This window comes from Mesorhizobium sp. M4B.F.Ca.ET.058.02.1.1 (genome assembly GCF_003952505.1).
Taxonomy (GTDB): Bacteria; Pseudomonadota; Alphaproteobacteria; order Rhizobiales; family Rhizobiaceae; genus Mesorhizobium.
On record NZ_CP034450.1, the window covers coordinates 57,672 to 113,775 of the forward strand.

Below are 56,104 nucleotides of genomic sequence, written 5' to 3' on the forward strand. Positions count from 1 at the left end.
CAGCCGTCGACATGCGCCTGTCCGACCGCCTCGTCGTGCAGTTGACGCCGGAGGCGGCGACGCAGCGCGAGGCCACGCTCAACGAAAAGCCGCAGAATCTGAAGCGCAAGCCGGAGACGAAGATATGAGCTGGCTTGGCGGCAACAGCGACGCCTCCTCGCGCCGGTCCGGCACGCTGACGGTGCTCGACGTCGGCTCGAGCAAGGTTTGCTGTGTGGTGGCGAAGCTGAAGCCGCGTGAGGACGGCAAGCTTTTGCGCGGGCGCTCGCATCGCATCCAGGTGATCGGCATCGGCCACCAGAAATCGCAAGGCGTGAAGTCGGGCGTGGTCGTCGATCTCGACCGCGCCGAGCATGCCATCCGTCTGGCCGTCGACGCCGCTGAGCGCATGGCCGGGCTGACGGTGGATTCGCTGATCGTCAACATGACCGCCGGAAGGCTGAAGAGCGAGACCTTCTCGGCCACGATCAATCTCGGCGGCCATCAGGCCGACGAGGCCGACATCAAGCGCGTGCTTGCCGCCGGTGCCAAGCAGGCGTTGAAGGCCGAGCGTGAGGTGATCCATTCGCTTCCAGTCGGCTTCTCGCTCGACGCCGAGCGCGGCGTGCGCGATCCACGCGGCATGGTCGGCGACACGCTGGGCGTCGACATGCATGTGCTGACAGGCGATTCCGCGCCGCTGCGCAACCTGGAGCTCTGCATCAACCGTTCGCATCTCTCGGTCGAGCGCATGGTGGCAACCCCCTATGCCAGTGGACTTGCCGCACTCGTCGACGATGAGCTCGAGATGGGCGCCGCCTGCATCGACATGGGTGGCGGTACGACGACGATCTCAGTGTTCGCGGAAGGCAAGTTCGTTCATGGCGACGCCATCGCTATCGGCGGCAATCATGTAACGCTCGACATGGCCAAGGGCCTGTCGACCTCTCTCGATGCCGCCGAGCGGCTGAAGGTGATGCACGGTTCGGCGCTGCCCGGCAGCGCGGACGATCGCGACCTCGTCTCGATTCAGCCGATCGGCGAGGAAGGCGAGGTGCCCTTGCAGATACCGCGCTCGATGATGACGCGCATCATTCGCGCCCGTATCGACGAGACGCTGGAGCTTTTGCGCGACCGGCTGAACAAGTCCGGCTACGGCAATGCCGTCGGCAAGCGCGTTGTGCTCACCGGCGGCGCCAGCCAGCTTTCCGGTCTGCCGGAAGCAGCGCGCCGCATCCTCGGCCGCAATGTGCGCATCGGCCGCCCGCTCGGCGTGGCGGGCCTGCCGGAGGCGGCCAAGGGGCCGGCGTTCTCGACCCCGGTCGGGCTTTTGATCTATCCGCAGATGGCGAGCTTCGAGAGCCATTCGGTGAAAGGAATTTCCGGTCTCAGGATGACTGGAACGGGTGGAAAACTGCATCGCATGAGTCAGTGGTTGAGAGACAGTTTCTAAAATTGACGGGGACAGCCCCATAGGCGGCCGCAGCGGCGAAGCGGCGGGAAAGGCAAAGGACGGAGACAATGACCATCAATCTGCAAAAGCCGGACATCACCGAGCTGAAGCCACGCATCACCGTGTTTGGTGTAGGCGGCGGCGGCGGCAATGCGGTCAACAACATGATCACCGCCGGCTTGCGCGGTGTCGAGTTCGTGGTGGCGAACACCGATGCGCAGGCGCTGACCATGTCGAAGGCGGAACGGCTGATCCAGCTTGGCGCGCATGTCACCGAGGGTCTCGGCGCCGGCTCGCAGCCGGAGGTCGGCCGCGCGGCGGCGGAGGAATGCATCGATGAGATCATCGATCACCTCTCCAATACCCATATGTGCTTCGTCACCGCCGGCATGGGCGGCGGCACCGGCACCGGCGCTGCCCCGGTAGTCGCCCGCGCCGCGCGCGAGAAGGGCATTCTCACCGTCGGCGTCGTCACCAAGCCGTTCCACTTCGAGGGCCAGCGCCGCATGAAGACGGCCGACTTGGGCATCGAGGAACTGCAGAAATGCGTCGACACGCTCATCGTCATCCCCAACCAGAACCTGTTTAGGCTGGCCAACGACAAGACCACCTTCGCTGATGCCTTCGCCATGGCCGACCAGGTGCTCTACTCGGGTGTCGCCTGCATCACCGACCTGATGGTCAAGGAAGGCCTGATCAACCTCGACTTCGCCGACGTCCGCTCGGTGATGCGCGAGATGGGCAAGGCGATGATGGGCACGGGCGAAGCTTCGGGCGAGGGCCGCGCCATGGCCGCCGCCGAGGCAGCGATCGCCAACCCGCTGCTCGACGAGACCTCGATGAAGGGCGCCAAGGGCCTGCTGATCTCGATCACCGGCGGCCGCGACCTCACCCTGTTCGAGGTCGACGAAGCCGCGACCCGCATACGCGAAGAGGTCGACCAGGACGCCAACATCATCCTCGGCGCCACCTTCGACGAGGAGCTGGAAGGCGTAATCCGCGTCTCGGTGGTCGCCACCGGTATCGACAAGTCGGCGGCCGAAATCGCCGCGGCACCGATCTCGATCCGTGCCGCACCGCAGAAGCCGGTCAGCCGTCCTGCCGCCCCGGGCCGGCCGGCGCCGGTCCAGCAGCAGACCTATGAGCCGCGCGCCGCCGATCCGGTCGCCGAGGCGATCCAGCTTGCCGAAGCCAATGCCGCCGCGATGGCGCAGGCTCGCCCAGCGCCGACGGCGCATGCGGAAGAATTCCGTCCGCAGAGCAAGATCTTCCAGGCGCCACCCGCCCAGCCGCAGCCCATCGTCCAGCAGCAGGTGGTGCAGCCCGCGCCGCTCAGGGAGATGCCGCAGCCGGTTGCCGCCGCACCCCAGCGCATGCCGCGCGTCGAGGACTTTCCGCCGGTGGTGAAGGCCGAGGTGGAGGCCAAGAGCCGTCCGGCCGACCATGAGAACGGCGGTCCGATGGGGCTGCTGAAGCGCCTTACCAATGGGCTGACGCGCCGTGAGGAAGAGCCAGCCCGGCTGCAGCCGGCGCAGCCGCGCGAGCCGAAACTGCGCCAGGCGGCACCGGAAGTGCGCCGTCTAGCCAGCCAGGATCCGCAGCTCTACGCGCCGCGCCGCGGCCAGCTCGACGACCAGGGCCGGCTGACGCCGCAGAGCCGGGCCGTGCAGGACGACGACCAGCTGGAGATCCCGGCGTTCCTGCGCCGCCAGGCCAATTGACCGTTAACGGTTCGTAACAGTTGTTAACAGGCAGACAAGCGATTGTTTGCCTGTTAATATATTAAGTGCTGCAAAAACAAGGTGTTACAAACGCCTGCTTGCGTCCGATCGCGGTTACAGAGGGTAAGAAACCGTGATTTGGACTCTCCCGGCCGGACCATTATCTTCGCCCGAGCACTATCGGCTTGCCGGGATTCGGGGAGTTGGCCCTGCCTGCCGATCATATCAAGAGCCGCACGGTCTTGTTTATTTTGCCGCATGTATGCGCACGCCGGGTGATCCATCCGGCCGCAAAATACTCCAGGAAGCGATGAAGCGGACGCAGGCAGTATGGGCCATGGGGTTTGTCTTGCACGACTATCAGACGACACTAAAATCGCGCGCGACGCTGACGGGTACAGGCGTCCATAGCGGCAAGCCCGTCACCGTTCATTTTCTGCCCGCGGACGCCGATACCGGCATTGTCTTCCAGCTTTCCAATGGCGGCGAGAGCCGTGAGTTTCGTGCGCTTGTCTCCGAAGTCGGTGCGACCGACCTCTGCACCATGCTCGGCGATCCGGCGGGTGAGCACATCGGCACGGTCGAACATCTGATGGCCGCGGTCTTTGGACTTGGCGTCGACAATCTGGTCATCGAAATCGACGGCCGTGAGGTTCCGATCCTCGACGGCAGCGCCGTGCCCTTTGTCGAAGCCTTCGACCAGGCGGGCATCGAGACGCTGCCGGTCAAGCGCCGCTACATCCGGGTGGTCAAGCCGGTCCGCATCGAGAATGGCGCCTCTTGGGCCGAGTTCAGGCCTTATGACGGCACGCGCTTCGAGATCGAGATCGATTTCGAGAGCCCGGCCATCGGCCGCCAGCTCTTCGCCTCCGACATCAATCCCGACATTTTCCGCCGTGACATCGCGCGCGCCCGCACTTTTGGCTTCATGAAGGACGTCGAGCGTCTCTGGGCCGCCGGCTACGCGCTCGGTGCGTCGCTGGAGAACTCGCTGGTGATCGGTGACGACAACCGCGTCATCAACATGGGCGGCCTTCGCTATGCCAACGAATTCGCGCGCCACAAGACGCTGGACGCCATGGGCGACCTGGCGCTCGCCGGCGCCCGCTTCATCGGGTGCTTCCGCTCCTATCGCGGCGGCCACAGGATGAATGCGGCGGCTTTGCGTCGGCTTCTGTCCGACCGGTCTGCATTCGAGATCGTCGAAACCACACGTCGCGAGCGTGGTCGCAGCGCCGAAATGATTGCCGTGAGTGCGCCGCTCTACGCGCCCTGGATGATCTGATTCTTAACGATTTTCCGGCTTTGTGGCGGCCGACCCGGTGTTGCATGGATGCATCACCAGCAGGTGAAATCGTACCATTGCGGCGGCAGTGCCAAACCGCCACAAAAATGTGCGATTGGCCGGAGATAGCGTTGCCGGGCAAGGCGGTTATGGTCTATGGCTGCTGCCCCAGAGCGAAATGACGACTGAAATGACGCCGAAAGGGCGGAATCCAATCATGTTCTTCAAGCGAGTTGGTCAATCGAAAGCGCCGCGCCGGGCTGTTTTCCTGGCGCTTTCGGTGGTTGTTCCATCGCTCGTCCTGTCTGCCTGCATGTCCTCCGAGAAGGACGTCGACCTGTCGACCTATGTCGATCAGACCGAGCCGGCGGACGTCCTCTACAATCAGGGCCTCGCCAATCTGAATGCCGGCCGCCTGGACGAGGCGAGCAAGAAGTTCGACGCGGTCGACCGCCAGCACCCGTATTCGGAATTCGCCCGCAAATCGATGGTGATGGGCGCTTTCGCCGACTATCGCGCCGGCCACTACGACGAGGCGATCGGCTCGGCCAAGCGCTATCTGACCCTCTACCCGTCGACGGATGACGCCGCCTACGCCCAGTATATCATCGGGCTGAGCTACTACCGTCAGATCAAGGACGTCACGCAGGACCAGAAGGAAGCTCGCCTCACCGTACAGACGATGCAGGATCTGGTGACGCGCTGGCCGACGTCAGAATATGTCGACGACGCCAAGGAGAAGATCCGCTTCGCCACCGACCAGCTTGCCGGCAAGGAGATGCAGATCGGCCGCTACTATCTCGAGCGCCGCGAATACATCGCCGCCGTCAAGCGTTTCCGCACCGTTGTCGAAACCTATTCCAACACTCGCCATGTCGAGGAGGCGCTGGCGCGCCTGACCGAAACCTACTACGCCATGGGGCTGACCTCGGAAGCGCAGACCGCCGCGGCGGTGCTCGGCACCAACTATCCCGACAGCCAGTGGTACAAGGATTCCTACAAGCTCCTGCAGAGCAATGGGCTTGAGCCGCGCGAAAATGCCGGGTCGTGGATATCCAAGGCCGGGAAGCTGATCACCGGCGCCTGACATCCGCGATGCTGTCCAGGCTGTCGATCCGCGATATCGTCCTGATCGAGAAGCTGGACATCGACTTCTTGCCCGGCCTCTCGGTACTCACCGGCGAGACCGGCGCCGGCAAATCAATCCTGCTCGATGCGCTGTCCCTGGCACTCGGCGCGCGCGGCGATGCAGCACTCGTGCGCCATGGCGCTGCCCAAGGCCAGGTCATTGCCGTGTTCGACGTGCCGCGCAACCATCCGGCCCGCGCGCTGCTTGCCGACAACGCCATCGAGGATGACGGCGACATCATCCTGCGCCGCGTGCAGACGGCCGACGGCCGCACGCGCGTTTTCGTCAACGATCAGCCGTCCAGTGTCACGCTGATGCGCGATATCGGCCATGTGCTGGTCGAGATCCATGGTCAGCACGACGAGCGGGCGTTGGTCGATCCGGGCGCGCATCGCGAATTGCTGGACAGTTTCGGCGGCCATCTCGGCGCCGCGCGCGCGACGGGCGAAGCCTGGCGCTACTGGCGCGGCTGCGAGCAGGACCTTGCCAAGCATCGCGCCAAGGTCGAGGCCGCGGCGCGCGAAGCCGACTATCTGCGCGCCTCCGTCGCCGAACTGGCGAAGCTCGATCCGCAGCCGGGCGAGGAGAGCGAGCTTGCCGAACTGCGCGCCACGATGATGCGGGCGGAAAAGATCGCCTCGGAAATCCACGACGCGCAGGACGTGCTTTCGGGACCGTCCTCGCCGCTGCCGCAGCTGGCCAGCCTGCTCAGGCGCCTGCAGCGCAAGGCGGGAGAGGCGCCGGGCCTGCTCGACGACGTGGTGAAGTCGCTCGACGAGGCGATGCTGTCGCTCGATGCGGCGCAGTCGGGCGTCGAGGCGGCGCTGCGCGCCACCGAATATGATCCGCAACGGCTGGAGAAGGCGGAAGAACGGCTGTTTTCGCTGCGCGCCGCCTCGCGCAAGCACAGCGTCGCGGTCGACGATCTAGCGCAGTTGCGTGACACGATGGCCGCCGACCTCGCCGATCTCGACGCCGGCGAGGACCGCCTGCACGGCCTGGAGAAGCAGGCGGCAGCGGCGCGCGAAGCCTACGACATCTCAGCCGCGCAACTGTCCTCGCTTCGCCATGCCGCCGCCGTCGGCCTGACCAGGGCGGTGATGGCCGAATTGCCGGCGCTCAAGCTCGAACGCGCTGAGTTCATCGTCGAGCTGGCGAGCGATGCCTCGAGCCGGATGGAAGAAGGCATCGACCAGGTCGAGTTCTGGGTGCGCACCAATCCGGGCACCAGGCCCGGGCCGATGATGAAGGTCGCTTCCGGCGGCGAACTGTCGCGCTTCCTCCTGGCGCTGAAGGTGGCGCTGGCCGACCGCGGCTCGGCGCCGACGCTGGTCTTCGACGAAATCGACACCGGGGTCGGCGGCGCCGTGGCGGATGCCATCGGCCAGCGGCTGGCCAGGTTGTCGAAGCGCGTGCAGGTGCTGTCCGTCACCCACGCGCCGCAAGTGGCGGCGCGCGCGGCGACGCATTTCCTGATCTCCAAATCCGGCGGCACCGACAAGGTCGCCACCGGCGTTGCCGAGATGGACCGGCCGGCGCGCCAGGAGGAGATTGCGCGCATGCTGGCCGGCGCCACCATCACCGACGAGGCGCGCGCGGCGGCGGAGCGTCTGCTGCGCGAGAACACGGCGGCAGCCTAGGCTGCGTTGATATTCAGGTGAGGCCGGCCTGCGAACGGCGGCTTCCTGCGCTTCCGGTGCTCGCGTACCCAAAAGTACGCTCCGCTCCGGTTCTCGGAAGCCACCCTTCTCGACTCGGCCTGACCTGAATCTCAACACATCCTGGGTGCTTGATTCTCCGTGCTTGGAATCTGAGTCAGGATATGGCTGCATCCTGCTGTTCAGGAATGATTTATTCGCAAGCCGACTCCCGGTCGGCGAATCCTGATTTATAGTGGCGCGCACAACTCAGGGACTGCCAAGCATGTCGGAAAAACCAGTCGATTCGCTGAGCGAAAGCGAGGCCGCACACGAACTGAAGCGGCTGGCGGCGGAGATCGCCGAGCATGACCGGCGCTATCACACCGAAGATGCGCCGACGATCTCGGACGCCGAATATGACGCGCTGGCGCGCCGCAACCTCGCGATCGAAGATCGCTTCCCCGATTTGGTGCGCGAAGATTCGCCGTCGCGTCGGGTCGGCGCGCCGCCGGCGGAAGGCTTTGCCAAGATACGCCATGCGGTGCCGATGCTCAGCCTCGCCAAGGCCTATACCGATGAGGACGTCGCCGACTTCATCGAGCGCGGCCGGCGGTTCTTCGACCGCGACAAGGACCTGGACATCGCCTTCACCGCCGAGCCGAAAATCGACGGGCTGTCGGCCTCACTGCGCTACGAACGCGGCGTGTTCGTGCAGGGTGCAACGCGCGGCGACGGCGCCGTCGGCGAGGACATCACCGCCAATCTCAAGACGATCGCGGATATCCCGAAGACCCTGAGAGGGTCGGGCTGGCCCGACAGCATCGAGATACGCGGCGAGGTCTACATGACCTATGCGGAGTTCGAGGCGCTGAAGGAACGCTCAGCGGCTGCCGGCGGCCAGGACTACGTCAATCCGCGCAACACGGCCGCCGGGTCGCTGCGCCAGAAGGATCCGTCGGTCACCGCTAGCCGCAACCTCAAATTCTTCGCCTATGCCTGGGGGTACACGACGGCGGACCCGGCTCCGACCCAATATGATTCGGTGCAGAAATTCGCCGAGTGGGGGTTCAAGGTCAGTCCGCTGATGGTGCGGGCGAAGTCGATCGAGGAGCTGATCGCGCAATACCATCGGATCGAGGAGCAGCGTTCGTCGCTCGGCTACGACATCGACGGTGTCGTCTACAAGGTCGACCAGCTGGAATTGCAGCGCCGGTGGGGGTTCGTCACCGGCGAGCCGCGCTGGGCCGTCGCCCACAAATTCCCGGCGGAGCAGGCGATGACCACCGTGCAGAAGATCGACATCCAGGTCGGCCGCACCGGCACGCTTGCGCCCGTGGCGCGGTTGGCGCCCGTTACGGTCGGGGGCGTCGTGGTCGAGAACGTCACGCTACACAACGAGGACTATATCAAGGGCCTGGACAGCAACGGCCTGCCGATCCGCGACGGTATCGATGTCCGCATCGGCGATACGGTGGTGATCCAGCGGGCAGGGGACGTCATTCCGCAGATCGTCAGCGTCGTCATCGACAAGCGTCCGGCCGATGCCGTGCCTTACGAATTTCCGCATACCTGCCCGATCTGCGGCTCGCCAGCGACGCGCGAGATCAACGAGAAGACCGGCAAGGAGGATTCACGCCGGCGCTGCACCGGCGAGCTGATCTGCGCCGCGCAGGCCGTTGAGGGATTGCGCCATTTCGTCTCGCGCGGCGCCATGGATATCGAGGGGCTGGGCGCGGAAAACATCGACCTGTTCTTCAACGCCGGACTGATCAAGACCGCCGCCGACATCTTCACGCTCAAGGACCGCCGCCCCGACGTCACCAGGGCCCTGGCCGGGCGGCGCGAGGAGCAGGCGAGGCTGCGCGAGGCCGCATCGGGCAAGACGCGCAAGAATGTGCGCAGCGCCGAGGAGCGCAACTATGAAGGCCTCGACAAGCTGTTCGCCGCGATCGACGCGCGCCGCGAGCCGGAGCTGGACCGCTTCATCTTCGCCCTCGGCATCCGCCATATCGGCGAGACGACGGCCGCCGTGCTTGCCAGGACCTTCTCGACCATGGAAGAGCTGATCCGTGTCGGCAAGGAGACCGCTGCGGCCGACGATCCGCACGACGTCTTCCCGTCGATCAACGGCATTGGCGACACGGTGATCGGCGCGCTGCGCGATTTCTTCGGCAATGAACGCAACGACGACGTGCTGGAGGCACTGCTCGCGCAGGTGCATCCGAAGCCGTACATTGTGGAAATCTCGGCCGGCAGCGAAGTCTCCGGCAAGACGGTCGTGTTCACCGGCTCGTTGGAGAAGATGACGCGCTCCGAGGCAAAGGCGATGGCGGAACGTCTCGGCGCCAAGGTCGCGGGCTCGGTTTCCGCCAAGACCGATCTCGTCGTGGCCGGCCCGGGCGCCGGCTCGAAGCTGAAGGATGCCACTGCGCTCGGCATCGAGGTGATCGACGAGGACACCTGGCTGCAGCGGATCGGCAGGGGCGGCTGATGGCCGGCGCGTTCAAGGGGTTTGGCCAAAAGGCCATTCCGTTCCTCAAGGCGCTCGACTTCCACCAGAACCGGGAATGGTTCCAGGAGAACCGCGACCTCTATGAGAGCGAACTGCACGAGCCGTTCTGCGATCTTGTCGAGACGCTGACCGAGCGTTTCGCCGCGGCTGGGCTCGGACTGCGCGGCGACCGCAAGAAGTCGCTGTTCCGCATCAATCGCGACGTGCGCTTCTCCAAGGACAAGCGGCCCTACAACCGGCATCTGTCGGCGATCCTGTCGCCTGATGGCACCAAGATGGAGCAGGGCGTTTTCTACGTGCATATCGGGCTCGAGCGGTGCTTCTCCGGCGTCGCCTGGTGGCAGCCCAGTCCAGAACTGCTGCTCGCCATGCGCAACGCCATCGCGGCAAGGCCGGAGAAGTATCGCGCGCTGGTGGCGGCGTTGAAGAAAAACGGTCTCGAATTCGAGACCGAGGACCGCATGAAGCGCACGCCGCGCGGCTTTGAGCATGTCACCGACAGCGACCTGGCCGAAGCCATCCGCAACCGGCACTTTTACGTCCAGCATGCAATCGATCCGGCCGGAATCCACTCGCCGGCGCTGGTCGACGAGCTCGTCGATTTCACCTTGCGCGCCAAGCCGCTGCTCGACTGGGGCAGGGCGATCCAGGGCAAGGCGCAATAGCGCGGAGCCTTGCTCGCGTGCACCGGTGATCATTTCCGCTGATTGTTCGGCTCAAGCGAATTGGTGTGACAAGGAGGGCGACGCTCCCTACATCAGGCCGTCAAAGGGAGCGATCCATGTCGGCGGAAGCGATTTCCGAAAGCAGTGCGAAGAGCGATTTCTGGGACGGCGTTCGGCTCTCGATGCCGGTCGTGGTCGCTTCGGCGCCATTCGCGCTGCTGTTCGGGGCAATTGCCGTCGACAATGGTTTCTCGGTCCTTGAGGCCTTCCTGATGAGCGCGCTGATCTTCGGCGGCGCCAGCCAGATGGTCGGTATCGAACTGTTCGGCCAGCATGTCGCGCCGTGGCTGATCGTGCTGTCGATCTTCGCCGTGAATTTCCGCCACGTGCTCTATTCCGCCGGCCTCGGCCGGCGCATCGCGCACTGGCCGGTGGTGCAGCAGGCGCTCGGCTTCTTCATCATGACCGATCCGCAATACGCCGTGTCGGAGGCGAGGGCGCAATCCGGCGAGACCGTCGGCTTTGCCTGGTATCTCGGGCTCGGCCTGCCGGTCTATGTGTTCTGGGTGATCGAAAGCGCGCTTGGCGCGGTGTTCGGCAAGCTCATTCCCGACACGCACGCGCTGGGCATCGACTTCCTGCTGCCGATCTATTTCCTCGGCCTCGTCATGGGCTTCCGCAAGCGGCCGCTGTGGCTGCCTGTGGTCGTGGCGAGCGCCGTTGCCTCCACCATCGCCTCCAAGACGGTAGGCTCGCCCTGGCACGTTTCCATCGGCGCCGTCGCCGGCGTGCTGCTCGCCGTCATACTGCCGCCGCATCACAGCGGCGTGGGGGAACGGCCATGAGCACCACTTTCTGGATCATCATCGCCGGTGCTGTCGCCACCTATCTCACCCGCGTCGGCGGCCACCTGGTCATCTCGCGCTTCGACAACGTCCATCCGCGCGTCGAGGCCGGGCTGAACGCCGTGCCGGCGGCGGTGCTGACCACGCTGGTCGCGCCGGCGGCGCTTGGCGCCGGTCCCGCCGAATGGGCAGCGCTGATCGTCGCCGCGGCCGTGTCGCTGCGCGGCGGGTTGATGTCGATGTTTTTGGCCGGTGCCGCTGTGCTGATACTGGCCAGGCAGTTCGCAGGGTAAGTTTCTGGTCCGAACTGACTGCCGGTTCAATTTCGTGCTTCTTTGGTGCGCGTCGGTGCCGCCCCTCATAGCCCTGCCGGGCATTTCTCCCCGCATAGTAACGGGGAGAAAGACGCCCTCATCGACAGTTTCGCCAATCGCTGACGTTGCAAGATAGCGCCGACGTCACGGTCAGCCCCTTCTCCCCGTCCCTATACGGGGAGAAGGTGCCGGCAGGCGGATGAGGGGCGCTGACCTTCCAAGTTGTTGGATTCAGATCTTGGCGTCGTGTGGCAGCGGCGCGGTCGCCTTCTCCAGCCAGGCCAGCGTCTCGCCGTCCAGCATAGGGCCGATCTCGGCCAGCACCCGCGCGTGATAGGTGTCGAGCCAATGCAGTTCGTCGCGTGTCAGCAGATCGGTGCGAACTAGGCGCTTGTCGATCGGCGCCAGCGTCAGCGTCTCGAAGCCATGCATGGCGATGTCGCCGCCTTCTACCTGCTCGGAGGCCGTGACCAGCACAAGGTTCTCGATGCGGATGCCGTAGGCGCCTTCCTTGTAGTAGCCGGGCTCGTTGGACAGCATCATGCCGGCGAGCAGCTTCTCGGTGCCGGTGCGGGCGATGCGCTGCGGGCCTTCATGGACTGCAAGGTAGGAGCCGACGCCATGGCCGGTGCCGTGGGCGAAGTCGCAACCATGCCTCCATAGCGCCAGGCGCGCCACGGCGTCGATTTCCGAGCCGCGCGTGCCGGCCGGAAAGCGCAGCATGGAAATGCCGATCATGCCCTTCAGCACCAGGGTGAAGCGCTCGCGCATCTCCTGCGTCGGCTCACCGATCGGTACGGTGCGGGTGATGTCGGTAGTGCCGTCCTGATACTGGCCGCCGGAATCGAGCAGGAACAACTCGCCATCGGCAAGCTTGCGGCTAGTGGCGCGGGAAACACGGTAGTGCATGATGGCGCCGTTAGGGCCGGCGCCGGAAATAGTGTCGAAGGAGACGTCGCGCAGCGGCATCTGGGTCTCCTCGCCGGTCTGCCGGCGCACCTCCTCGAGCCTGGTGACCACGGCGATCTCGTCGAGCGAGCCCGGCTTTTGCCGGTCGAGCCAGCAAAGCAGCTTGGCCACCGCCGCGCCGTCGCGACGGTGCGCGGCGCGGCTGCCGTTGATCTCGGCCTGGTTCTTGGTGGCGCGCGGAATGCGGGCTGGATCGGGCGCGGAGACCACCGTACCGCCGTTGCCCTCGACCAAAATCCTCAGCTTCTCAGCCGCCAAAACGGGGTCGAGCGCAATCCTGGCGCCGCCCTTGGCCAGCGCGACAACGGCCGCCTCGAACTCGCCTGGCTCGTGCGGATCGGCAAGCTGGGTGAGATAGGCGGCAACCATGCGCGGGAATTTGCGCTGGTCCATGAAGAGCTGGTGCTTGCCGTCGGCGGCAAGGATCGCGAAACCAAGCGCCAGCGGCGTGTGCGGCACGTCGCCGCCGCGGATGTTGAAGACCCAGGCTATCGACGACGGGTCGGTGAGCACGGCATGCGTCGCGCCGTCCTTGTCGATCGCCGCCCCCAGCCGCGCCAGCTTGTCCTTGGCCAGTTCGCCGGCGAAGCCGATCGGATGAACTTCGACGGGCGCTACAGGCGGCTCGGGCTGATCCTTCCAGATGATGTCGATCGGGTTCTTGTCGAGCGGCACCAGCGTCGCGCCGGACTGCTCGGCCGAGGCCCTCAGCGCCTTGACCTCGCTCAGCGTGTGCAGCCATGGGTCGAAGCCCAAGCGTGCACCCTTGCCGAGATTGTCCTTGATCCAGGCGGCAGGCGGGTTGTCGATGAGGCTCTCGATGGCGAAGATGTCGAGATCGACTTCGCTGCGCACCTGCAGCGTGTAGCGCCCGTCGACGAAGACGAAGGCGCGGTCGCTAAGGACGATGGCGACACCGGCCGAGCCGCTGAAGCCGGTCAGCCATTTCAGCCGCGCCGAGCGGTCGGCGACATACTCGCCCTGGTGCTCGTCCGCGCGGGGAACAATGAAACCATCGAGCTTGTTCTCAGCCAACCATTGCCGCAGCAGCGCCACGCGCGGCTTGCCGACAGACGGATCGCCCGCCGAATCGAAGGTCTGGAACATGATGGGCCTCCTCTGTTCGGCGCGACCGTAGCGCATGGCCCCGAAAACCGGAATCGATTTCCGGAAGGTCGGATTGGTCCAATTTCAGCGCTTGAGATGGATCGTCACCCAGCCCTCGCGGTGCAGGGTGCGAACGTGGCGGAAGCTCTGGCCGACATAGGCCGAGACCACGGCGTCTCGCTGGCGATCGAGAATGCCGGACAGCACGAGCGAGCCGCCGAGCCTGATGTGCTTCGCCATTTCCGGCGCCAGCCGCATCAGCGGCCGCGCCAATATGTTGGCGACGATCAGATCGAACGGCGCGTGCCTGCTGAAGATCGGGTGGTGGAAGCCCGGCGCGGTCACGGTTTCGACCAGCGCCTTGACGTGGTTGAGGCGGGCATTGGCGGCGGCGACCTTGACCGCGACCGGGTCGATGTCGGTCGCCAGCACCGGGATATGCGCCAGCCTCGCCAGCGCGATCGCCAGCACGGCGCTGCCGGTGCCGAGGTCGAGGGCGTTGCGCGGCCGCTCGCGCCGCACGACCTTCGCCAGCATTTCAAGGCAGCCGGCGGTTGTGCCGTGATGGCCGGTGCCGAAGGCAAGCCCAGCCTCGATCTCGATGGCGAGATCGCCGCTGTGGCGCTTGTCGCGGTCATGCGCGCCATGGACGAAAAAGCGGCCGGCGCGCACCGGCTTCAAGCCCTCCAGCGAGCGCGCTACCCAGTCGATTTCGGGCAGCGTTTCGCGTTCGATCGGCTTCGTCAGCGCCAGGCTGGCAAGAATGTCCTTCACCCGCGCCTCGACCGCATCGACGTCGCCATCGGCATAGAGCGAGACTTCGTGGATGTCGCGATCCTCGTCGACCTCCAACACGGCAAGCGGCAGGCCCTCATCCTCGAAGGCCGCATCGAGCGCGGCGAAGATGCGATCGGCCTCGATCTTGCCGGCGGTGAAATGGAGCCGCGTCTGCGCCATCGGATCGTGTCAGCCTTCGTTCGCCAGGCGCTTCAGCTTGGCAACGGCGGCGTCGGCGCTTTCGCCATAGGCGATGGTGCCGGAGAACTCGCCCTTGCCATTGAGCAAGAGCACAGAGGCGGTGTGGTCCATCGTGTAGTCGCCGTCGCCGGTGTCGACCTTCTTCCAGTATATGCCGAAGGCCTTGGCCATGGCATGGACCTTGTCGGGGTCGCCGCTGATGCCGACGATGCGGTCGGAGAAATTGCCGACATAGGCTTTCACAACCTCGGGCGTGTCGCGCTCGGGGTCGACGGTGACAAAATAGGCATTGAGGTTCTTGCCCTCGTCGCCCAACGTCTTCAGCCAGCCGGTCATCTCGAAGAGCGTGGTCGGGCAAACCTCAGGGCAGTGCGTGAAGCCGAAGAAGACGACGCTCGGATGACCCCTGAATGCGGCCTCGGTGATCGGGGCGCCCTTCTGGTCGACCAGCGCGAAAGCCCCGCCGTAGGGCTCACCGCCATAGTGGCCGCGGTACCAGTCGAAGGTGAGCCAGCCGATGCCTGCCGCCATCAGGACGAGAATGCCGACCAGGATTGAGCGCATCATCAGGAAATGTCCGTCGTGATTTCATTGGGCGCCCAATCAGGCGCCTTGTCCGAGCAAGTCTTAGCGGGTAGAGGCGGCCGAGGCAAAGATGCCGCGTTGCCGCAACCGGATCGATGCGGCAGTGGCCCTTGGCGGTATATTACCAATCCTTAATTTGACCGGTTTTTCTCCCAATCTATCTTCGCGGTAGACATTTCAGCGATGGACCGACATGCAGGCAGCCTCCTATTCGAAGACCCAGATCTGGCTGCATTGGGGCATCGCCGTGCTGATCCTGGTTCAGTTCCTAGCCCATGACGGCATGGAGCATGTCTGGCGTGCCTTTCGCCGCGGGCAGGAGGCCGCCGCCGGAGATCTGCCGCTGGCCTACATGCATGTCGTGCTCGGCCTTGCGGTGCTCGTTCTCGCGACGTGGCGGCTTTGGCTGAGGGCAACGCGCGGTGTGCCACCGGTCTCGGGCATGGAGCATCCGGCGCTGCGGCTGCTGGCCAAGGCGGCGCATCTGCTGATCTATGCGCTCATCTTCATCGTGCCGCTTTCGGGCGCTGCCGCCTGGTTCCTGCAGGTGCCGGGGGCAGGGCTGGTGCATGTGGTGGGCACGAACATCCTGCTCTATGTCGTGCTGCTGCATATCGCCGGCGCGCTGGTCCAGCACTTTGTCCTCAGGAGCGACGTGCTGCGGCAGATGTCGAGGTTCCGCCAGGCCTAGCTTGTAAACAAGCCACCTCAGTCCCACCTGAGACCGGCAACTCGAACCGAGGAGGCTCCCTTGCGAAAACTGATCGGCGGCGCGCTTGCCGCATGCCTCGTTCTTGGCGCTGGCGCCGCGGCGGCCGAGAAGGTCGGCAAGGTCGGCGTCGACTGGGTCGGCAACGACATCATGGTCGAGGCGATCAAGGATCCGAAAGTCGAGGGCGTCACCTGCCATGTCGCCTATTTCGATCGCAGCGTCATCGATCGCCTGCACAAGGGCAACTGGTTCGAGGATCCGTCCGATTCGTCGATCTCCTGCCGCCAGACCGGACCGATCACCATCGGTGACATCGACATGGGCGAAAGCGGCGAGGAGGTGTTCAAGCAGGGCATCAGCCTGATCTGGAAGAAGCAGGTGGTGAACCGCATCTACGACAAGAAGAACGAGACGCTGATCTATCTCTCGCATTCACGCCAGGTGCAGAACGGGTCGGCGAAGATGTCGGTCACGACGATCCCGCTCTACGGCCAGAACGTGGTCTGGACCAAGGGCAAGCCCCAATAAGCGGGGCAGGCTCTCTGGGGCTGTTTGTCGGCGCGACAATTGCTTCCGCTTTGCAGCAGCAATTGCGCGGGACAATTGCTCCCGCCTTGCGGGACCAATCGCGTGGGGGTAAAGCCGCCCCATGGACCGTGCCGAAAACCTCGTCCTGAAAGACCCTGAGCCGCGCATCCATCCGACCGCGGAACTGAAGGCCTGCAAGCTCGGCCGCTACGCCTCGATCGGCGAGCGAGTGATCCTGCGCGAGGTGACGGTCGGCGATTTTTCCTATTTCGAACGCCACGCCGAGGCGATCTACACGACGATCGGCAAATTCTGCTCGATCGCCGCCAACAGCCGCATCAATGCGCTGGAGCATCCGATCGAGCGGTTGACGCAGCACAAGGTCAGCTACCGGCCGAACGAGTATTTCCGCTGGCTGGGCGTCGACGCGGCCTTCCGGGAGCGACGGCAGGCAAGGTCCGTCAGCATCGGCCACGACGTATGGATCGGCCATGGCGCGGTGATCATGCCAGGTGTCGCCATCGGCAATGGCGCGGTCGTCGGCGCCAACGCGGTGGTCACGCATGACGTGCCGGCCTATACGATCGTCGCCGGCGTGCCGGCCAGGCCGCTGCGTCCGCGCTTCGCCGCCGACATCGCGGCGCGGATCGAACAGCTTGGCTGGTGGGACTGGCCGCCGGAGAAACTGGCGGGGGCTGTTCCCGACATGCAGCAAATGCCGATCGAGGCATTCCTCGACCGCTGGGAAAACGACGCTCCCTAATTTCCGCGGAATAAACCCCTTCCGCCAAGCGGGGGTGGCGCAGCGGAAGGGGTCGGAGGTAAACCGCCGTGAAGCGGAAGGAACAGGCTTTTCCTGCCTGCTCCGGCACTATGGCAATAAACCCATAAGGTGTTTTTTCCTGCCCCTGCGCTTTCCGCGTGTGCCGGATTGCACGGTCCCGATCGGTTCAGCGGGAACCGGGAGCGTGCGTTGGCTGTTTCTTCCGGAGTTCGCGCGACAGTCGAGAGATTCCGATGATCGAGAGACTTTTCACCAGGATTGCCAATTGGGTGGCTCATGTGGCCGGTATGCCGCCGACCTTCGCCGCCTGCGTGCTGATCGTGGTCGTCTGGGCGCTGAGCGGGCCGTTCTTCGGCTTTTCCGACACCTGGCAGCTCGTCATCAACACCGGCACCACCATCGCCACCTTCCTGATGGTGTTCCTCATTCAGAACACCCAGAACCGCGACGGCGCGGCGATCCAAGCCAAACTTGACGAACTGATCCGGGTGGGCCGCGCCCACAATCACTTCATTGGCATCGAGCATCTGACTGAATCGGAGGTCGAGGAGATCCGCGCGAAGTGCGAGCGAGCGGCGAAACGGCATGACCGCAAGATCGCCGAACTGGCTGCCAAGAAGGCCGTGGCGGGCAAGAATGGTGCAAGGAAGAAGGCTGCCGCCTGAGCGGGTCCGCCAAAGCGGTTCATCATTTCAATGAAACGCTGAACCGCTCTATCTCTTGTTTCTGACGCAATTCCGTACGGAAAACTTTCTGGAATTGCTCTAGCGGCTCATGAAGGCCGCGAAAGCGTCCTTGTGGTCAGGGTGCCAGCGCGACAGGGCAGGGCGGTTCTCGATGATGTCGCCAATCGCCCAGGCCATGCGCTTTTCGTCTGTCGGCCGCGCCACCTCATTGTCGGGGCAAAGGATGTAGAAATCGCCGTGCTTGAGCGAGGCGAGCATGAAGTCGATGACCTGCTCGCCGGTCCAGGCGCCGGCCGGCTTCTCGGTCGCGCCTTCGGTCAGGCCGGTATAGGTGAAGCCCGGGATGAGCAGGTGGGCGGAGACCCTTGCGCCGGGCTCGTTGCGCAGAGCGTGGGCAAGACCCTCGCTGAAGGTCTTCACGCCGGCCTTGGAGACGTTATAGGCGAGATTGCCGGGCGGCGTGGTGATGCCCTGCTTGGAGCCGGTGTTGATGATCAGGCCGGTTTTGCCCGAGGCCAGCATGGCCGGCGCGAAGGCCTCGACGCCATGCACGACGCCCCAGAAATTGATGGCGAGAAGCCGCTTCCAGGCATCCCGGTTTTCCCACGGTTTGCCGGGATTGTTGCCGACACCGGCATTGTTCATCAGCAGCGACACGTCGCCGAAGGCGCCTTGCGCCGTTTCCGCCAGCCGATCGACTTCGTCGGCCGCGGAAACATCCGTGGCGACGGCAAGCACGTCGCCGCCGATCGCGGCGACCGCCCGGCTTGCCTCGTCGAGGCGCGCCCCGCCGATATCGGCCAGCACGATCTTCATGCCCATGGCCGCAAACCTCTTCGCGGCGGCAAGGCCGATGCCGCTGGCGGCGCCGGTGATGACGGCGACGTTGCCGGAGGCGAGGGCCGGGAGGGCGGACTGGAATTCGGCGTCGGTGGTCATGGCAGGGTCCTTGTTCGAGGTTGCGCCGAACTTAACGCCGGATCAGGCTCAGGCAAGTCCGCTTCGACGTTGGCGGGTTGACCGCATGGGCGGCCGCCGCGCATGCTGCCCCCATCGAAGGAGACTGCCGATTGACCGACTGGGCCGAAATCCTGAAGGAGCAGACCGCCACCGGCGACCAGATGGGCCGCGAGGTGCCGAAGATGCTGGCCAATCCCGACATCAGCGAGGCGCAGGTCAAGACACTGTTCTCGGCTTTGGAGAAGCAGGCCGACTTCGTCGAGAAGCTGCGCATGGCGCTGGAGAAATTCGACCATGACTTTCCCGTCATCAAGGCGGCCGAGCGGCTGGAGGAACGCTATGCCGACCTCGCGGCGTCAGTGGCTGAAAAGCTGAAGGCCATGCGGACGTAGCGTCGTCTACTTTTCGATAAGCCTCTCGAAGCGCCTGTCCGGCACGAACCAGGTTATCGCCACCGCCACATAGAGGGCGACGCCAATCCACTGGTTGACGAAGGTGAGCAGCACACCAGCTATGTAGATCGCCAGCGAAACCTTGCCCTTCCTGTCTTGGCCCACCGCCCTGGCAAAGGTCGTGTCCGCGCCGTGCAGGTGGCGCAGCTTGGTTACCAGGATCGTGTAGGCGACGGCGCAGAGCGCCAGGTCGGCGCCGTAGACGGCGACCGGCACCGGCGCGAAATGGTTCTCGCCCATGAAAGCGGTCGTCACCGGCATCAGCGACAGCCAGAACAGAAGGTTGAGGTTCGCCCACAGGACATATCCGTCGACGCGCTGCACGGTGTGGAACATGTTGTGCAGATTGTTCCAGTAGATGCCGACATTGATGAAGGACAGGACGTAGCTGAAGAAGACCGGCCACAACGGCGCGAGGGTGGAAAAATCCTCGCCATGCGGCACCTTCAGCTCCAGCACCATGATGGTGATGATGATGGCGACGACGCCATCGGTGAATGCTTCGACCCGTCCTTTGCCCATCGATTCTCCCCTTGAACAGGCGAAGGGTACGAGAGGATTTCGCGTGGCGCCATACTGACCATCCTGTCAGGAGCGTATTGGGCGAGCGGAACGGCCGTCACCATCTGCACGTTAGGCGGGCATTCCCCAAAAAGAAGGACGTCGAGATGACGACCTACGCTCAAGCCATGACGCGCGACAATGAATTCGGCGGCGGCGCCGCGACCACCGCCGTCGCCGCCATGAGCGCGGCGCTGTTTGCCGGAAGCACGGTACTGACGCCGCTCTACGTCATCTACAAGCAAGCCTTCGGCTTTTCCCAGATGACGCTGACGCTGGTCTATGCCGTCTACGTCGTCGGCAATCTGGCGGCGCTGCTGGTGTTCGGACGGCTGTCGGATGCCATCGGCCGCCGCCCGGCCGCCCTGGCGGCGATGGCGACCGCCCTTGTCAGTGCGCTGGTCTTCCTGTTCGCCGAAAATGTCGCCTGGCTCGATATCGCCCGCATCCTGAGCGGTCTTGGCATCGGCGTCGGCGCGGGAACAGGCACCGCCTGGCTCGCCGAGCTGCTCGACAGCGAGGACAGATCGCGCGCCGCAACCATCGCCACCAGCACCAATTTCGTCGGCCTCGGCCTCGGCGCGCTGGTGTCGGGGATGCTTGCCGAATACGCGCCCTGGCCACTCAGGCTGACATTCGCGCTCTATCTGGCGCTGCTTGCCCTGGTCACGCTCTTGATCTGGCGCACCCAGGAAACCGTGTCGCGGCCAGGGCGGCTCTCGGACGTCTCGATGTGGCCACGGCTGTCGGTGCCCGCCGACATCCGCGCGGCCTTCGTGGCGCCGGCGGTGACTGGCTTCGGCGCCATGGCGCTGGTCGGCTTCTACGCGGCGCTGGCGCCAAGCATTCTGGCGCAGCAGTTGCAGGTCACGAATCATGCCGAGGCCGGCGCGCTGTTCTTCGAGCTGTCGATGGTGGCGGCCGCGACCATCCTGCTGACGGTGCGACTGTCCAGCCGCATCACCATGCTGGCGGCGCTGGCGCTGATGACCCCAACCGTGGCGCTGGTCGTTGCCGCGCAAGTCTATGCGTCCATGGCAATCATGATCGCCGCAACCGGCTTGTGCGGCGTGGCGGCGGCGCTCGGCTATCGCGGCGGCCTGCAGGTGGTGAACCAGATCGCGCCGGACGACCGGCGCGCCGAAGTTGTGTCGGCCTTCTTCATCTGCTGCTTCTGCGGCAACGCGCTGCCGGTCATCGGCATCGGCATCCTGTCGAACTGGACGAGCGCGACGGCAGCAAGCCTGGCCTTTGCCGGGATGATCACGGTCTTTGCGCTGGTGGCGCTGGGGTTCGGCGCGAAATACGCGCGCTAGGGTTCAGCCGTCCGGCGTCTCGGGCGCCATGTTCGCGCGCTGGCGCGGCACGCCGAGACCAGTGTCCGGCGGTTCGCCGGCGGCCGGCCTGCCCTCGATCATGTGCAGGGTGCGCCAGCCGCCGAAACGGTAGTAGGCGGCGGCCAGCGCCAGTGAAGTGATCGAGCCGGCCGGAAAGCTCCACCAGAGCGCCTCCTCGCCGATCACGCTCCGGAAGAAATAGGCAAAGCCGGAGCGCACGATCAGCACCGAGATCACCAGGATGATCAGCGGCGGCATCACCGCGCCGGTTGCGCGCACTGTGGCGAACAGCACGATGGTGACGCCGAACAGGATGAACGACCAGGACGCGACATTGTTGATGTGGGCGGCGATGTCTATGGCCGCGCTGTCGGTGCTGAGGAACAGGCTGAGGATCGAACGGTCGAAGAAAAACAGCAGGAAGACCAGCGCGCCGGTCAGCACCAGGTTGAAGCCGACGCCCGAAGCCGCGACCTTGCCGATGCGATCCCAGCGCCCGGCGCCGACATTCTGCGCCGCCATCGAGGAGACGGCGGCGCCGATGGCGAGCGCCGGCATCTGGATATAGGTCCAGAGCTGCGCGGCGATGCCGTAGGCGGCGGCGACCTGAGAACCGTAGGAATTGACGATGCCCATGACCGTCAGCGCCGCGGCGGAAATCACGATCATCTGCAGGCCCATCGGCACGCCCTTGAAGACGACGATCCTGAGCAGCGCCGGATCGGGCCGCAGCAGGGCGAGGTTGGCGCCGGCGAGCCTCAGCGGATGCTTGCGGGCATAGAGCACGATCAGGATGGCGATCACGCTCACCGTCTGGCCGATCAGCGTGGCGGTGGCGGATCCGGCGATGCCGAGCTCCGGGAACGGCCCGAGGCCGCGGATCAGCAGCGGGTTGAGCACGATGTCGAGGACGACCGCCAGCGCCATGAAGACGAACGGCGTGCGCGAATCGCCGGCACCGCGCAGCACCGTCATGACGAAGGACAACAGGTTCATCATCGGCACGGCGACGAAGATGATGCGCAGGTAGGAGCGTGCCAGCGGCAGCGCGTCGGCCGGCGTGCCCAGCGTGTTGAGGATGGCGTCGACCCAGATCCAGCCGTAGACGGCGAACACCACCGAGACGAGGAAGAAGAAGGTGGCGCTGGTGCCGACGATGCGCCGCGCCTCCGGCAGGTCGCGGGCGCCGACCGACTGCGCGACCAGGATGGTGGCGGCCATGCCGATGCCGAACACCGTGCCGAGGATCAGGAACAGCACCAGATTGGCGTTGGAAGTCGCGGTCAGCGCCGCCTCGCCGAGGAAGCGGCCGACCCATACGGCATTGATCGAGCCGTTGAGCGACTGCAGCACGTTGGAGCCGAGCACCGGCAAGGCGAACAGCAGCAGCGTGCGCGGGATCGGGCCGCTGGTGAGGTCGCCGGTGCGCCGGCGGGCAGGTGTCTTCTCGTCCATGGTGGGGCACCGAAAATGAATCAGGCCCGCGATCCTATCGCAGGCCTGTTTCGCATACATCCATTTCCGCCAGATCGATGGCCACGCTGCCCGCCGGCTGCGTGAGCCGTATCGGAAAGGCCGGGCGCGAAATTCACGCCTGGTCCCCCTCCACCGTCTATTGCCGATAGAGGATCATGCCGGCATGGTGCAGGATGCCGTCAACGAACTCGCCGTCGGCGGTGAACCCCGTGTCGTCCCAATAGTAGATGTGGCTCGCATTTATCTCGTAACGTCCCTCGTAGGCGCGCTCGCGATTGCCGCGCGCCTCGAGATAGCGGCCGGTTGGCAGGAGTTGATGCCGGATATGGCCATCTGCCGTAACCCACATGCCGACGTAGGGATGGGTGGCATCGGACATGCTCATTTGCCTTCCGCCTGCTGCGGATAGAAGTGTGCAATATCCTGCGGTTTGACCACCCGCGCGTAATTCAGCTCCTGACGGATCTTCCACGCGCCGTCGATGCAGACCCAACCGAGCTGCGAGCGCCCGTCGAATGCGACGACCTCTCCGTCGAGGCGGCTGATCTGCCCGACAAAACCGATTGTCGTGGAGGCGACATCGCCTCCCGCAATCTGATCATCACCGCCGGTGAGCGCGTGGCGAACGGAGCGTGCGCCATTCTGGAGGTTCTCCCAGTTCGCTCCGTAGACAGCGGCGTTGTCGAAAAGCTGTGTCGGGCCGGGTGCGAAATTGTCGTAGAAGACGCCCCGGGGTGCCTTCACATCATAGTAGCGGCTCATCTTCTCGGCGAAGACGAAGGTCGGGTCGCCTTCATTGCGTTCCCACCCCTCCATGATCCACGATTTGTGAAGGGCAAGCGGGGCGTTGCCTCCGTCCAGCGGACAGGGTTGGGCCGCGACTGGCTCGGCCAGGGCCAGCAAACAGGCTGCTAGAAGTAGTGCTTTCATGTCGATCTTCCTTCTGGTTGTCGAATGGCACCAAAAGGTTGGACGAGAATTGATGTTGCGTGTATCTGTCGAATGCTCGACTGGCTGGTTAGTAATGTTTGACAATGCGACTGGACTATAATCTTCTCCCCCTCTTTCTTGCCGTGGCCGAGGAGGACAATTTTCGCGCCGCCGCTGATCGTCTAGGGGTCACCCGCTCTGCCGTCAGCCAGGGAATACGACGGTTTGAAGACGATCTCGGTGCGATGCTCGTCACGCGCACCACCAGGGCCGTGCGCCTGACCGAGGCGGGACAGCGGCTTTATGATGCGCTCTGTCGGCCCATGTCCGATATTGTGCAGGCGCTTGAGGGTGTCGATGGTGACCAATCCCCAAGGGGGAGGCTGAGGATCGCGGTCACCTCGATTGCCGAGCCGTTTTTGTCCGGTCCTTTGTTGACGACCTTTGCCGAAGCGCATCCGCACGTGATTGTCGATGTCACCGTAACGGATGAGGAATTCGACATCGTTGCCGCCGGGTTCGATGCCGGGGTTCGGTTGGGCGAGGTCATAGAGCAGGACATGATCGCCGTGCCTGTCGGTGGGCAAGTGAGGGAGGCTGTCGTCGCTTCTCCCGAATATCTGGTGGCGAATGGCATGCCGGAACATCCCCGCGATCTGGTCCGCCACCGCTGCATTGGTTGGCGCCGCTCGCCGGAAAACGCGCCTTATCGATGGGAATTCGAAGAGAACGGCACTTCCTTCAATGTCGCGGTTGAGCCGCAGATCACCACCAATGATTTGCGCCTCATGCTGCGCAGCGCTCTGGCTGGGGCTGGTATCACCTTCGCTACCGAGGAGACTTTCCGCCCCTATGTCGAGAGCGGCGCGCTCGTCTCCTTGCTTGAGCAATATCTGCCCTCATTCCCGGGCTTTTTTCTGTATTTCCCAAACAGAAGGAATATGGCTCCGAAGCTGCGGGCCCTGGTCGATCACATCAATGCCGGCAACCCAGGTGGACGTCGCGGTCGATCGCGCTGACCGACCGTCTATCGCCGCGAGCACCGGCGAACCACCTTGTTCTTGCCGGCTTGTGGAGATCGATGCGACGCCGGAAAATTCCGCCTGGCGCGAAAATCGCTTCACACTTTCGGCATCAAGCCCTGGCGTGCGTTTATCCAGTCATGTTCTCAAAGCGTGCGGAATGGGCTATTGATCCCGGGTGCGTGGGGCCGCACTCCTTAATAGATCTTATCGATAGCCGGGGGATCATGTCCGATACTGTGCTGTTTCCTGAGCGCCTGAACCGGCGCGCGTTTCTCGGTGCGTCCGCTCTGGGAGCCGCCTCCGTGGCTCTTTCGGCCTGCACCACCACCGACGTGGCGCCACCGGCGGCAGCGCCGCCGCCGCCAAGCGATTCGGCTTTCGGCGCTGCCGAGAGCATGTATGCGGCACGCGTCGACGAGGGCTATCAGCTGCCGGCAATCCCGGTGGCCAAGCTCGATCCGAAGTTCGTGCGCCAGATCGTGCCCGACCCGACCGGCGAAAAACCCGGCACGATCGTCGTCGACACCTCCGAGCATTTCCTCTATCTGGTGCGCGACGGCGGCGAGGCCATCCGCTATGGCGTCAGCCTCGGCAAGGCCGGTTTCGGATGGACCGGCAGCGCCGTGGTTCAGGCGCGAAAGAAGTGGCCGGTCTGGACGCCGCCGCCGGAAATGATCCAGCGCCGGCCGGAACTGGCGAAATACAAGGACGGCATGCCGCCCGGTCCGCAGAGCCCGCTCGGCGCTCGGGCGCTCTATCTCTTCCGCGACGGCAAGGACACGATGTACCGGCTGCACGGCACGCCGGAGTGGGATTCCATCGGCAAGAATGCTTCGTCCGGCTGCGTGCGCTTCATGAACCAGGACATCATCGACCTCTACAGTCGTGTTAACGGCGTCGCGCAGGTCTACGTGCGCCCGAACCTGTCGCCCGCCGGCAAGCTCACGGCCGTGTCGAACAGGACGGCCGAGCCGATCGATGCCGGCGTGCCGAGGGACGCGGAGATCTTGAAGTAGATCATCGGCAAATGGCCTGAAGGCGGACGCGCCCGGCGCGTCCGCCTTTCTGTCTGCAGCTAGTTCGTGGCGAGGTTCGGCAGCGTCACCTGGTAGACCAGGAACATGGTGTCGACATCGGCGCCGTCCTCGGCCTTGTAGGGCGCGCCGACCTGGAAGCCGTCCTGGGTCAGGAAATCGTTGTCGTTAGCGACGAACAAGAAGTAGTCGTCGGGCAGCTTCGGATCGAGCACGCTGACCAGCGACATCGCCTCCCATTTCTCAGAGAGATTGTCCTTGTCGTTCGGCTTGCCATTGTGCAGGCCGAAGCGGCCAAGCTGGGCCTTGTCGTTGATGTCGATGAACGGCGTGAGCTTGGCCGGGCTCACCGACGGATCGAGCACGCCCTTCGGCGCCACCGGTTTGTCGGCGGCGTCGAACGGGCCGCCCGCGATGTCGGTCGCGCCGGACAGGTCGACGATGTTGATCTTGCGGTAGAGCGACTCTTCGCCCTTCACGCCCTGGCCGTTGCCGCTGTCGCGCGTCAGCATCAGGAAGCTTGTGTTGGAGAGCGCGACGATCTCGCTCTGGGCCGCCACCTTGGTCTTGTCCTTGGCGTCCTTAAACACCGGCAGCGGCACGACATATTCATGCGCCAGCTTGAGGTGGGCGAGGTCGGAAGCGTCATAGACCAGCGCCCTGGTGTTCTGGCGCGTCGAACCGGAATCACCGCCATCCTGACGCGGCGCCGACTGCAGCACGGCGATCAGGAACTTGCCGTCCGGCGTCAGCGACATGCCTTCCAGGCCCTGGTTGTTCTGGCGGCCGGTCTCGGGATCCTTCGGGTCGGGCTCGGCGGCACCCGGGCCCGGATTGTCGGAGGCGAAGTTCGGCTTGCCGTGGCGCATCGGCACCAGGGCGGCCGGCGGCTGAGTGGCCGACATCAGGCGGCCTTCGGCCGAGAAACGATAGATGTTCGGGCCGTATTCGTCGGAGATGAACATGGTGCCGTCGGGCAGCCGCACGATCGCCTCGTCGTCCAGCGAGAGCTTGCCATTGTCGGCCTGCGGCAGGATCGGCATGTCGCCGGCTGCCGGGCGGACGCCGTTCAGCGGGTCGAGGCCGGTCGCGTCAGCGCCCTTGTCGTCGGTCAATAGCAAGGTGTCGGCGAGCGTCGCCTTGACACCCGACTGTTCCTGGCCGGCGGCGAGCGCCGCGCCCGGAGCGGTCGGTGCAAGCTCGATCGAAATGGTGTTGAGACGGGCGCGGTAATCGGTGGTGCCGACGACGTTGTAGCCGCGATCCGGCAGCAGCCACAGTGAACCCTTGTAGGCGTTTCCGTCGCGCGCCCAGCCCTTGACGTCGATCGCCATGCCGGAACCGGAGCCGAAGGTCTCGCCGAACTTGTCCTTCTGGCTGGCGGGGATACGGCCGACGCCGACCAGGCCCTTGTTGACATAGGCGACGCCATCGGCGAGCGCGGGCGTCAGGGTGGTGAACAGGGCAAGTGCCGCGCCAAGTGCGGCAGTCCGGCTGAGATGTTTCATCGATATCCCCTTGTGACAGAGCATGCCTGAGCGGGTGTCGCATCGACATGCCGCCAGCACCTTCCGCAAGCGGTCTAGGACTCCAACATGATACTTGCGTGACAGGCCGCGCCGGCGCGTGCCCGGAACCATTTTCCAATCGGAACCGTTGCAGGCGAGCCCAGGCATCGCCGCGATCGTCGGTCGAGCCATGGGCTCAGGAGGACAAATGGGTTTCGATCAGTATCACGAGCCGGCGGAGGAATTGACGCAGAAGGTGCGGACCTTTGCCCGCATGATCACATCGCTGATCGAGGAGGCGGAGGCGATCAGTTGGTACGAACAGCGCATGTCGGTGGAAAAGGACGCGCAGGCGCGCGCCATCATGAAGAATGCGCAAGGTGAGGAATTCAAGCACTTCGGCATGAATCTCGAATTCCTGCTGCGTCAGAAGGAAGACTGGCGGGCGGAGCTGAAGGAGATCCTGTTCACCACCGGCGACATCGTCAAGGCTGGCGAGAAGGGCGAGAAGAAGGTGGATTGAGGCCTGCCCGGCCAGCCTTCGGCAATGCTTTCAGTCGCTTTCTCTCGCGATCAGCTCCAGCGGCCAGACCTCGCGCATGATCCGCGCCCCTTCCGGGCCGGCGAAGGCAGGAAGCGATGCGAGCAGCATCTCGGCCAGCCGCCGGCCCATCGGTTCAAGCGCCGGGCGGAAGGCGGTCAGCGCCGGGGAAAAATAGCGGCAGAGCGGGGTGTCGACGATGACGATCACCGCGATGTCATGGCCGGGTCGGATGCCCATTTCGGCGAGCGCCTTGCAGCCGCCGAGCGCCATGGCGTCGTTGTTGAAGATGATGGCGGTGGGCCGGTCTTTTGCCAGCATCACACGCGGCGTCACCTGATAGCCGCCGGCCTCGTTGATGAAGCCGTCGGCGATCAGGGCAGGATCGACCTCGATGCCATGCCGCTTCAAGGCTTTGCGGTAGCCGTCGAGGAACAGGTAGCCGAAATTGAGGTTGAGGGCAGGGCGGATGGCGGCGATGCGTCGGTGGCCGCGCGCCACCAACCTGTCGACGGCGTCGCTGCCGGCCTTCTCGAAATCGAGATCCAGCGAAGGGTATGACTTGCCACCCGAACGGCTGCGGCCGAGCGTGGCGAAGGGAAAGCCTCTCTCGGCCAGATAATCAATGCGCTCGTCCTCGCGCCGTGTCCAGGCCAGCACTACCGCGTCGGCGCGGCGTGTCTCGACCACGCGGCGCAGGCGCTCCTGCTGGTAGTCGCCGGGGGCGCCCATCACCACGGTAAGGTCCAGCCCGCTTTCGGCGAGCCTGCCCTGCAGCCCGATCAGCAGCGGGATGAAGAACGGTTCGCCATATTGCTGGTCGCCCGGATGCGGCTGCAGCATGAAGGCGATCGAACGGGTGGCGCCTTGCCGCAAGCTGCGGCCGGACTGATTGGGGGCGTAGTTCAGCTTCTTGGCCGCATCCAGCACGCGCTGGCGTGTGTCGGCATTGACGTCGGCGCGGCCGTTCAGCGCGCGCGACACGGTGCCGATCGAAATGTTCAGGTGACGCGCAAGGTCGTGGATGCTGGACGCCAAGGACGGTTCTCCCCCTGCCTTGGCTAGCACTGGCTGCCGCTCAGGCCAAGGCTTTGGGATGATTTTCGCAAAACAGCCGATTGACATTCTACGCTATCGGGTGTGTTCTCGTAAACGTTTACGGAAAAACGTTTACGGTGATGCCGTGGACGCCGTGACGATCGGCCTGGAGGGGCCGAGCGGAGGAGGAGCGCTGGATGAAGGTCGTCCTGGCCGGCTGCGGAGCGATGAGCAGGCAGTGGCTCGATGCCGCGAGGCAGATCGACGGGCTGACGATTGCCGGCCTAGTCGACCTCGACGCCGAACGGGCGCAGGCGAGAGCGCGCGAATACGGGCTTGCCGGGGCCGTCATCGGCACCAGCCTCGATGCCGTCCTCGATGAGACCAAGCCTGACGCAGTGTTCGACGTCGTCGTTCCCGCCGCCCGCCGTGACGTCGCGCTTTCGGCCTTTGCCCACAACTGCCATCTGCTCACCGAAAAGCCGCTGGCCGACACTCCGGACAATGCCCGCGCCATTGTCGAGGCGGCGCGTCGCGCCGGGCGTGTTCATGCCGTCGTGCAGAACCGGCGCTATGTCGCCAATGTCCGGCGCATCCGTCGCTTTCTCGACTCGGGCGCCATCGGCAAGCCGACCAGCATCCATGCCGATTTCTTCGTCGCACCGCATTTCGGCGGCTTTCGCGAGGAGATGGCGCATGTGCTGCTGCTCGACATGGCGATCCACACCTTCGATGCCGCCCGCTACATGGCCGCCGGCAAGCCGGCCAGCGTCTACTGCCAGGAGTGGGAGCCGGCCAGTTCCTGGTACCGGCAGGGATCGTCGGCCAGCGCCGTCTTCGATTTCGGCGGCGGCAAGGTCTTCACCTATGCGGGCAGCTGGTGCGCCGACGGCTTCCGGACCAGCTGGGAAGGAAGCTGGCGCATCGTCGCCGAGCGCGGCAGCCTGCTCTGGGACGGGTTTGACGGGCTTAAGGCGGAGGTTGTGACGCCGGGCCGCGACGGCTTGTTCGACAAAACCCAGCCGATCGATGTGCCGCCGCTCGACGCATTCGACCGCGTCGACGGTCATCTCGGCATCATCAGGGATTTCATGCATGCGGTCGAGACCGGCACCGAGCCGGAAACGCGCGGCACCGACAACATCAACAGCCTGGCCATGGTCTTCGGCGCGATCGAAAGCGCCGAGACCGGACGCAGGGTTGCGATCGCCAGGGAAGCGCAATGATGGCAAACCCGCTCCTTGACATCAGGATCGGCACCATGGTCAGGGCCAATCTCGACGACCCGGCGGCCTACATCAAACAGATCCTGCCGCTCGGTTTCGAGAGCATCCAGCCGTTCTTCTGGCAGACGCTTGGCGGCAAGGACCTGCCGCGGCTCGCCGGCCAGATCCGCGAGGCGATCGGCGATGCCGACGTCACCATCTCGTCGATCGGCGTGTTCGGCAATCCGCTGGAGAGCGGCGAGGTCGATCGCGGCGTGCTCGCGGCCTGGGAGACGGTCATCGACCATGCGCATCTGTTCGGCGCTTCCACGGTCAGCGGCTTCACCGGCCGCATCCGCGGCAAGCCGCTGACCGACAGCCTGCCGCGCTTCCGCGAGGTCTGGGGGCCGCTGGCGAAGCGCGCCGCGGACAAGGGCGTGCGCATCGCCTTCGAGAATTGCGCCATGGACGGCAACTGGGCTGCCGGCGACTGGAACATCGCCCACAATCCCGACGCCTGGGAGCTGATGTTCAATGAATTGCCGGATGACAATCTCGGCCTCGAATGGGAACCCTGCCATCAGCTCGTCTACCTGATCGACCCGATGCCGCAGATCCGCAAATGGGCGCCGCGCATCTTCCATGTCCACGGCAAGGACGCCACCGTGCGCTGGGACGTCATCCGCGAGCACGGCGTGTTCGGCCGGCTGCCCTTCGTGCAGATGCGCACGCCGGGCTTCGGCGACAGCGACTGGACGCGGGTGATCAGCGAATTGCGGCTGGCCGGCTACAAGGGCGCCATCGACATCGAGGGTTGGCACGACCCGGTCTATCGCGACGACCTGGAGATCACCGGGCAAGTGCGCGCGCTGGATTATCTCAAGCAATGCAGGGGAGGTGCCAGCTACCTGCCAAATCCGATGTGAGGCCAAATTTGACGTGAGTGGCCGGCGGGAGGAGCCGGCCGGCCAGTTTTGCGGCGCACTGCCGAAACGAATGTCGAAAACCCTCGCTTGGCGAGGAAACAAAGGGAGGAACGTGCATGAGCATCGCGTTGAGAACGACACTACTGCGCACGACTGTCGTGGCCGCCGCCACGGCGCTTGCCGCCGCCATTTCCACCTTGCCGGCGCAGGCGCTCGACGCCCAATGGTGCAAGGACGTCCACATCCGCTTCTTCGTCGGCGGCGCCGAGGGCGACGCCTTCGGTACCATCGTCTATAATGGCGCCAAGCAGGCGGCGGCCGATCTCGGCCCCAAGGTCGACTACATCTTCTCCCAGTGGGACGTCGAGAAGATGGTGCAGCAATTGCGCGAGGCGGTTGCGGTCAAGCCCCAGGGCATTGCTATGATGGGCCATCCGGGCGACGCCGCGATCATGCCGCTGGCCGAGCAGGCGCACAAGGACGGCATCAAGATGATGTACCAGAACGTGCCGGTGCCGAAGGTGGTGGCGGCGTTCGGCGGCGGCTATGTCGGCGCGCAGCAGGAGCAGCAGGGCCGCGCGCTCGGCGCCGAGGCGTTCAAGCTGGCCGGGCTCAAGGCCGGCGACAAGGCGATCATGATCGGCCCGTTCGAAAACGAGAGCCGCGGCGCGCGCGAGCGCGGCACGGTCGCGGCGCTGAAGGAGGCCGGCGTCGAGGTCATCCAGCTGTCCTCGCCGCCGAGCGGCGAATGGGCGTCGGACCCCAACCTCGCCATTCCGGTGATCACTGCGGCACTGCTCAACCATCCCGACGTCAAGGCGGTTGGCTATCCCGGCGGACAGATGCTGGGCAACGTGCCGACCTACATGCAGGCGGCGGGGCGCAAGGCAGGCGAGATCTTCAATTTCGGCTTCGACACCAGCCCGCAGATCGTCGAGGGCTTCAAGGGTGGCTGGGTGCAGTTGACGGCCGACCAGCAGCCGTTCATGCAGGGCTATCTGCCTATCCTCAGCCTCTGCCAGCAGGTGGTGCTGGGCCTCGCGCCGATGAATGTCGACACCGGCGCCGGCTTCGTCACGCCGCAGAATTACGAGATCGTCGCCGAGCTGGCCAAGCAGGCGCTGCGCTGACCTCCCAAGGCTGCCGGCCGGGATTTCGCCCGGCCGGCGGGACCGCCGGCGAGGAGGCCGGCAAGACAGACAATCCGAGCGAGGATCGCATGGGCGAACGCATCATCGAACTGCGCGACATCAAGAAGTCCTATGGCCAGGTCTATGCGCTTGGCGGCGTCAACCTCAGCGTCGACCGCGGCGAGGTGGTCGGCCTGATCGGCGACAATGGCGCCGGCAAGTCGACGCTGATCAAGATCCTGTCAGGCGTGGTCAAGCCGACCAGCGGCGAGATCCTGGTGCGCGGCAAGCCGGTCAGCGGATGGAGCGCGGCGCGCTCGCGCGACGCCGGCATCGAAACGGTGTTCCAGGACCGGGCGCTGGCCGTGCAGCAGACGATCGTGCGCAACATCTTCATGGGCCGCGAGCTGACCGGCTTCATGGGCTGGCTGAAGGTCGGCAAGGAGATCGAGGAGGCAAGCCGGTTGATGCGCGAGATCGGCTTCACCTCGAAAGTGTTCACGCCGCATTCGATCGTCGGCCAGCTTTCGGGCGGCGAGCGCCAGGGCGTGGCGATCGCGCGCGCCATCTACAAGCAGGCAGAGCTGATCATCCTCGACGAGCCGACGACGGCGCTGTCGCTGACCGAGACCGCCAAGGTTTTCCACTTCGTGCGCCAGGTGCGGGCGAGCGGCCGCTCGATCCTGTTCATCGGCCACAACATCCACCACGTATTCGACATTGCTGACCGCTTCGTGGTGCTCGACCGCGGCAAGGTGGCGCTGACCGCCGACCGCAGCCAGATCAAGTCGGCGGAAGATCTCATCAACTTCATGGAAGACGTGGCGCATCCGGGCGGCCTGCCCGGACTGCACGAGGCGGGCGAAGCGGAGCAGGGAGCGCGATGAGCAAGGCCATGGAACCCGATCTGCAATCTCCCCTGGGAAGAACAAGCGGCCAGGCAGGCAAGGAATGGAGCCATCCATCCGACCACTGGCTGCGCGGCTTCGTCATCGACAACCGCGCCGCGCTCGGCACGCTCGGCGTGTTCATCTTCATGATGGCGGTGTTCATCATCGCCAATCCGACGGTGTTCACCACCTGGTATCTCTACAGTTCGGTGCTGACGACGCTTCCCGTTGCGCTGTTCGTGGTCGTGCCGCTGGTCTTCGTCGTCACCTGCGACGAGATCGACCTGTCGTTCCCGGCGACGATGGGTTTTGCCTCATGGGTCTTCGCGCTGGTCGTGCAGGCCGGCTACGATCCGTTCCTCGGCATCGCCGCCGCGCTGGTCACCGGTACGCTGCTCGGCTTCCTGGTCGGCTCGCTGGTCGTCTATGGCGGACTGTCGTCGCTGATCGCCACGCTCGGCATGAATTTCCTGCTGCGCGGCCTGATCCAGATTATCAACGAGGGCAGGTCGACGGCGCTGACCGGCCTTGCCGACAGCTCAGCCTACAAGATCTTCTCGAGCCAGCTCTGGGGCATCCCGGTGCAGATCTTCTGGGCCATCGCCTTCGTCGTTTTCTCGGCGCTGCTCTACAACCGCCACCGCTTCGGCGCGCAGGTGAGGGTGGTCGGCGACAATCCGGACAGCGCCAAGCAGATGGGCATCGACGTCAAGCGCGTCAAAGTCAAGGTGTTCGTCTTCACCGGCATCGGGGCGGCGATCGCCGGCACCTTCTCGGTGATGATCAACTTCACCTGGTGGCCAACGGCCGGCGACGGCTATCTGCTGCCGGTGCTGGCCTCGGTGTTCGTCGGCGGCACGCCGACCTGGGGCGGCATCGGCACGGTGGTCGGCGGCGCCATCGGCGCGGTGACCGTGTCGTTCATCCAGACCGGTGTCGTGGCGGCGGGGCTGAGCGGCTTCTACGTGCAGTTCTTCAACGGGCTAATCATCATCCTGTCGCTGCTCGGCCATAAATGGAACCAGGCGCGGTATCGGTGAGGCTACTCAAACGCCGGTGACAAACCCGTCCAGAACGCGTTTCTGGCCGGCCTTGTCGAAGTCGATGGTCAGTTTGTTGCCTTCGATTGCCGCAATGTTGCCGTTGCCGAATTTCTGGTGGAAGACGCGGTCGCCGACGCTGAAGGCCGACGGCTTGTCGGCGACGGATTTGGCGACCAGCTCGCCGTCGATGGTGCGGCCCTTGACCGAGGTGCGGCCGGCGCCGTAGCCTGAGTCCGTCTCGCCATAGCCGATGCGCTCGACCTGGTGGCCGGAGCGCGTGCCCCAGTTGCGGTCGGTGGCCTCGGTGCGGTTGGCCTGCGCGCGCTGCCAGCCCGGCGTCGAATAGGTGTTTGAGAAGGATTTTTCCTCGCCGACATTGTCGAAGCGCGAGGCGCCGTAGGGGTTTTGCCGGCCGCCGCGCCCGGATGCGAACGAGCCGCCGCCATAGTTGTTGCCGTAGCCGCCATAGGAATTGCCGCTCTCGGCGATCTCGACATGGGCTTCCGGCAATTCGTCGAGGAAGCGCGACGGGATCGTCGATTGCCAGAGGCCATGGATGAGGCGGTTGGAGACGAACCAGATGTGCAGGTTCTTCTTCGCCCGCGTCAGCCCGACATAGGCAAGGCGGCGCTCTTCCTCCAGCCCGGAGCGGCCGCCTTCGTCGAGCGCGCGCTGATGGGGAAAGAGTCCTTCCTCCCAGCCGGGGAGGAAGACTGTCTCGAATTCAAGGCCCTTGGCCGAATGCAGCGTCATGATCGAGACCGCGTCGAGCGACTCGCTCTGCTCCGCCTCCATCACCAGTGCCACATGTTCGAGGAAGGAGCGCAGCGATTCGTACTCCTCCATGGAGCGGACAAGCTCCTTGAGGTTTTCCAGCCGCCCCGGAGCTTCCGCCGAGCGGTCGTTCTTCCACATGTCGGTGTAGCCGCTCTCTTCCAATATGGTCTCGGCGAGCTCGGTATGTGGCGTGGTCTCCAGCGCCTTCTGCCAGCGCTCGAAATTTGCCGCGACCTCGCGCAGGGCGGCGCGCGGCTTCGGCTTCAGCTCGTCACTTTCAGCGAGGTTGCCGGCAGCTTCCAGCATCGGGATACGGAGAGCGCGCGCCGTGTCGTGGATCTGACGGATGGTGGCTTCGCCGAGCCCGCGCTTCGGCACGTTGACGATGCGCTCGAAAGCGAGGTCATCGCCGCTGTTGGCGACGACGCGGAAAAAGGCCAGCGCGTCGCGGATTTCCATGCGCTCGTAGAAGCGTGGGCCGCCGATGACGCGGTAGTTCAGACCGAGCGTGATGAAGCGGTCCTCGAAGGCGCGCATCTGGAAGGACGCGCGGACCAGGATCGCCATGTCGTTCAGATTGTGCTTCTGACGCTGGTAGGCCTCGATCGCCTCGCCGACGGCGCGCGCCTCTTCCTCCGAATCCCAGGCGGCATGGACATGCACCTTGTCGTCTTCGGGGTCGTTTCGGTCGGTGAACAGCGTCTTGCCGAAGCGGCCTTCGTTAAAGGCGATGAGATGCGACGCGGCGCCGAGGATATGCGCGGTCGAGCGGTAGTTGCGCTCCAGCCTTATGATGGTGGCGCCGGGGAAATCCTTGTCGAAGCGCAGGATGTTGTCGACCTCGGCACCGCGCCAGCCATAGATCGATTGATCGTCATCGCCGACGCAGCAGATGTTGACGGTGGCCGGGCGGGAATTCCCCTCCCCCTTGAGGGGAGGGTGGCCGGGCGAAGCCCGGTCGGGTGGGGTCCTCGCGGCAGTGCTCGACGCCCCTGTGCTCGATGACCGGGCGGTGCCTTCTGCGGCGACCCCCTCCGCCCACTTCGCGGGCACCTCCCCCTCAAGGGGGGAGGATTGCGGCCGCTGCGCCAGGAGCCGCAGCCACATGTATTGGGCCGTGTTGGTGTCCTGGTATTCGTCGACGAGGATGTATTTGAAGCGCTTGTGATAGTCCTTCAGCACGTCCGGATAGGCGCGGAAGATGCGGATCGGGTGGCAGAGCAGGTCGCCGAAATCGCAGGCGTTCAGGGTCTGCAGCCGCTCCTGATAGGCCTTGTAGAGCTCGCGGCCCTTGCCGTTGGCGAAGCTGCGGGCGTCGCCCTCGGGGATGTCGGCGGGGCCGAGGCCCTTGTTCTTCCAGCCGTCGATCATCTGGGCGAACTGCTTTGCCGGCCAGCGCTTGTCGTCCAGCCCCTCGGCCTGGATCAGCTGCTTGATCAGACGCACGACGTCGTCGGTGTCGAGGATGGTGAAATCGGATTTCAGCCCGGCAAGCTCGGCGTGGCGGCGCAGCAGCTTGACGCCGATCGAGTGGAAGGTGCCGAGCCACGGCATGCCCTCGACACTGCCTTCGCCGATCAGATGGCCGATGCGCTGCTTCATCTCGCGCGCGGCCTTGTTCGTGAAGGTGACGGCAAGGATCTGCGAGGGGAAAGCCTTGCCGGTGGCGAGGATGTGAGCGATGCGCGTGGTGAGCACGCGCGTCTTGCCGGTGCCGGCGCCGGCCAGCACCAGAACAGGGCCTTCGGTTGTTTCGACAGCCAGCCGCTGCTCGGGATTCAGCCCCTTCAGATAATCGGGCGCGCTGTTTTGGCCGCTGCGGGCGGCCATGGCGCGCGCAGCTATGCCGGACGGGGCTGCTGTGGGCCGCGCATTCGGTTCGTCAAAGAAGGGCATGTCTTCCGAAAACCCGGACATTGCCCCCGAATGTAGTGATTCGGCAGCGAAAGACCAGAAGTGTCTCCGTTTTGTTCTGGTTAGCGACAGGATTTGCCGAGCGCGGTGTCTCTTCGGCCTCGGCAATTGCCTCAAATCCTTGTCGTGCCTCATCCGGCGGCTGCCCGCATGCGCTCGCCGATCTTGTCGGCCACGTAGCCGGCATCGCGCGCCGCGCCATGGATCATGGTGGAGGAGGGCGAATGCTGGAAATGCAGGCCGCAGACATACAGTCCCGGCTCACCTTCGACGGCACCGCGATATTGCTTGACCCGGCCGCTGTCGTCGAAGATCGGCAGCTTGATCCAATCGAGCCCGGCCCGGAACCCGGTGCACCAGATGATGTTCGAAACGTCTAGAAGCTGGCCGTCGTCGAGCAGCGGTTTGCCGTTGCGGGCACCGGCGACGCGGGCGACCCGGCGGACGCCGGCGCCGTCCAGATCCTGCCGCTTGACCCGGATCAGCGGCAGGCCATGAGAAAGATGCCCCGGCTTCGCCTTGCGGCCCATCGGCGTGTCGACCGTAAGCAGACGGTGGAAAACGATGCGGAAGACGAACGGAAGGACCGCGCGCATCGCGAAAGAGCCATTGTAGGCGACCGGGATGTGGCCTGGGTGGCGGCCCGACAGCCAGACCTGGTGCGTTCCCGCGACATCCATGGCTATTTCAGCGCCGGAATTGCTGGCGCCAACCAAAAGCACGCTGCCCGGATTGAGCTGCACGGGATTCTTGTAGGCGCTTGAGGACAGTTGCCGGATTGACGGATCGAGCGACGCCGCGAAATCCGGGATCTTCGGCTTCTGGTAGCTCGAGGCCGCGGCGACGACGTGCCTGGCGATGTAGCGGGTCTGGCCGGCCGTGACGACGTAGAGCTTGCCGGAGCGGGTTACTTCGTCGACCTTGACGCCGGTGCGCACCGGCAAGGCAAACCTCCGCGCATAGGCCTCGAGATAGTCGGCCATCTCGTCCTTGGTCGGGAATGAATAGCGGGCAGCGGGGAAGGGCATGCCGATCAGACCGTCGAAGCGCGCCGGCGTGAACAGGCGCAGCGAATCCCAGCGCGAGCGCCAGATGTCGCCGACGCGTTCGCGGCCCTCGAGAATGACGAACTTCACCCCCTTGCGGGCGAGGTGATAGCCAACGGAAAGGCCATTTTGGCCGGCGCCTATGACCACGACGTCGACATGTTCTTCCCTGAGAGCAGGCCGCGTTTCGTCGCCTGATGGCATATCGCTGCCGGTTGCCCGCAGCGCATCGGCCTCCAGATGCATGAAGGCCGCTCCCGGTTCCAGCAGCGTGCCGGCGCGTGTCCTGGTCTCGGCGATGCGAATGTTGTGACGGCCGCGCATTCCCTGCATCGTGGCCGGTCCGGATGTCGAAGTCGGGGTCATGATCGCTCCATTTGGTTCGTCAGTCATGGACCAGAAATAGCGGAACGGCGCGGCGGCGCTTCGGGGAGACACCTCACGGCGGAAGAAAATGCGATGGGGATTTTCCCCCATGCCCTCAGGTCAGATGTTTTTCTGGGTCAGATGAGCCCGTTCTGAAAGGCGTAGGCTGTCGCGGCGGCGCGCGAGTTGACCGCCAGCTTGTCGAAGATGTTGCTGAGATGCCGGTCGATGGTCTTTTCGCTGAGGCCGAGCTCGGTCGCTATCGACCTGTTGGTCCTGCCGGTGGCGACCAGGCCAAGGACTTCGATCTCGCGCCCGGTCAGGCCGTGCGGGCGCGAACTGGCCGGCCCGACCAGAGCCGTGACGCGGGCAAGTTCCGGCGCGGCGCCAAGCGTGGCGAAAACGGCGCGGGCGGCATCGAATTCGAGCTCGGTGCCGTCTTCGTCGCCAAGCATGCGGCAGGCCTGCCCTGCAAGCACGCGCAGCCGCGCCTCGAGATAGGGAGCGCCGGCACGCTGCCAGGTCGTCAGCGCGGCGCGGAAATGGCCGAGCGCGGTCGCGGCGCTGCCTTCGTGCAAGTCGATCTCGCCTCTCGCCTGCGAGGCCATCGCCGCCAGGATGTCGGTCGCGAAACGGGTGGCGATCGCTTCCAGCTCCTGGCAGGCGTCGCGTGCCTCCTCGATTGCGCCGGCTGCGATCATGATCTCTACCCGCGCCGGCAGCAGGCGGGCGCGGCCGAGTGGAGCCTTGGTCGTGGCGAGCACGCGGCGAAGGGTTGCCGCAGCCTGTTCGGCCCGGCCCTGCGCCAGCCGCAGCAGCGCCATGCCGGGCTGCGGTTCGAGCCCGAGCCGACTGGCGGTGCGGTAAAGGTCCTCGGCGGCGGCGAATTCGCCACGCAGACGATGGATTTCGGCCTCCTGATAGGCCGCTCCGGCCGCCGCCTCGCTGGCGGTGGTATGGGCCAATGACGTCGTCGCGCGGCGGGCCTCCGTGATTGCATCCTGCCAGGCGCCGTTCAGTTCCATGATCTCGGCGCGGTGCAAAAGGCAGACGCCGTTGAACTGGACGAGCTGCGGCTGCGCGCCGCACCAGTTCGATAGCGCCTCGGTCCATTCGCGCGAGCGGTCGAGCGCGTAGACCTGCCGGCACGCTGCGATGAGGTTGCAGTAGATCAGGCCGGTGACGATGGGCGAAAGTTTTCCGTCGACCGCCGGCAGCATGGCCTCGTCGAGCGAGGCGATGCCTTCGTCGATCCGGCCCTGCCGCACAAGCGCGCGGCCGAGATAGCATCTGGCGAAGGCGACGAGGTCGACGTCGCAACAGCGCTCGCCGATCGCCAGCGCCTGACTGGCCAGCCGCTCCGCCGCCGGATCATTTCCCGTCATGAGCTCCTTTTGGGCCGCCAGCAGCGTCAAATAGCCATGCGCGGCGCATTCGCGGCCGAAGCCGTCGGCCAAGCGCTGAGCCTGCTGGATGCAGGCGCTGGCGTGGCCTTCCTCGCCCAAGGCCAGAAGCCGGAAGCCGCGGAAGAATGCCCAATACGCTGCGCGGTCGTAGCGGCCGGCTTCGACATAGGTCTCGAACAAACGGTCTCCGGCGGCCAGGCTGTCCTGGTCGCGGTCGAGCATGGCGGCCGACCAGAGCAGCCGTTCCAGATCGTCCGGGCCCAGCGGTGCCAGATCGTCCGTTGCACGCAACAGCTCAAACGCATCCGCCCAGTCCCGTTGCTCATAGGCGTGACGGGCCCGTTCCAGCAGCAAGGCGGCCTCGGCTTTCATCGGCAAAGCATAGCATTGCCAAATAACTGGCAGAAGAATGGCAGATGCCAGGCTTCGTCAAGTCGGCGTGAGCGGCCGGGGTGATGCTTACTTTATGCCGTGCTGATTTGACACCGCACGCAGGGGGGCCGAAAACTGCGGCGGCGAGATGAAACAGAATCGAAGGCGCGTTACGGTTGTGCTTCGTGACAGCGGTTTTCGATCGCCCGCCTGCTGCGCATGAAGGAGTGTCGTTGTGGCAACTATCCTCACCGCTGTGGTCCTTGCTCTCATCGGTCTGGTTCTCGGCGGCGGCGGCATCCAGTTGGCGGTGCTGGGCGGTAGCTGGTACTACGTGATCGTCGGCCTTGCCTTCCTCATCACCGCCTTGCTGCTCTTCAGGCGCAATTCCATTGCGCTCTGGCTCTATGCCGCGATCGTGATCGGCACGCTGTGCTGGGCGGTCTGGGAAGCGGGCTTCGACTGGTGGGATCTGGGCCCGCGCGGCGGCGTCATCGTGCTCCTGGCGCTGTGGCTTTTGACACCATGGGCGAGGCGAGGGCTTAGCGGTCCAGACGGGCGCGCGCCGCTGATCCTGGCGGTGCTGGCCTCGCTAGCCGTGGCCGGCTATTCGATGACCGCCGATCCCAGGGACATTGCCGGCGAGCTTAACGCCGACAAGGTGACGCCGACGGCAGATCTCGGCGGCAATGTGCCGGAAGGCGAGTGGCACTTCTACGGCCGCACGCCCTACGGCCAGCGTTTTTCACCGCTCAACCAGATCACCGTGGACAATGTCGCTTCGCTGCAGCCGGCATGGACCTACCGCACCGGCGACGTGAAGGGTCCGGACGACATCGGCGAGACGACCTATCAGGTGACGCCGCTGAAGATCGGCGACGCGCTCTTCATCTGCACGCCGCATAATTTCGCCATCGCCATCGATGCGGCGAGCGGCAAGGAGAAATGGCGCTTCGACCCGAAGATCAAGCTCGATCCCAACCGGCAGCACCAGACCTGCCGCGGCGTGTCCTATTATGCCGACGGCAAGATCGCCGCCGGCCAGCCATGCGCCGCGCGCGTCTATCTGCCGACCTCCGACGCGCGGCTGATCGCGCTCGACGCCGCGAACGGACAGGTGTGTGCCTCCTTTGCGGAGGGCGGCACGCTGAACCTGCTCGCCAACATGCCGTATCCGAAGTCGGGCTACTACTATTCGACCTCGGCGCCGCTCATCGTCGGCGGCAAGATCATCGTCGGCGGCGCGGTCAACGACAATTATTCCACGCAGGAACCGTCGGGCGTCATCCGCGCCTTCGACGTCGACAGCGGCGCGCTGCTGTGGAACTGGGATTCCGGCAATCCGGACCAGACGACGCCGCTGCCGACCGGCCAAGCCTACACCAACAACTCGCCCAACATGTGGTCGACGCCGAGCGCCGACGAGAAGCTCGGCCTGCTCTACGTGCCGCTCGGCAACCAGACGCCGGACCAGCTCGGCGCCGGACGCAGTGCCAATGTCGAGAAATTCTCCTCCTCGATCACCGCGCTCGACCTCAACACCGGGCAGGTGCGCTGGGTGCGGCAGACCGTGCATCATGACCTTTGGGACATGGACGTTCCGGCGCAGCCGACGCTGGTCGATATCACCACCTCGAGCGGTGTCGTGCCGGCGCTGGTCGGGCCAACCAAGCAGGGCGACCTCTATGTGCTCAACCGGCGCAGCGGCGAGCCGATCATTCCCGTCAAGGAGGTGCCGGCGCCGGGCGGCGCGATCGAGGGCGACCATACCTCGCCGACGCAGCCGGAATCGGACCTTTCCTTCAATCCGAAGCCGCTGACAGGCGCCGATATGTGGGGCATCACCATGTTCGACCAGCTGGCCTGCCGGATCGAATTGCGGGGCCTGCGCTATGAGGGCCGCTACACGCCGCCGTCCGTCCAGGGTTCGCTGATCTATCCCGGCAATTTCGGCGTCTTCAATTGGGGCGGCGTCGCTGTCGATCCGGTTCGGCAGGTGATGTTCGGCATGCCGACCTATCTGGCGTTCAAATCGCAGCTCGTTCCGCGCGACCAGGTGCCGCCGCCGGATGAAGGACGCGGCAGCGAGCAAGGGCTCAACCGCAACGAGGGCGCGCCTTACGCGGTGGTGATGGGGCCGTTCCTGTCGCCGCTCGGCATTCCCTGCCAGGCGCCGCCATGGGGCTATGTCGCCGGCGCCGATCTCAGGACCGGCAAGATCGCCTACAAGCACCGCAACGGCACCGTGCGCGACATGACACCGCTGCCGCTGCCGTTCAAGGTCGGCGTGCCCGGCATTGGCGGGCCGATGATCACCGCCGGCGGCGTCGCCTTCCTGGGAGCGGCGGTCGACGACTATCTGCGCGCCTATGACCTGACCACCGGCAGGCAGCTTTGGAAAGCCAGGCTGCCGGCCGGCGGCCAGTCGACGCCGATGACCTACACGGTCGGCGACGGCCGTCAGTTCGTGGTCATCGTCGCCGGCGGCCATGGTTCGGTCGGCACCAAGCCCGGCGACTATGTGATGGCCTACACGCTGCCGAAATAGGTGTGTTGATGTTCGGGTGATGCCGGCCTGCGAACGGCACACCTATTGCGCTAGGTGACGGCCTGATGGACCGGCACGGGCGAAATCCTGATCGCACAGCTAGCGGCCGCTTGCCCGTCCCACGGTCTTGGCACTCAGTTGCCGGTTTTTGCGCGGCCGGGCCGGCGCCTACTTCTGACCTTGACCGCAACTCGGCCGCCGGTGAGCGTTGCGGCGCGCAGCGCCAAGAGGGCCGCGCCGGCCAGCACGAGCGCGCTTGCGAGGATCGGAGCGGACAAGGTCATAAGCGTTGTTCCTTCTCGTCAGGTACCGCCGTGACAGGCGAAGCCAGGTTGAGCTTCCCTTCAAATTATGGCGGCGCCATCAGGATTCGCGGAAATGACCAAAATGTGATGAGGCCCCGGACTGGCCCTCGCCTCAGGGCTTTCGTGCCGAGACCAGGAGATAGGCCTTGGAGACAGCGCCGAAATAGCCGGCAATCAACCGGCAGACGAGGGCGGTGCCGAGGCTGGACTTCAGGCTCATGGCGCCCTTGCCCCGTTCCGAGGCCGGCCATGCGACGAGGCTGCGGCGGAAGCCGCCGAGGCAGTCGTCAGTCCTGTCTTCGACCCTGATATCCTGAAAGCCGACGGCCTCGAAGAGCGCCCGGTAAGAAACGATGTCCGGGACCAGATTGGGCTTCGGCACGCCGAGGCGGTCGGCGACCGGAGCGGTGAAACCGCGAAACAGGATGTCGGAGAGCACGAGCGCGCCGCCGGGCTTGAGCACGCGCAAGGCTTCCGCGAGGAAGGCGGCGCGGGTATCGAAGTGGAAGGCGGCCTCGACGCAGATCACGGCGTCGAAGCTCGCGTCGGGAAAGGCAAGCTTGGCGGCGTCCATCTGCAACACCGTCGCGCCGGGCGCATTCTGGCGCGCCGTCGCGACCTGCGCGGCCGAGATGTTGATGGCAGTGACCGCCTCCGGCGGGTAGGAGGCGAGCAGACGCCTGGTCGACGCGCCGAGCCCGCAGGCGACGTCGAGGATCCGGCCGCCCTTGTCCGGGAGCCGTGCCAGCAGCGTGTCGACAAGCGCCTCGCTGGCTTCGCGCTGCGACGCGGCGCCCGTCGCCCAATAGCCGAAATTGTAGAAGCCGCTGCCGCCATAGTAGCGGCGCTGCTTGCTGCTTTTCATGACCCGGTCGTAGATGCGGACCATGGTCTGCTGTGCGCTCATGGGAGGCCTTTCATGCTGTCGCGGGAAGCGAGACGAGTTCGCGGAAGCGCCCGTGCGCCGGGCTCGAGAGCGCCGGTCCGCCGCGTTCGCGCATGATGACCTGGACATTGCCGATCGGCGCCAACGTAACTCGCGTGCGATAGGAAATGCGCGCTCCCGGTGCCAGTTCCACGGAACGCTTCGAGAGGATGGTCGCCAGCGCAATCTTCATCATCTGCAGGCCGAAGGTAACGCCGGGGCACATATGGCTGCCAGCGCCGAACACGGTGTACTGAAATGGCGATGGCTTGATCGAAGCCCAGCGCTCCGGCTGAAAACTGTCGGGATTCGGATAAAGCGAAGGATCGCGGTTGATTGTGAGCGCGCTGATCAGCACCCCTTCATGCCTGGCGATGGGTTCGTCGCCAAGCCTCGTTGCCCGCGTTGCCTTGCGCATCATCAGCGGCACCGGCGGAAAAAGCCGCATCGCTTCCTTGATGGTGGCGTCAAGCAGCGGCAAGGATCCGATCCGGTCCATCGTCGCCGGCTTTCCGTCGAGCGCGGCGTCGATCTCGGCGGCAAGGCCCGCCATTGCGTCCGGATGCTGGTTGAGCAGGATTAGCGTCCAGGCGAGCGCATTCTGGCAAGTGTCATAGGCCGCGCCGAAGACGAAGCTGATAATGCCGCCGATCAGCTCGACCGAAGGCGGTCGCCCGGCCTCGTCGGTGTTGTTGACGAGGATGGACAGGATGTCCTGGGCATCGGTGTTGCCACGTTTTTCTTCCGCCCAGGCGAGGATGGCGCGTTCCTGTACCTCGGCTTCCCGTATCCAGCTGAAGAAGGCCGGTCCCGGAACGATCCAACTCGCCCGTATCTGCCGCGCGATCATCTCGGCGATCGGCATGGCGCGCGCCCGGTCGTCGCCGAACAGCAGGCCGATCGCCAGGTGCTTGGCCATCGTCTTGGCGGCATCGGTCAGTGAGAAGGGTTTGCCGACTGGCCAGGACGAAACCTGGTCAGCGGCGATGCGTGCCATCTCCGGGCTCATTGTCATGATCGCCGGACGCTTAAGCGGTGGCGCGAACAGTTTGCGGTAGTGCTCGTGGCGTTCGCCGCGCAGTCGCGTCATGCCATAGGAGAGCCGGTGCGAAGCGTGCCCCCGCTTGCCGCGCCCGTTTATCTGGATGTTGCGCCAGGTCTCGGTGTCGGAAAGCATTGCGCGATAGAGCGCGGCATCGGCGATCATGAAGACGCGGCGCGGCCGTGCCGAGGTCGAATGCGGGTATTCGGCTTGAATGAAGGGGCCAAAAGCGCGATGCGCGTTGCGTGCCGCCGTCAGCGGCTCAGCCGCGAAATGGACCATCAGGCCGAGCGAGCGCCATTTCCCCAACCTGTTTGCCAGCATGCCCCACCCAAGCCTGACGCTGCCGCAAACCACGGCTGTCTCCACCGGCATGCTACAGCATGCATCACGAAAAACGGAATCGATTCTTGGATTGCTTTGTGCGTAATTTCTATAGGCCTATTCAAAAGCTTATGGGCCGTTTCGCATCCGGGGGACCATGTTTGTCGCGAGCAGGTCGCGTCCGCCGGCCGACGCCGTAGGTCGCCGCTTCACTCACCTCTGGTGGATCATTCCGGCGCCGGCTTGTGCGAGGCGACGCCGGCCACCACCAGGGCGATGCCGAGGCAATCGCCAGGGCTCGGAACCTGCCGCAGCACGATGATGCCGATCAGCGTCGCGGTGAGCGGCAAAAGCGACAGCATCAGCGCGAAGCTCGCGCGCGGCAGCCGCGCCATGGCAAGCTGGTCGCATATGTAGGGGATGACCGAGGAGCAGATGCCGACGCCGATCGCGGCGATGAGCAGCGACGGCGCCGAGAAGGCCGGCGTCGCCTGGGTGAAGCCGACGGGCAGCACGACGAGGAAAGCGATCGCCATGGCAGCGCCGAGGCCGGCAATGCCGGCGCCCGCGCCGGACGCCGCGACGCGGTGGCCGAGGACGATGTAGGCGACGAACAGGGCGCCGTTGAGGAAGGCCCAGAACAGGCCGACCGGGTCGCTCGACCATTTGACATCGATCAACAGCAAGGTGCCGGTGACGGCAATGGCGAGCGCCGCGAGGTTGCGCGGGCTACGCAGACCGACGAGCGCGACGCCGATGGTGCCGACGAACTCGATCGCCGCGACCAGCGAGATCGGCAGGCGGTCGAGCGCGAGATAGAAGGAACAGTTCATCACCGCCAGACAGGCGCCGAAGGCGACGAGCAACAGCCTCGTCGATCGGTCGGCGCGGGCGAAGACCCTCCATGGCCGGGTCAGCGGCGCGAAGACGAGGGCGGCGGTGGCGATGCGCAGCCAGGCCATGCCGAGCACGCCGACCTTAGCGAAAAGCAGCACCGCGAAGGCCGGCCCAAGATAGTGGAACACGGCGCTGACGCCGAACCACAGATGTGGCGGCAGGGCGGTCGCCAGGGTAGGGAAGGCAGGACCGGCAACCCCCAGGCCGGCCCTGTTCAGCGTGTCGAGGGCCGGGCTTGCCGCCGCGACTTGCGCTTGATCTTTCATGCGGACATTATCGCAGGCAGATCTGGCGGTTTATATGGATGACCGCTGGGTCATGCGACCGAGTTGTTCCCGAAAGAAAGGCAAATTTCCTTGAAACGCCTTCGAAACGAAAACGTGGACCTCGATGCCGCCGACCTGAAGCTCCTGCGCCTGCTAGAAATGGATGCGCGTACCAGCACGGCCGAGCTGGCGCGCGCCGTCGGCCTGTCGGCGCCGAGCGTGGCGGAGCGGATCAGAAAGCTGCAGGAGAACGGCGTGATCGAGGCCTACACGGTCAGGATCAATCCGGCCGCGCTCGGCATGAAACTGTCGGCATGGCTGCGCATCCGGCCGGTGCCGGGTCAGCTTGCCGTCGTCGCCGACATCATCCGCGACCTGCCGGAAATCGCGCAGTGCGACCGGGTGACCGGTGAGGACTGCTTCATCGCGCTGGCGCATGTCGGCTCGGTGGCAGAGCTCGAACGGGTGATCGACAGGATCATCCCTTACGCAATGACCAACACGGCGATCATCCAGTCGTCGCCGGTGGCGCCGCGCTCGCCGCTGGAGCGGTTCGGCGCCTCTCAGAATCGCTGACCCGCTCCAACTATTTTTTTGACGCAATTCCGGACGGAAAACCGCTACGCACTTTTCCTGGAATTGCTCCAGAGGCCGCGACCAGGGATCGGCAGTAGGTCAGAAATGCCCGCGCTTCAGCCGCGCCTGCTTGAGGATGGCGCGCCAGCGGATCATGTCGAAGGGGATCGGCTCGTTGTTGTTGGCGATGTGGAAGATCTCGTTGTTGACGTTCTTGAGCGAGCGCCAGAAATCATAGTCGGTGATGCGCGGATCGGCCGCCAGCCGTTCCACCTCGACCTTGATGTCGGTTTTCATGCACGTTCCTCGAACCGCCTCTGCCCGCCGCCCCGTATCGCCAACCCGATACGGTGGTTTTCAAACGCTCCGCTGAGTCGTTCAACGACTCAATCGGCTTGTTCACGTTAAAACCTTGGTAAGGTTAACGTGCGCGCTGGGGCGCTTCAAGCGCTCTTGCGTTTGATGCCGATCGAGCGGCCGGCGCGCTCCGGCATCGGCAGCGCGGCGTGGGCAGCGCGCATCTCCTCGACCCTGGCAAGAACGTCGGCGGGGAAGGGCGCCACTTTCGGCCCGGACATGTCGACATGCAGCGAAAGCGTCTCGGAGGTGGCGGCCAGCCAGCCGTCGACATGGCGGATCTCCTGATAGGCTCTTAGGCGCTTTTCGTCATGATCGATGAGCTGGAAGGAGACCTGGACCTTGTGCTCCAGATGCAGCTCCTGCACGTAGCAGACATGGACTTCCGCCGTGTAGATTGTGAGGCGGCGCTCCTTGGCGTAGTTCGGCCCCATGCCCATCATCTCGAAGGCGTCGTCCGAGCAACGGTCGAACAGCACGTTGTAATAGGCCATGTTGAGATGGCCGTTATAGTCGATCCAGTCCTTCTCGATATCCATGGGGCGGGAAATAAAAGGGGCGGCGATTGGCATGGGAACGTCCTTGGTTGCGGAAGGGTCGTTACGACGGAGGGAGCAGTCTGGACGAATCGATGAATAGAAATGCTGCCAGTGCGAAACCGAAAGATCCGAAGATCTTCAGCAAAGCCGCCGCGAAAATTGTCAAATCGTCGCTTCGTGCATAGCAACTGGCCTGAAGGATGCACCACCATTTCGCACTGGGGCGGTCAAATTCGAAAAAGCCTGCGTAGCTAGCCAATGCCACGTAAAATCCAAAGGCTGAACCGAACAACAAAAAAGCCGTCGAATGACCCCTTACTTGGCTCGATTGATAGATTTTGATCCGTTCGACTTTCGGCATCCGAACAAAGTAGATGGCGTAAGCAACGAAGCTGGTCATTCCCGCGAGCATGAATCCCGAAACAATTGATTGGACCTTGAATAGCGCTTCAGCGGAAAGTGGGGGAGTCATCGCGGTCGCATATTTCGCGACAACCGGAACCCAGATTGCCGTCCTTTGCGAAAATGTTAGTCCAAGCTCTCCAACCAGGCCGATCCCGGGGTTGCATAGGTGATAGCCATTGCAAAAATTCCTGCGATGAGAAGGCTTACTCCTGCGATTGCACTCACATAGGGAAAGTTGCGGCGTACATATGGTCCGACAACCGCCTGGGGTCGGGGTGTCGCGTCCGGGCGACTGTTATTGTCACGCTGACAAATGCCAGAAGCACCAGCATGCCGGTCCAGGCCATTCGACTATGCAGGGATGCAGACTTCACAGCCCAGGCCGGCAACAGGGCGACTAACCATATTATCCACCCTGTTACTGTTGCTGGTTTCATATCAGACCCCCGCCGGTATGATTGCTCTGGATTCCTTTGGTTCAGTCGATAGTCAATGGACACTGGCGCAGCAAGTGGCATAGAGCCGGCCGGGCATGTAGGCTAGTCCATTCGCGGAGTGAATCATGGCTTTGAGCGACCTCAATCCCGTCGAGCGCAACGAGGAGGGCATTGCCGCGGTTCTCGGCATCCTCAAGCAGACGCTCGGCGAGCGCTTCCAGACCGGCCAGGCCATCCGCTCCCAACATGCGCACACCACCACCTACATCCCGACGCAGGCGCCGGATGGCGTCGCCTTTGTGGAGAGCACGGCCGAGGTGCAGGAGATCGTGCGCGCCTGCGCGGCGCATCGGGTGCCGGTGATCGCCTTCGGCGTCGGCTCCTCCCTCGAAGGCCACACCAACGCGCCGGGCGGCGGCATTTCGATCGACACCTCGCGCATGAACCGGATCCTCGCGGTCAATCCCGAGGATCTCGACTGCACCGTCGAGCCAGGCGTGACGCGCGAGGACCTCAACCGGCATCTGCGCGACACCGGGCTGTTCTTCCCGATCGACCCCGGCGCCAATGCCTCGCTCGGCGGCATGGCGGCGACGCGGGCGTCCGGCACCAACGCTGTGCGCTACGGCACGATGCGCGAGAACGTTTTGTCGCTGACGGCGGTGATGGCCGATGGCGAGGCGGTAACGACTGGGAAGCGGGCGAAGAAGAGCTCGGCCGGCTACGACCTGACGCGGCTGCTGATCGGCTCTGAGGGCACGCTGGGCGTCATCACGGCGCTGACGCTCAGGCTGCAGGGCATTCCGCAGGCGATCTCCGGCGGCGTCTGCCCGTTTCCAAGCCTCGAGGCGGCCTGCAAGACGGTGATCGCGACGATCCAGATGGGCATTCCGGTGGCGCGCATCGAACTGGTCAATGCGCTGCAGATGCGGGCGATGAAGAACTATTCCAAGCTCGATTATCCCGAAAGCCCGTGCCTGTTCGTCGAGTTCCACGGCAGCGATGCCGGCGTTGCCGAGCAGGCCGAAACCTTCGGCATGATCGCGGACGAAAATGGCGGCGGACCGTTCCTGTGGACCAGTGTCGCCGAGGAGCGGGCGAAATTATGGAAGGCGAGGCACGACGCCTACTGGGCGTCGCTGACGCTGCGGCCCGGCGCCAAGGGGCTGTCGACCGATGTCTGCGTGCCGATCTCGCGGCTTGCCGAATGCGTGACCGAGACCGAGGCCGACATTGCCGAGATGGGGCTTGTCGCGCCGATCGTCGGTCATGCCGGGGACGGCAATTTTCATACCTTGGTGCTGATGGATGTGAACGATCCGAAGGAGATCGCGCGGTGTGAGGAATTTGTCGCGCGGCTCAACATGCGCGCCATCGCCATGGACGGCACCTGCACCGGCGAGCACGGCATCGGCCAGGGCAAGGTCGGCTTCCTGCGTCACGAGCTCGGCCATGGCGTCGAGGTCATGCGCACGATCAAGCAGGCGCTCGATCCGCTGAATATCATGAACCCGGGCAAGATCCTGCCCCGTGTTGGTCACTAGTCATGTCGGCGGCCGAGGCCCTGCTGCCGATCGAGGTGCCACCATCATCGGCCGGCGCGCCATTGCCGCATGTCTTTGCAAATGAAGAGCGGCTGTTGATCGCGTATCTCGCCGACGTTCCGGATCCTTCGTTCGATGGCACGAACGCGCGCTCGGTTTCGCCCGCGACAGGCGACCAATCCGTCGCAATCCTGACGGTGGAACCATACCTGGCGCTTCAATTCGGTCCGCCGAACGATGAAGCCATCAGCGGGCATCGGCTCTATGGTCTCGGCCTGCAACCATATTCTGCGTTCGAAGTCTTCAACTCGTCCTGGATCGCTTCCCTGGAAAAGGCCAATCGGGTTCATCCATCCCATATGCCTGAGCTGTTTTCGGACTATCGGCATTTCATCCTGACGTTCCACGACTCGACCATCGAGTTCGTTGCGAAGAAATTCCTGATCAGCCTTTGCACGGGTGCGGTCTTGTCCGCCCTGATGGAAGCGGCGCGGCATTGACGCGGCGGACTGTCCCCACAGCTCCCTGCTTGCCGAGGACGCAGCCGAATTGCCTCTTTATCGACACGCTGATGCGGGTACAGTGCAGCTGACTTTCAACGATCGCTGGTGCTGATGCTCGCACGCCTGTTCGTGATCTTCGGTGGCCTGTTCGTGCTGGTGCTGTGCGCGGCGCTGGTGGTGCCGTATTTTATCGACTGGGCAGGCTACCGCGCCGATTTCGAGCGCGAGGCGAGCGCCATCCTCGGCCGCAAGGTCACCGTCGAGGGTGACGCCACGGCAAGGCTGCTGCCGTTTCCCTCGGTGACCTTCTCCAATGTTTCGGTCGCCGGCGGTCCCGACGGCCAGCCGGCGATGACGGTCGAGACCTTCTCGATGGATGCGGAGCTGGCACCCTTCCTGCGTGGCGAGGTGCTGATCTTCGACATGCGGCTGGTGCGGCCGAAGGCGACGATCGACATCGCCGCCGACGGCACGGTCGACTGGGCGATGCGGCCGACCTCGCCCTTCGATCTCAACCAGATCGCGATCGAGAAGCTGACGGTGACGGAAGGCGAGGTCGCCTTGCGCCATGCCGCCGGCGGGCGCAGCCACCTGATTTCCGAGATCAATTCGACCATCTCGGCGAAGTCGCTCGCCGGGCCATGGCGGATGGATGGAACGCTCAAGCTCGACGGGCTGCGCACCAATGTCACTGCCTCGACCGGCAGAGCCGAAGGCAATGGCCAGATGCGGCTGCGGCTGAAGGCCGATCCGGACGCCTATCCGCTGGTCATCGAGACCGACGGCAATGCCGGCCTCGTCAAGGGCGCCGTCGCCTATTCCGGCCAGTTCAAGATCTCCGGCAACGACAGGAATTCGGCCGAGCTGCGCGGCACCGGCGGCGAGACGGTGAAGGTCTCGGCCGGCAAGCCAGATCCAGGCTTCCGGCTCAACGGCAAGTTCTCGCTCGATCACCAGAAGCTCGCCTTCGACGAGTTCCGCTTCGAGACCGGACCGCTCGACAATCCGTATACCGCCGACGGCAAAGCCTCCGTCAATCTCGGACCGAACCCGCGCTTTTCGATCGAGGCCAATGGCGCGCAGGTGCAGTTCGATGAAGCCGTCGGCGCCGCCGCAGTCACCGGCGTAACGCTCGACCAGCGCGTCAATGCGCTGGAGCAGGCGCTTCTGCATATGCCGAAGCCGACCATCCCAGGGACCGTCGAGGTGAGACTGCCGGCCGTGGTCGCCGGTGACACGACGGTGCGCGACGTCCACCTCTCGGCCGAGCCGGCCGAAGGCGGCTGGTCGGTGAAGTCGCTTGCCGCGACCTTGCCCGGCCGAGCCACTCTCGAAGCCAACGGCATGCTCAGCGTCGAGGACCATTTCGGCTTCAGCGGCTCGCTGCTGCTCGCCGTGGCGCAGCCGTCGGGCTTCGCCGCCTGGTTGTCCAGGGATGTCGACGAGGCGATCCGCCGGCTGCCGGCCGCCGGTTTCAAGGCCAAGGTCGATCTCAGCGAAAAGCGGCAGGCCTTCAGCGATCTCGAACTGATCCTCGGCAAGGCGAAGTTTTCCGGCCGCATCGATTCCAGCCAGCCGGACGACGCCAGGCCTTCGGTGCTGATGCGGCTGGAGGGCGGCGAGCTCGACGTCGACGGGCTGGCGGCTTTCGCCTCGATCTTCGTCAGCGACAAGGGCGCCAACCGGTTTTCCGACCGCGACCTCGACTTCCAGATCAAGGCCGGGCCGGTCAGCGCCGGCGGGCTGACGGCCGACATGGTCGACACGGCGCTGAGGCTGCGTAAGGGATTGCTCGAGATCGACCGGCTGTCGGTCGGTGGCCTGGCCGGCACCTCGATCAGCGCCACAGGGCGGATCAAGGATTTCCCAGAGAGCCCGACCGGCAAGCTCGATGCCTCTGTGGTCGCCGTCGATCTCAAGCCGCTGGTCGACGTGGCCGCCCAGCACTATCCCGACAATGAGCTGCTGAAAGGACTGGCGGCCCGGGTGGCCGCCTATCCGCAACTGCTCCAGGATGCCCGTATCGATCTGGTGACGAGCGCCGCCGATAATGGCGACGGCACGATCGGCCTGGCGATGAGCGCGCAAGGCAAGGCGGGCGGCTCGGCCTTTTCGGCATCGCTGTCGGGCAAGGGCAAGGCCGATCAGCTGGCCGAAGCGCCGCTGGCGCTGACCTTCAACGCCAGGAGCCCGGATGCCGCCGCGTTGCTGGCGCTCTACGGCCTGCCGGCATTGCCGCTCGGCATGTTGGGTGAGGCGACCACCGATATCTCCGCCAAGGGCTCGCTCAGCGGCGGGCTGGCGACGGACTTCAGCTTGGCGGCCGACGACTTCAAGGCCGAGTTCCAGGGAACGGTTGCCGATACGCCGCAACAGGGCGTGTCGGCCAAGGGTAAGGTCAGTCTCGAAGGTTCCGACATCGAGCCCTGGCTGATGACGACCGGCGTCGGCCTGCCGGGCATGGGGACGGGAACCTCGGCCTCGCTGGCTGCAGATGCCGATTTCGGCAGCGGTCTGCTGGTGCTGAGCGGGCTGAACGGCGCCATCAACGAGGCGGCCGTTTCCGGCGACGTCAATGTCGACGTGAAGGATGGAATGCCGCACCTTGCCGGCGCGCTGGCGCTCGACGAGCTCGATCTCGATCCGACGGCGGTGGCGCTGTTCGGCGATCAGTCCTTCCTGGCCGGCAAGGGCGGCTGGCCGACGGCACCGTTCAGCCAGAAGTCCAGCCTGCCCTTCACCGCCGACCTTGATCTGACCACGGGGGCGCTCGCCGCCGGGCCGTTCGCCACCGCCCATGACGCGTCGCTGTCGTTGAAGCTCGACCAGGAGGGCATCCGCGTCTCGGACCTCAAGGCCAGGCTCTTCGGCGGCGCGCTGACCGGCCTGTTCGAGCTGAAGAACAATGACGGCACCGGGCTTTTCTCCGGCCAGATGAAGCTCGCCGGTGCCGATCTTTCGGCCCTGTTGCCAAATGCCGGCCTGAGCGGCAGTGGCGATGTCTCGACGGCGCTGTCGACCAGCGGCAAGTCCGTCGATGCGATGGCAGCCGCTCTGTCCGGTTCCGGTACGGCGACGCTGAGGGGGCTCACCATCGCCGGCGTCAACCCGGACGCCTTTCCCGCCTTCGTCGAGAAGGCCGATTCGATCGGGCGCGATATCGACGCGGCCAAGACCGCAGGCTTCGCGCCGGAGATCGCAGCCAATGGCAATTTTGCCGCCAAAGACACCGAGATTGCCTTCACGGTGGCCGGCGGCACGCTGCGTGCGCCGCCGATCAGCCTCGACAATCCGGCGGCGACGCTGTCCGCCGACGTCACGGCGAATCTCAACGCCAGCACCGTCTCGGCAAAGGGCGCCATCACCTACCGGCCAGGCGACGAGGCGCTGGTCGGCTCCGAGCCGGCGGTGAATTTCAGTGTCGAGGGGCCGCTCGGCGCCGCCGACCGCCTGTTCGATAGCGAGCCGCTGGCGCAGTTCCTGACGCAGCGCGCGCTGGAGAAGGAGCAGCAGCGGGTCGAGGCGATGCAGGCCGCGCTCTTGGAGAAGCAGCGGCTGCGCCGCGAGGTGCGCTATTACGCGGCACTGCAAACCGAACGCGACCGGGCGGCCGAGGAACTGCGCCGGCAACAGGAGGAGGCGCGGCTGCAAGCCGAGGCTGAGGCCAAGGCAAAGGCTGAAGCGGAGGCGCAAGCCAGGGCCGAAGCCGAGGCAAAGGCGCAGGCGGAGGCCGAAGCGAAAGCCAAGGCCGAGGCGGATGCGAAGGCGCAAGCCGAGGCCGACGCGAAAGCCAAGGCCGAGGCCGAGGAAAAGGCGCAAGCCGAGGCGGGCGCCAAAGCCAAGGCCGATGCCGAAGCGAAAGCCAGGGTGGAACAGCAGGCGGCTGACGCGGCGGCCAAGGCGCAAGCCGAGGAAGAACGCCGAAAGGCCGAAGAGGCACTGCGCATCGCCTCGGAAGAAAGGGCCAAGCGGGACGCCCAACGCAAGGCCGCCCAGCAAGCACCAAAGGTCGATGGCTCCCTTCCTGGCGTCAATGACGGTTCGGCTCCACCGCCACCGAAGCCCAAGTCCAATCCGTTCACGATCGACAACCTGCTGAAGTCGCTGGATGGCGGCTAGGACGAACCGCTCTTCCCGCGTTTGGCCCAATCCAGAACGCAAAGCCTGAGCGCGGAGGAGAGGTTGGCGTCGCGCGGACGGGTTTCGTCGATCTCGGCGACGAGAGCGGCAAGCGTCAGCTTTCGCGCCGCGGCGATGGCGACGAGATCGTCGTAGAAGGCCTTTTCGAGCGAATAGCTGGTGCGATGGCCGCGGATGGTCACGGAACGCTTTTCGACCGGGCTCACGTAAGGCGCTCAGCTCTCGTTTGAATCACCAGGCTTTTCGCGGCGATGGTCGGCGATGAAGTGCTCGGCCTTGTCGGCGGCCATGCGGTCACGGTCCCGATCGGCTTTGGAGCGGCCATGCAGGGCACGGTTCTCGCCGGCCTGCCGCTCCTTCTCGGTCCGCGCCTTCTGCTTGCGGACCTGGCGGAGATTGACGACGTCGCCCATGCCGCACCGTCCGGGGAATTATTTCTTGCGGAAGGCGTCGAGAGACACCACGTCGGCGCTTTTGCCGGCGTCTGCCGCGGCGGGCTTCTTGTCGGCCTCGGCGGCGGCTTTCTTCTTCGTCTCCGGTTTCTTCTCGGTGACGACGGCCAGCGGCTCGGGCGTGGGCTGCGCCGGTTCGTCCTCGGCCGCCCCATCAGTCCTGACATCGAACTCGAGCTCGAAATTGACCGAGGGATCGTAGAAGCCGCGCACGGCGGAGAAGGGGATTTCGAGCTTCTCCGGCACATCGGAAAAGGAGAGGCCGACCTCGAAGCCGGTGTCGGACACTTTCAGGTCCCAGTACTGGAACTGGATGACGATGGTCATCTGCTCCGGATAGCGCTCGCGCAGCCGCGAGGACACGCGAACGCCCGGCGCGCCGGTGAGGAATGTGATGAAGAAATGATGGTTGCCTGGAAGGCCGGTGCGCGCGACTTCGGCCAGGACCTTGCGCATAACGCCGCGCAACGCCTCCTGGGCCAGAATGTCGTAGCGGATGTGGTCGTCGGCCATGTAGCGGGTCGGGTTCCGTTGAATCGTCCGCATAGCTGTAATGAAGCTTGAGCGCGGCGTAAACCGCATATAGATCGCAGCCCTCTCGAAGCGAGGGCCATTGCCGGTGTTTTGATGGCTCAGGCGCCGACGAGCACGCTCTTCTTGGCCGCATGCGCCGTGGCCTTCTGCCTGCCGAAGGCGCGAAGGAAGGTGCGCACGCCATTGCTGGCGGATTGCAACACTTCGCTTTCCTTTGGCGCGCCGCCAAGCATGAAGGTTATCTGCAATTCCGCGTTGACGAGAGCCAGGAACTGGCGCGCAGCCACGTCGGGGTCCTCGATCGAGAGATAGCCGGCATACGCAAGACGGGCGAAGCGGGCGGCAAGCGCCGACCAGGTGCGGCCCGGGCCTTGCTCGCGCCATTCGGCGAACAGTTCGGGATAGCGCTCGCCCTCGGCCTGGATCAGCTTGCGCAAGAACCTGCCGTCGCGGTTGCAGATGCAGTTGCGGTTCATGCGCA

Annotated in this window: 53 protein-coding genes (2 of these 53 only partly in view); 29 read left to right on the forward strand and 24 right to left on the reverse strand. The window is 64.9% G+C overall.

The window, feature by feature from the left end; translation table 11 throughout:
• The 10 genes from EJ073_RS00275 to EJ073_RS00320 all read left to right on the forward strand — a co-directional run.
• Window positions 1–128, forward strand: the 3' portion of a protein-coding gene (locus tag EJ073_RS00275) for a cell division protein FtsQ/DivIB (RefSeq protein WP_126053901.1). 811 nt of this gene lie to the left of the window's left edge; 128 of the gene's 939 nt are visible here — the last part of the coding sequence; the start codon falls outside the window, past its left edge; the stop codon is at window positions 126–128.
• Complete coding sequence (gene ftsA, locus EJ073_RS00280) at window positions 125–1,432, forward strand: cell division protein FtsA (protein ID WP_126053902.1); 1,308 nt, start codon at window positions 125–127, stop codon at window positions 1,430–1,432. Before EJ073_RS00275 ends, ftsA begins: the two co-directional genes overlap by 4 nt.
• Before the next feature lie 68 nt (window positions 1,433–1,500).
• Window positions 1,501–3,153 carry a cell division protein FtsZ gene (gene ftsZ / locus EJ073_RS00285; protein WP_126053903.1) on the forward strand — a complete coding sequence of 551 codons (1,653 nt, stop codon included), beginning with the start codon at window positions 1,501–1,503 and terminating at the stop codon, window positions 3,151–3,153.
• A 337-nt stretch (window positions 3,154–3,490) separates the two neighbouring features.
• The gene (gene lpxC, locus EJ073_RS00290) at window positions 3,491–4,438 is read left to right on the forward strand and encodes a UDP-3-O-acyl-N-acetylglucosamine deacetylase (protein WP_126053904.1); all 948 of its coding nucleotides are present in this window, start codon (window positions 3,491–3,493) and stop codon (window positions 4,436–4,438) included.
• 217 nt (window positions 4,439–4,655) lie between these two features.
• Window positions 4,656–5,525 carry an outer membrane protein assembly factor BamD gene (locus EJ073_RS00295; RefSeq protein ID WP_126053905.1) on the forward strand — a complete coding sequence of 290 codons (870 nt, stop codon included), beginning with the start codon at window positions 4,656–4,658 and terminating at the stop codon, window positions 5,523–5,525.
• A gap of 8 nt (window positions 5,526–5,533) precedes the next feature.
• Window positions 5,534–7,207, forward strand: a complete 1,674-nt coding sequence (gene recN, locus EJ073_RS00300; RefSeq protein WP_126053906.1) for a DNA repair protein RecN — start codon at window positions 5,534–5,536, stop codon at window positions 7,205–7,207.
• A 283-nt stretch (window positions 7,208–7,490) separates the two neighbouring features.
• Window positions 7,491–9,698 carry an NAD-dependent DNA ligase LigA gene (gene ligA, locus EJ073_RS00305; RefSeq protein ID WP_126053907.1) on the forward strand — a complete coding sequence of 736 codons (2,208 nt, stop codon included), beginning with the start codon at window positions 7,491–7,493 and terminating at the stop codon, window positions 9,696–9,698.
• Complete coding sequence (locus EJ073_RS00310) at window positions 9,698–10,384, forward strand: TIGR02453 family protein (protein WP_126053908.1); 687 nt, start codon at window positions 9,698–9,700, stop codon at window positions 10,382–10,384. The genes ligA and EJ073_RS00310 overlap by 1 nt, the downstream gene beginning before the upstream one ends.
• Before the next feature lie 116 nt (window positions 10,385–10,500).
• On the forward strand, window positions 10,501–11,229 hold the full coding sequence (locus EJ073_RS00315; RefSeq protein ID WP_126053909.1) for an AzlC family ABC transporter permease: 729 nt from the start codon (window positions 10,501–10,503) through the stop codon (window positions 11,227–11,229).
• Window positions 11,226–11,522: an AzlD family protein gene (locus tag EJ073_RS00320; protein WP_126053910.1), complete on the forward strand. Its 297-nt coding sequence runs from the start codon at window positions 11,226–11,228 to the stop codon at window positions 11,520–11,522. Before EJ073_RS00315 ends, EJ073_RS00320 begins: the two co-directional genes overlap by 4 nt.
• Before the next feature lie 252 nt (window positions 11,523–11,774).
• Here EJ073_RS00320 and EJ073_RS00330 read toward each other — a convergent pair whose 3' ends face one another.
• The 3 genes from EJ073_RS00330 to EJ073_RS00340 all read right to left on the reverse strand — a co-directional run bounded on the left by EJ073_RS00330 (window position 11,775) and on the right by EJ073_RS00340 (window position 15,164).
• Window positions 11,775–13,619 carry an aminopeptidase P family protein gene (locus EJ073_RS00330; protein ID WP_126053911.1) on the reverse strand — a complete coding sequence of 615 codons (1,845 nt, stop codon included), beginning with the start codon at window positions 13,617–13,619 and terminating at the stop codon, window positions 11,775–11,777.
• Between the two features lie 84 nt (window positions 13,620–13,703).
• The gene (locus tag EJ073_RS00335) at window positions 13,704–14,576 is read right to left on the reverse strand and encodes a 50S ribosomal protein L11 methyltransferase (RefSeq protein WP_126053912.1); all 873 of its coding nucleotides are present in this window, start codon (window positions 14,574–14,576) and stop codon (window positions 13,704–13,706) included.
• 9 nt (window positions 14,577–14,585) lie between these two features.
• Complete coding sequence (locus tag EJ073_RS00340) at window positions 14,586–15,164, reverse strand: SCO family protein (protein ID WP_126053913.1); 579 nt, start codon at window positions 15,162–15,164, stop codon at window positions 14,586–14,588.
• 211 nt (window positions 15,165–15,375) lie between these two features.
• Between EJ073_RS00340 and EJ073_RS00345 the strand changes: the two genes are divergently transcribed.
• From EJ073_RS00345 to EJ073_RS00360, 4 genes are all read left to right on the forward strand, one after another.
• Window positions 15,376–15,873, forward strand: a complete 498-nt coding sequence (locus tag EJ073_RS00345) for a cytochrome b/b6 domain-containing protein (protein WP_126053914.1) — start codon at window positions 15,376–15,378, stop codon at window positions 15,871–15,873.
• A 60-nt stretch (window positions 15,874–15,933) separates the two neighbouring features.
• Window positions 15,934–16,422 (forward strand): CreA family protein, encoded by a 489-nt coding sequence (locus tag EJ073_RS00350; protein WP_126053915.1) that lies wholly within the window; start codon window positions 15,934–15,936, stop codon window positions 16,420–16,422.
• A gap of 121 nt (window positions 16,423–16,543) precedes the next feature.
• On the forward strand, window positions 16,544–17,185 hold the full coding sequence (locus EJ073_RS00355; protein WP_126053916.1) for a DapH/DapD/GlmU-related protein: 642 nt from the start codon (window positions 16,544–16,546) through the stop codon (window positions 17,183–17,185).
• Between the two features lie 254 nt (window positions 17,186–17,439).
• A complete protein-coding gene (locus tag EJ073_RS00360) occupies window positions 17,440–17,871 on the forward strand; it encodes a low affinity iron permease family protein (protein WP_189347475.1) in 432 nt (143 codons plus the stop codon).
• Window positions 17,872–17,970: 99 nt separating this feature from the next.
• Here the strand turns inward: EJ073_RS00360 and EJ073_RS00365 are convergent, their stop codons facing one another.
• A complete protein-coding gene (locus EJ073_RS00365) occupies window positions 17,971–18,831 on the reverse strand; it encodes an SDR family NAD(P)-dependent oxidoreductase (protein ID WP_126053917.1) in 861 nt (286 codons plus the stop codon).
• 131 nt (window positions 18,832–18,962) lie between these two features.
• Here EJ073_RS00365 and EJ073_RS00370 point away from each other — a divergent pair, with 131 nt between their 5' ends.
• Entirely contained in the window at window positions 18,963–19,244 is a 282-nt protein-coding gene (locus EJ073_RS00370) for a hypothetical protein (RefSeq protein ID WP_126053918.1), read from the forward strand.
• 6 nt (window positions 19,245–19,250) lie between these two features.
• On the opposite strand, the gene EJ073_RS00375 is transcribed toward EJ073_RS00370, so the two are convergent.
• The gene (locus tag EJ073_RS00375) at window positions 19,251–19,826 is read right to left on the reverse strand and encodes a TMEM175 family protein (protein ID WP_126053919.1); all 576 of its coding nucleotides are present in this window, start codon (window positions 19,824–19,826) and stop codon (window positions 19,251–19,253) included.
• A gap of 146 nt (window positions 19,827–19,972) precedes the next feature.
• Here EJ073_RS00375 and EJ073_RS00380 point away from each other — a divergent pair, with 146 nt between their 5' ends.
• Window positions 19,973–21,181 carry an MFS transporter gene (locus tag EJ073_RS00380; RefSeq protein WP_126053920.1) on the forward strand — a complete coding sequence of 403 codons (1,209 nt, stop codon included), beginning with the start codon at window positions 19,973–19,975 and terminating at the stop codon, window positions 21,179–21,181.
• A gap of 3 nt (window positions 21,182–21,184) precedes the next feature.
• On the opposite strand, the gene EJ073_RS00385 is transcribed toward EJ073_RS00380, so the two are convergent.
• The 3 genes from EJ073_RS00385 to EJ073_RS00395 all read right to left on the reverse strand — a co-directional run bounded on the left by EJ073_RS00385 (window position 21,185) and on the right by EJ073_RS00395 (window position 23,608).
• Window positions 21,185–22,657, reverse strand: coding sequence for an MATE family efflux transporter (locus EJ073_RS00385; RefSeq protein ID WP_126053921.1), 1,473 nt, complete (start codon window positions 22,655–22,657; stop codon window positions 21,185–21,187).
• 157 nt (window positions 22,658–22,814) lie between these two features.
• Window positions 22,815–23,063, reverse strand: coding sequence for an Atu4866 domain-containing protein (locus tag EJ073_RS00390; RefSeq protein ID WP_126053922.1), 249 nt, complete (start codon window positions 23,061–23,063; stop codon window positions 22,815–22,817).
• The gene (locus tag EJ073_RS00395; RefSeq protein WP_126053923.1) at window positions 23,060–23,608 is read right to left on the reverse strand and encodes a hypothetical protein; all 549 of its coding nucleotides are present in this window, start codon (window positions 23,606–23,608) and stop codon (window positions 23,060–23,062) included. Before EJ073_RS00395 ends, EJ073_RS00390 begins: the two co-directional genes overlap by 4 nt.
• A gap of 104 nt (window positions 23,609–23,712) precedes the next feature.
• On the opposite strand from EJ073_RS00395, the gene EJ073_RS00400 reads away from it, so the two are divergent.
• Both EJ073_RS00400 and EJ073_RS00405 read left to right on the forward strand, forming a co-directional pair.
• Window positions 23,713–24,627 (forward strand): LysR family transcriptional regulator, encoded by a 915-nt coding sequence (locus tag EJ073_RS00400; protein WP_126053924.1) that lies wholly within the window; start codon window positions 23,713–23,715, stop codon window positions 24,625–24,627.
• Window positions 24,628–24,857: 230 nt separating this feature from the next.
• Window positions 24,858–25,649: a L,D-transpeptidase gene (locus tag EJ073_RS00405; protein ID WP_126053925.1), complete on the forward strand. Its 792-nt coding sequence runs from the start codon at window positions 24,858–24,860 to the stop codon at window positions 25,647–25,649.
• Window positions 25,650–25,708: 59 nt separating this feature from the next.
• Here the strand turns inward: EJ073_RS00405 and EJ073_RS00410 are convergent, their stop codons facing one another.
• Complete coding sequence (locus EJ073_RS00410) at window positions 25,709–27,175, reverse strand: esterase-like activity of phytase family protein (protein ID WP_126053926.1); 1,467 nt, start codon at window positions 27,173–27,175, stop codon at window positions 25,709–25,711.
• 208 nt (window positions 27,176–27,383) lie between these two features.
• On the opposite strand from EJ073_RS00410, the gene EJ073_RS00415 reads away from it, so the two are divergent.
• Complete coding sequence (locus EJ073_RS00415) at window positions 27,384–27,698, forward strand: hypothetical protein (protein ID WP_126053927.1); 315 nt, start codon at window positions 27,384–27,386, stop codon at window positions 27,696–27,698.
• 30 nt (window positions 27,699–27,728) lie between these two features.
• Here the strand turns inward: EJ073_RS00415 and EJ073_RS00420 are convergent, their stop codons facing one another.
• The gene (locus EJ073_RS00420; RefSeq protein WP_126053928.1) at window positions 27,729–28,754 is read right to left on the reverse strand and encodes a LacI family DNA-binding transcriptional regulator; all 1,026 of its coding nucleotides are present in this window, start codon (window positions 28,752–28,754) and stop codon (window positions 27,729–27,731) included.
• A gap of 197 nt (window positions 28,755–28,951) precedes the next feature.
• Here EJ073_RS00420 and EJ073_RS00425 point away from each other — a divergent pair, with 197 nt between their 5' ends.
• The 5 genes from EJ073_RS00425 to EJ073_RS00445 all read left to right on the forward strand — a co-directional run bounded on the left by EJ073_RS00425 (window position 28,952) and on the right by EJ073_RS00445 (window position 33,945).
• The gene (locus tag EJ073_RS00425) at window positions 28,952–29,980 is read left to right on the forward strand and encodes a Gfo/Idh/MocA family oxidoreductase (RefSeq protein ID WP_126053929.1); all 1,029 of its coding nucleotides are present in this window, start codon (window positions 28,952–28,954) and stop codon (window positions 29,978–29,980) included.
• Window positions 29,977–30,885 carry a sugar phosphate isomerase/epimerase gene (locus tag EJ073_RS00430; protein WP_126053930.1) on the forward strand — a complete coding sequence of 303 codons (909 nt, stop codon included), beginning with the start codon at window positions 29,977–29,979 and terminating at the stop codon, window positions 30,883–30,885. Before EJ073_RS00425 ends, EJ073_RS00430 begins: the two co-directional genes overlap by 4 nt.
• 116 nt (window positions 30,886–31,001) lie before the next feature.
• Entirely contained in the window at window positions 31,002–32,015 is a 1,014-nt protein-coding gene (locus EJ073_RS00435) for a substrate-binding domain-containing protein (protein WP_126053931.1), read from the forward strand.
• An 89-nt stretch (window positions 32,016–32,104) separates the two neighbouring features.
• The gene (locus EJ073_RS00440) at window positions 32,105–32,902 is read left to right on the forward strand and encodes an ATP-binding cassette domain-containing protein (RefSeq protein WP_126053932.1); all 798 of its coding nucleotides are present in this window, start codon (window positions 32,105–32,107) and stop codon (window positions 32,900–32,902) included.
• The gene (locus EJ073_RS00445) at window positions 32,899–33,945 is read left to right on the forward strand and encodes an ABC transporter permease (protein ID WP_126053933.1); all 1,047 of its coding nucleotides are present in this window, start codon (window positions 32,899–32,901) and stop codon (window positions 33,943–33,945) included. The genes EJ073_RS00440 and EJ073_RS00445 overlap by 4 nt, the downstream gene beginning before the upstream one ends.
• Before the next feature lie 6 nt (window positions 33,946–33,951).
• Here EJ073_RS00445 and EJ073_RS00450 read toward each other — a convergent pair whose 3' ends face one another.
• From EJ073_RS00450 to EJ073_RS00460, 3 genes are all read right to left on the reverse strand, one after another.
• Entirely contained in the window at window positions 33,952–36,642 is a 2,691-nt protein-coding gene (locus tag EJ073_RS00450) for a UvrD-helicase domain-containing protein (protein ID WP_126053934.1), read from the reverse strand.
• A gap of 128 nt (window positions 36,643–36,770) precedes the next feature.
• A complete protein-coding gene (locus EJ073_RS00455; RefSeq protein WP_245455443.1) occupies window positions 36,771–38,051 on the reverse strand; it encodes an FAD-dependent oxidoreductase in 1,281 nt (426 codons plus the stop codon).
• A 137-nt stretch (window positions 38,052–38,188) separates the two neighbouring features.
• Window positions 38,189–39,829 (reverse strand): helix-turn-helix transcriptional regulator, encoded by a 1,641-nt coding sequence (locus tag EJ073_RS00460; RefSeq protein ID WP_126053935.1) that lies wholly within the window; start codon window positions 39,827–39,829, stop codon window positions 38,189–38,191.
• Between the two features lie 235 nt (window positions 39,830–40,064).
• Here EJ073_RS00460 and EJ073_RS00465 point away from each other — a divergent pair, with 235 nt between their 5' ends.
• Window positions 40,065–42,377, forward strand: a complete 2,313-nt coding sequence (locus EJ073_RS00465) for a glucose/quinate/shikimate family membrane-bound PQQ-dependent dehydrogenase (protein WP_126053936.1) — start codon at window positions 40,065–40,067, stop codon at window positions 42,375–42,377.
• Between the two features lie 134 nt (window positions 42,378–42,511).
• On the opposite strand, the gene EJ073_RS31370 is transcribed toward EJ073_RS00465, so the two are convergent.
• The 4 genes from EJ073_RS31370 to EJ073_RS00480 form a co-directional block, all read right to left on the reverse strand.
• Entirely contained in the window at window positions 42,512–42,661 is a 150-nt protein-coding gene (locus tag EJ073_RS31370) for a hypothetical protein (RefSeq protein WP_189347964.1), read from the reverse strand.
• 133 nt (window positions 42,662–42,794) lie between these two features.
• On the reverse strand, window positions 42,795–43,589 hold the full coding sequence (locus EJ073_RS00470; RefSeq protein ID WP_126053937.1) for a class I SAM-dependent methyltransferase: 795 nt from the start codon (window positions 43,587–43,589) through the stop codon (window positions 42,795–42,797).
• A gap of 10 nt (window positions 43,590–43,599) precedes the next feature.
• A complete protein-coding gene (locus EJ073_RS00475; protein WP_126053938.1) occupies window positions 43,600–45,024 on the reverse strand; it encodes a cytochrome P450 in 1,425 nt (474 codons plus the stop codon).
• Window positions 45,025–45,200: 176 nt separating this feature from the next.
• Entirely contained in the window at window positions 45,201–46,136 is a 936-nt protein-coding gene (locus tag EJ073_RS00480; RefSeq protein ID WP_126053939.1) for a DMT family transporter, read from the reverse strand.
• A gap of 90 nt (window positions 46,137–46,226) precedes the next feature.
• On the opposite strand from EJ073_RS00480, the gene EJ073_RS00485 reads away from it, so the two are divergent.
• Window positions 46,227–46,712 carry an Lrp/AsnC family transcriptional regulator gene (locus EJ073_RS00485; RefSeq protein ID WP_126053940.1) on the forward strand — a complete coding sequence of 162 codons (486 nt, stop codon included), beginning with the start codon at window positions 46,227–46,229 and terminating at the stop codon, window positions 46,710–46,712.
• A 99-nt stretch (window positions 46,713–46,811) separates the two neighbouring features.
• Here EJ073_RS00485 and EJ073_RS00490 read toward each other — a convergent pair whose 3' ends face one another.
• From EJ073_RS00490 to EJ073_RS00500, 3 genes are all read right to left on the reverse strand, one after another.
• Complete coding sequence (locus EJ073_RS00490; protein ID WP_126053941.1) at window positions 46,812–47,009, reverse strand: hypothetical protein; 198 nt, start codon at window positions 47,007–47,009, stop codon at window positions 46,812–46,814.
• Between the two features lie 146 nt (window positions 47,010–47,155).
• Window positions 47,156–47,641: a thioesterase family protein gene (locus tag EJ073_RS00495; RefSeq protein WP_126053942.1), complete on the reverse strand. Its 486-nt coding sequence runs from the start codon at window positions 47,639–47,641 to the stop codon at window positions 47,156–47,158.
• Between the two features lie 28 nt (window positions 47,642–47,669).
• Entirely contained in the window at window positions 47,670–48,080 is a 411-nt protein-coding gene (locus EJ073_RS00500; RefSeq protein ID WP_126053943.1) for a hypothetical protein, read from the reverse strand.
• A 495-nt stretch (window positions 48,081–48,575) separates the two neighbouring features.
• Between EJ073_RS00500 and EJ073_RS00505 the strand changes: the two genes are divergently transcribed.
• The 3 genes from EJ073_RS00505 (at window position 48,576) to EJ073_RS00515 (ending at window position 54,616) form a co-directional block, all read left to right on the forward strand.
• Window positions 48,576–49,994, forward strand: a complete 1,419-nt coding sequence (locus tag EJ073_RS00505) for an FAD-linked oxidase C-terminal domain-containing protein (protein ID WP_126053944.1) — start codon at window positions 48,576–48,578, stop codon at window positions 49,992–49,994.
• A 2-nt stretch (window positions 49,995–49,996) separates the two neighbouring features.
• On the forward strand, window positions 49,997–50,494 hold the full coding sequence (locus EJ073_RS00510; RefSeq protein ID WP_126053945.1) for a hypothetical protein: 498 nt from the start codon (window positions 49,997–49,999) through the stop codon (window positions 50,492–50,494).
• Window positions 50,495–50,608: 114 nt separating this feature from the next.
• Window positions 50,609–54,616: an AsmA-like C-terminal region-containing protein gene (locus EJ073_RS00515; protein WP_126059042.1), complete on the forward strand. Its 4,008-nt coding sequence runs from the start codon at window positions 50,609–50,611 to the stop codon at window positions 54,614–54,616.
• Here EJ073_RS00515 and EJ073_RS00520 read toward each other — a convergent pair.
• The 4 genes from EJ073_RS00520 to EJ073_RS00535 all read right to left on the reverse strand — a co-directional run.
• Entirely contained in the window at window positions 54,613–54,843 is a 231-nt protein-coding gene (locus EJ073_RS00520; protein ID WP_126053946.1) for a ribbon-helix-helix domain-containing protein, read from the reverse strand. The genes EJ073_RS00515 and EJ073_RS00520 overlap by 4 nt on opposite strands.
• Window positions 54,844–54,852: 9 nt before the next feature.
• Window positions 54,853–55,050 (reverse strand): DUF4169 family protein, encoded by a 198-nt coding sequence (locus EJ073_RS00525; protein WP_126053947.1) that lies wholly within the window; start codon window positions 55,048–55,050, stop codon window positions 54,853–54,855.
• 18 nt (window positions 55,051–55,068) lie between these two features.
• Window positions 55,069–55,602, reverse strand: coding sequence for an SspB family protein (locus EJ073_RS00530; protein WP_126053948.1), 534 nt, complete (start codon window positions 55,600–55,602; stop codon window positions 55,069–55,071).
• Window positions 55,603–55,721: 119 nt separating this feature from the next.
• Window positions 55,722–56,104, reverse strand: partial view of a TetR/AcrR family transcriptional regulator gene (locus tag EJ073_RS00535; RefSeq protein WP_126053949.1) — the 3' portion only. It continues 307 nt past the right edge of the window; only the last 383 of its 690 coding nucleotides appear in the window; its start codon lies off the right edge, out of view; its stop codon occupies window positions 55,722–55,724.

Bases quoted from the DNA above. Each gene is read 5' to 3' on its own strand.
- EJ073_RS00345 (WP_126053914.1), top strand. From the start codon at position 15,376: ATGCAGGCAGCCTCCTATTCGAAGACCCAGATCTGGCTGCATTGGGGC.
- EJ073_RS00320 (WP_126053910.1), top strand. From the start codon at position 11,226: ATGAGCACCACTTTCTGGATCATCATCGCCGGTGCTGTCGCCACCTAT.
- EJ073_RS00445 (WP_126053933.1), top strand. From the start codon at position 32,899: ATGAGCAAGGCCATGGAACCCGATCTGCAATCTCCCCTGGGAAGAACA.
- EJ073_RS00470 (WP_126053937.1), bottom strand. From the start codon at position 43,589: ATGAGCGCACAGCAGACCATGGTCCGCATCTACGACCGGGTCATGAAA.
- EJ073_RS00310 (WP_126053908.1), top strand. From the start codon at position 9,698: ATGGCCGGCGCGTTCAAGGGGTTTGGCCAAAAGGCCATTCCGTTCCTC.
- EJ073_RS00355 (WP_126053916.1), top strand. From the start codon at position 16,544: ATGGACCGTGCCGAAAACCTCGTCCTGAAAGACCCTGAGCCGCGCATC.
- EJ073_RS00425 (WP_126053929.1), top strand. From the start codon at position 28,952: ATGAAGGTCGTCCTGGCCGGCTGCGGAGCGATGAGCAGGCAGTGGCTC.
- EJ073_RS00440 (WP_126053932.1), top strand. From the start codon at position 32,105: ATGGGCGAACGCATCATCGAACTGCGCGACATCAAGAAGTCCTATGGC.
- lpxC (WP_126053904.1), top strand. From the start codon at position 3,491: ATGGGGTTTGTCTTGCACGACTATCAGACGACACTAAAATCGCGCGCG.
- EJ073_RS00340 (WP_126053913.1), bottom strand. From the start codon at position 15,164: ATGATGCGCTCAATCCTGGTCGGCATTCTCGTCCTGATGGCGGCAGGC.
- EJ073_RS00295 (WP_126053905.1), top strand. From the start codon at position 4,656: ATGTTCTTCAAGCGAGTTGGTCAATCGAAAGCGCCGCGCCGGGCTGTT.
- EJ073_RS31370 (WP_189347964.1), bottom strand. From the start codon at position 42,661: ATGACCTTGTCCGCTCCGATCCTCGCAAGCGCGCTCGTGCTGGCCGGC.
- EJ073_RS00335 (WP_126053912.1), bottom strand. From the start codon at position 14,576: ATGGCGCAGACGCGGCTCCATTTCACCGCCGGCAAGATCGAGGCCGAT.
- EJ073_RS00500 (WP_126053943.1), bottom strand. From the start codon at position 48,080: ATGACTCCCCCACTTTCCGCTGAAGCGCTATTCAAGGTCCAATCAATT.
- EJ073_RS00410 (WP_126053926.1), bottom strand. From the start codon at position 27,175: ATGAAACATCTCAGCCGGACTGCCGCACTTGGCGCGGCACTTGCCCTG.
- EJ073_RS00385 (WP_126053921.1), bottom strand. From the start codon at position 22,657: ATGGACGAGAAGACACCTGCCCGCCGGCGCACCGGCGACCTCACCAGC.
- recN (WP_126053906.1), top strand. From the start codon at position 5,534: ATGCTGTCCAGGCTGTCGATCCGCGATATCGTCCTGATCGAGAAGCTG.
- EJ073_RS00365 (WP_126053917.1), bottom strand. From the start codon at position 18,831: ATGACCACCGACGCCGAATTCCAGTCCGCCCTCCCGGCCCTCGCCTCC.
- EJ073_RS00395 (WP_126053923.1), bottom strand. From the start codon at position 23,608: ATGAAAGCACTACTTCTAGCAGCCTGTTTGCTGGCCCTGGCCGAGCCA.
- EJ073_RS00375 (WP_126053919.1), bottom strand. From the start codon at position 19,826: ATGGGCAAAGGACGGGTCGAAGCATTCACCGATGGCGTCGTCGCCATC.
- ligA (WP_126053907.1), top strand. From the start codon at position 7,491: ATGTCGGAAAAACCAGTCGATTCGCTGAGCGAAAGCGAGGCCGCACAC.
- EJ073_RS00480 (WP_126053939.1), bottom strand. From the start codon at position 46,136: ATGAAAGATCAAGCGCAAGTCGCGGCGGCAAGCCCGGCCCTCGACACG.
- EJ073_RS00435 (WP_126053931.1), top strand. From the start codon at position 31,002: ATGAGCATCGCGTTGAGAACGACACTACTGCGCACGACTGTCGTGGCC.
- EJ073_RS00490 (WP_126053941.1), bottom strand. From the start codon at position 47,009: ATGAAAACCGACATCAAGGTCGAGGTGGAACGGCTGGCGGCCGATCCG.
- EJ073_RS00360 (WP_189347475.1), top strand. From the start codon at position 17,440: ATGATCGAGAGACTTTTCACCAGGATTGCCAATTGGGTGGCTCATGTG.
- EJ073_RS00380 (WP_126053920.1), top strand. From the start codon at position 19,973: ATGACGACCTACGCTCAAGCCATGACGCGCGACAATGAATTCGGCGGC.
- EJ073_RS00530 (WP_126053948.1), bottom strand. From the start codon at position 55,602: ATGGCCGACGACCACATCCGCTACGACATTCTGGCCCAGGAGGCGTTG.
- ftsZ (WP_126053903.1), top strand. From the start codon at position 1,501: ATGACCATCAATCTGCAAAAGCCGGACATCACCGAGCTGAAGCCACGC.
- EJ073_RS00455 (WP_245455443.1), bottom strand. From the start codon at position 38,051: ATGACCCCGACTTCGACATCCGGACCGGCCACGATGCAGGGAATGCGC.
- EJ073_RS00415 (WP_126053927.1), top strand. From the start codon at position 27,384: ATGGGTTTCGATCAGTATCACGAGCCGGCGGAGGAATTGACGCAGAAG.
- EJ073_RS00460 (WP_126053935.1), bottom strand. From the start codon at position 39,829: ATGAAAGCCGAGGCCGCCTTGCTGCTGGAACGGGCCCGTCACGCCTAT.
- EJ073_RS00505 (WP_126053944.1), top strand. From the start codon at position 48,576: ATGGCTTTGAGCGACCTCAATCCCGTCGAGCGCAACGAGGAGGGCATT.
- EJ073_RS00510 (WP_126053945.1), top strand. From the start codon at position 49,997: ATGTCGGCGGCCGAGGCCCTGCTGCCGATCGAGGTGCCACCATCATCG.
- EJ073_RS00390 (WP_126053922.1), bottom strand. From the start codon at position 23,063: ATGAGCATGTCCGATGCCACCCATCCCTACGTCGGCATGTGGGTTACG.
- EJ073_RS00405 (WP_126053925.1), top strand. From the start codon at position 24,858: ATGTCCGATACTGTGCTGTTTCCTGAGCGCCTGAACCGGCGCGCGTTT.
- EJ073_RS00450 (WP_126053934.1), bottom strand. From the start codon at position 36,642: ATGTCCGGGTTTTCGGAAGACATGCCCTTCTTTGACGAACCGAATGCG.
- EJ073_RS00430 (WP_126053930.1), top strand. From the start codon at position 29,977: ATGATGGCAAACCCGCTCCTTGACATCAGGATCGGCACCATGGTCAGG.
- EJ073_RS00315 (WP_126053909.1), top strand. From the start codon at position 10,501: ATGTCGGCGGAAGCGATTTCCGAAAGCAGTGCGAAGAGCGATTTCTGG.
- EJ073_RS00525 (WP_126053947.1), bottom strand. From the start codon at position 55,050: ATGGGCGACGTCGTCAATCTCCGCCAGGTCCGCAAGCAGAAGGCGCGG.
- EJ073_RS00495 (WP_126053942.1), bottom strand. From the start codon at position 47,641: ATGCCAATCGCCGCCCCTTTTATTTCCCGCCCCATGGATATCGAGAAG.
- ftsA (WP_126053902.1), top strand. From the start codon at position 125: ATGAGCTGGCTTGGCGGCAACAGCGACGCCTCCTCGCGCCGGTCCGGC.
- EJ073_RS00515 (WP_126059042.1), top strand. From the start codon at position 50,609: ATGCTCGCACGCCTGTTCGTGATCTTCGGTGGCCTGTTCGTGCTGGTG.
- EJ073_RS00330 (WP_126053911.1), bottom strand. From the start codon at position 13,619: ATGTTCCAGACCTTCGATTCGGCGGGCGATCCGTCTGTCGGCAAGCCG.
- EJ073_RS00400 (WP_126053924.1), top strand. From the start codon at position 23,713: ATGCGACTGGACTATAATCTTCTCCCCCTCTTTCTTGCCGTGGCCGAG.
- EJ073_RS00475 (WP_126053938.1), bottom strand. From the start codon at position 45,024: ATGCCGGTGGAGACAGCCGTGGTTTGCGGCAGCGTCAGGCTTGGGTGG.